General features: G+C 69.2%; 62 protein-coding genes (1 of these 62 cut by a window edge). 26 read left to right on the top strand and 36 right to left on the bottom strand.

The genetic code is table 11. The annotated features are described in order from the left end of the window. From N1028_RS18925 to N1028_RS18905, 5 genes are all read right to left on the bottom strand, one after another. Positions 1-3044 carry part of the coding region annotated (locus N1028_RS18925) for an Ig-like domain-containing protein (protein WP_259531080.1) on the bottom strand (this coding region is incomplete at its 3' end). Its footprint begins 1735 nt before the window's first position, so 3044 of the 4779 annotated nt are shown. A gap of 58 nt (positions 3045-3102) precedes the next feature. Next, positions 3103-5064: a glycoside hydrolase family 127 protein gene (locus N1028_RS18920; protein WP_259531079.1), complete on the bottom strand. Its 1962-nt coding sequence runs from the start codon at positions 5062-5064 to the stop codon at positions 3103-3105. Between the two features lie 2 nt (positions 5065-5066). Next, the gene (locus N1028_RS18915; RefSeq protein WP_259531078.1) at positions 5067-5990 is read right to left on the bottom strand and encodes a carbohydrate ABC transporter permease; all 924 of its coding nucleotides are present in this window, start codon (positions 5988-5990) and stop codon (positions 5067-5069) included. After that, positions 5987-6904: a carbohydrate ABC transporter permease gene (locus N1028_RS18910; RefSeq protein WP_259531076.1), complete on the bottom strand. Its 918-nt coding sequence runs from the start codon at positions 6902-6904 to the stop codon at positions 5987-5989. The genes N1028_RS18915 and N1028_RS18910 overlap by 4 nt, the downstream gene beginning before the upstream one ends. A gap of 74 nt (positions 6905-6978) precedes the next feature. After that, on the bottom strand, positions 6979-8271 hold the full coding sequence (locus tag N1028_RS18905) for an ABC transporter substrate-binding protein (protein ID WP_259531075.1): 1293 nt from the start codon (positions 8269-8271) through the stop codon (positions 6979-6981). Between the two features lie 164 nt (positions 8272-8435). On the opposite strand from N1028_RS18905, the gene N1028_RS18900 reads away from it, so the two are divergent. From N1028_RS18900 to N1028_RS18890, 3 genes are all read left to right on the top strand, one after another. Beyond that, on the top strand, positions 8436-9470 hold the full coding sequence (locus N1028_RS18900) for a LacI family DNA-binding transcriptional regulator (protein ID WP_259531074.1): 1035 nt from the start codon (positions 8436-8438) through the stop codon (positions 9468-9470). A 107-nt stretch (positions 9471-9577) separates the two neighbouring features. Further along, a complete protein-coding gene (locus N1028_RS18895; RefSeq protein WP_259531073.1) occupies positions 9578-10054 on the top strand; it encodes a cupin domain-containing protein in 477 nt (158 codons plus the stop codon). After that, entirely contained in the window at positions 10051-10791 is a 741-nt protein-coding gene (locus N1028_RS18890) for an alpha/beta hydrolase family protein (protein ID WP_259531072.1), read from the top strand. The genes N1028_RS18895 and N1028_RS18890 overlap by 4 nt, the downstream gene beginning before the upstream one ends. A 269-nt stretch (positions 10792-11060) precedes the next feature. On the opposite strand, the gene N1028_RS18885 is transcribed toward N1028_RS18890, so the two are convergent. From N1028_RS18885 to N1028_RS18870, 4 genes are all read right to left on the bottom strand, one after another. After that, on the bottom strand, positions 11061-11711 hold the full coding sequence (locus N1028_RS18885) for a hypothetical protein (protein ID WP_259531071.1): 651 nt from the start codon (positions 11709-11711) through the stop codon (positions 11061-11063). 49 nt (positions 11712-11760) lie between these two features. Beyond that, the gene (locus tag N1028_RS18880; protein ID WP_259531070.1) at positions 11761-12285 is read right to left on the bottom strand and encodes a GNAT family N-acetyltransferase; all 525 of its coding nucleotides are present in this window, start codon (positions 12283-12285) and stop codon (positions 11761-11763) included. Between the two features lie 142 nt (positions 12286-12427). Further along, positions 12428-13810 (bottom strand): pyridoxal phosphate-dependent decarboxylase family protein, encoded by a 1383-nt coding sequence (locus N1028_RS18875; RefSeq protein WP_259531069.1) that lies wholly within the window; start codon positions 13808-13810, stop codon positions 12428-12430. A gap of 96 nt (positions 13811-13906) precedes the next feature. After that, the gene (locus N1028_RS18870) at positions 13907-14446 is read right to left on the bottom strand and encodes a TetR/AcrR family transcriptional regulator (RefSeq protein WP_259531068.1); all 540 of its coding nucleotides are present in this window, start codon (positions 14444-14446) and stop codon (positions 13907-13909) included. 94 nt (positions 14447-14540) lie between these two features. Here N1028_RS18870 and N1028_RS18865 point away from each other — a divergent pair, with 94 nt between their 5' ends. From N1028_RS18865 to N1028_RS18855, 3 genes are read left to right on the top strand one after another with little or no spacing between them, the layout of a single operon-like run. Continuing rightward, positions 14541-15308 (top strand): SDR family NAD(P)-dependent oxidoreductase, encoded by a 768-nt coding sequence (locus tag N1028_RS18865; RefSeq protein WP_259531067.1) that lies wholly within the window; start codon positions 14541-14543, stop codon positions 15306-15308. A 52-nt stretch (positions 15309-15360) separates the two neighbouring features. Next, the gene (locus N1028_RS18860; RefSeq protein WP_259531066.1) at positions 15361-15834 is read left to right on the top strand and encodes a hypothetical protein; all 474 of its coding nucleotides are present in this window, start codon (positions 15361-15363) and stop codon (positions 15832-15834) included. Beyond that, a complete protein-coding gene (locus N1028_RS18855; protein ID WP_259531065.1) occupies positions 15824-16129 on the top strand; it encodes a transcriptional regulator in 306 nt (101 codons plus the stop codon). Before N1028_RS18860 ends, N1028_RS18855 begins: the two co-directional genes overlap by 11 nt. 129 nt (positions 16130-16258) lie before the next feature. Here the strand turns inward: N1028_RS18855 and N1028_RS18850 are convergent, their stop codons facing one another. Then, entirely contained in the window at positions 16259-17107 is an 849-nt protein-coding gene (locus N1028_RS18850; RefSeq protein WP_259531064.1) for a helix-turn-helix domain-containing protein, read from the bottom strand. A 131-nt stretch (positions 17108-17238) separates the two neighbouring features. On the opposite strand from N1028_RS18850, the gene N1028_RS18845 reads away from it, so the two are divergent. Further along, positions 17239-17985, top strand: coding sequence for an SDR family oxidoreductase (locus N1028_RS18845; RefSeq protein WP_259531063.1), 747 nt, complete (start codon positions 17239-17241; stop codon positions 17983-17985). Here the strand turns inward: N1028_RS18845 and N1028_RS18840 are convergent. From N1028_RS18840 to N1028_RS18785, 12 genes are read right to left on the bottom strand one after another with little or no spacing between them, the layout of a single operon-like run. Next, positions 17982-18746, bottom strand: coding sequence for an SDR family NAD(P)-dependent oxidoreductase (locus N1028_RS18840; RefSeq protein WP_259531062.1), 765 nt, complete (start codon positions 18744-18746; stop codon positions 17982-17984). The genes N1028_RS18845 and N1028_RS18840 overlap by 4 nt on opposite strands. Continuing rightward, a complete protein-coding gene (locus tag N1028_RS18835; RefSeq protein ID WP_259531061.1) occupies positions 18743-19852 on the bottom strand; it encodes a glycerol dehydrogenase in 1110 nt (369 codons plus the stop codon). The genes N1028_RS18840 and N1028_RS18835 overlap by 4 nt, the downstream gene beginning before the upstream one ends. 6 nt (positions 19853-19858) lie before the next feature. Further along, positions 19859-20842 carry a transketolase family protein gene (locus N1028_RS18830; protein WP_259531060.1) on the bottom strand — a complete coding sequence of 328 codons (984 nt, stop codon included), beginning with the start codon at positions 20840-20842 and terminating at the stop codon, positions 19859-19861. Next, the gene (locus tag N1028_RS18825; RefSeq protein ID WP_259531059.1) at positions 20835-21665 is read right to left on the bottom strand and encodes a transketolase; all 831 of its coding nucleotides are present in this window, start codon (positions 21663-21665) and stop codon (positions 20835-20837) included. Before N1028_RS18825 ends, N1028_RS18830 begins: the two co-directional genes overlap by 8 nt. A gap of 41 nt (positions 21666-21706) precedes the next feature. Further along, the gene (locus N1028_RS18820; protein ID WP_259531058.1) at positions 21707-22381 is read right to left on the bottom strand and encodes an HAD family hydrolase; all 675 of its coding nucleotides are present in this window, start codon (positions 22379-22381) and stop codon (positions 21707-21709) included. Continuing rightward, positions 22378-23328 carry a phosphotriesterase family protein gene (locus tag N1028_RS18815; protein ID WP_259531057.1) on the bottom strand — a complete coding sequence of 317 codons (951 nt, stop codon included), beginning with the start codon at positions 23326-23328 and terminating at the stop codon, positions 22378-22380. The genes N1028_RS18820 and N1028_RS18815 overlap by 4 nt, the downstream gene beginning before the upstream one ends. Continuing rightward, positions 23325-24881 (bottom strand): FGGY-family carbohydrate kinase, encoded by a 1557-nt coding sequence (locus tag N1028_RS18810; RefSeq protein WP_259531056.1) that lies wholly within the window; start codon positions 24879-24881, stop codon positions 23325-23327. The genes N1028_RS18815 and N1028_RS18810 overlap by 4 nt, the downstream gene beginning before the upstream one ends. Further along, on the bottom strand, positions 24878-25417 hold the full coding sequence (locus tag N1028_RS18805) for an acetate and sugar kinases/Hsc70/actin family protein (RefSeq protein ID WP_259531055.1): 540 nt from the start codon (positions 25415-25417) through the stop codon (positions 24878-24880). The genes N1028_RS18810 and N1028_RS18805 overlap by 4 nt, the downstream gene beginning before the upstream one ends. Beyond that, positions 25414-26148, bottom strand: a complete 735-nt coding sequence (locus N1028_RS18800; RefSeq protein WP_259531054.1) for an ABC transporter ATP-binding protein — start codon at positions 26146-26148, stop codon at positions 25414-25416. The genes N1028_RS18805 and N1028_RS18800 overlap by 4 nt, the downstream gene beginning before the upstream one ends. Then, positions 26138-27937 (bottom strand): branched-chain amino acid ABC transporter ATP-binding protein/permease, encoded by a 1800-nt coding sequence (locus tag N1028_RS18795; protein ID WP_259531053.1) that lies wholly within the window; start codon positions 27935-27937, stop codon positions 26138-26140. The genes N1028_RS18800 and N1028_RS18795 overlap by 11 nt, the downstream gene beginning before the upstream one ends. A gap of 6 nt (positions 27938-27943) precedes the next feature. After that, the gene (locus N1028_RS18790; protein WP_259531052.1) at positions 27944-28840 is read right to left on the bottom strand and encodes a branched-chain amino acid ABC transporter permease; all 897 of its coding nucleotides are present in this window, start codon (positions 28838-28840) and stop codon (positions 27944-27946) included. A gap of 31 nt (positions 28841-28871) precedes the next feature. Further along, positions 28872-30182, bottom strand: coding sequence for an ABC transporter substrate-binding protein (locus N1028_RS18785; RefSeq protein ID WP_259531051.1), 1311 nt, complete (start codon positions 30180-30182; stop codon positions 28872-28874). 130 nt (positions 30183-30312) lie between these two features. Between N1028_RS18785 and N1028_RS18780 the strand changes: the two genes are divergently transcribed. After that, entirely contained in the window at positions 30313-31098 is a 786-nt protein-coding gene (locus N1028_RS18780; RefSeq protein WP_259531050.1) for an IclR family transcriptional regulator, read from the top strand. Here N1028_RS18780 and N1028_RS18775 read toward each other — a convergent pair. From N1028_RS18775 to ppk2, 3 genes are all read right to left on the bottom strand, one after another. After that, positions 31095-31373 carry a type II toxin-antitoxin system RelE family toxin gene (locus tag N1028_RS18775; protein ID WP_259531049.1) on the bottom strand — a complete coding sequence of 93 codons (279 nt, stop codon included), beginning with the start codon at positions 31371-31373 and terminating at the stop codon, positions 31095-31097. The two genes, N1028_RS18780 and N1028_RS18775, sit on opposite strands and share 4 nt — an antisense overlap. Then, on the bottom strand, positions 31370-31618 hold the full coding sequence (locus tag N1028_RS18770) for a type II toxin-antitoxin system Phd/YefM family antitoxin (protein ID WP_259531048.1): 249 nt from the start codon (positions 31616-31618) through the stop codon (positions 31370-31372). Before N1028_RS18770 ends, N1028_RS18775 begins: the two co-directional genes overlap by 4 nt. A 224-nt stretch (positions 31619-31842) precedes the next feature. After that, positions 31843-32676, bottom strand: coding sequence for a polyphosphate kinase 2 (gene ppk2, locus N1028_RS18765; protein ID WP_259531047.1), 834 nt, complete (start codon positions 32674-32676; stop codon positions 31843-31845). Positions 32677-32887: 211 nt separating this feature from the next. Here ppk2 and N1028_RS18760 point away from each other — a divergent pair, with 211 nt between their 5' ends. The 3 genes from N1028_RS18760 to N1028_RS18750 all read left to right on the top strand — a co-directional run bounded on the left by N1028_RS18760 (position 32888) and on the right by N1028_RS18750 (position 34990). Then, positions 32888-33859 (top strand): diacylglycerol/lipid kinase family protein, encoded by a 972-nt coding sequence (locus N1028_RS18760; protein ID WP_259531046.1) that lies wholly within the window; start codon positions 32888-32890, stop codon positions 33857-33859. Positions 33860-33960: 101 nt separating this feature from the next. Beyond that, positions 33961-34545: a chloramphenicol phosphotransferase CPT family protein gene (locus tag N1028_RS18755; protein WP_259531045.1), complete on the top strand. Its 585-nt coding sequence runs from the start codon at positions 33961-33963 to the stop codon at positions 34543-34545. Between the two features lie 10 nt (positions 34546-34555). After that, positions 34556-34990 carry a VOC family protein gene (locus N1028_RS18750; protein WP_259531044.1) on the top strand — a complete coding sequence of 145 codons (435 nt, stop codon included), beginning with the start codon at positions 34556-34558 and terminating at the stop codon, positions 34988-34990. A 66-nt stretch (positions 34991-35056) separates the two neighbouring features. On the opposite strand, the gene N1028_RS18745 is transcribed toward N1028_RS18750, so the two are convergent. Continuing rightward, positions 35057-35944, bottom strand: coding sequence for an NAD(P)H-binding protein (locus tag N1028_RS18745; protein ID WP_259531043.1), 888 nt, complete (start codon positions 35942-35944; stop codon positions 35057-35059). Positions 35945-36011: 67 nt separating this feature from the next. Between N1028_RS18745 and N1028_RS18740 the strand changes: the two genes are divergently transcribed. Further along, complete coding sequence (locus tag N1028_RS18740) at positions 36012-36344, top strand: metalloregulator ArsR/SmtB family transcription factor (protein ID WP_259531042.1); 333 nt, start codon at positions 36012-36014, stop codon at positions 36342-36344. A gap of 18 nt (positions 36345-36362) precedes the next feature. Here the strand turns inward: N1028_RS18740 and N1028_RS18735 are convergent, their stop codons facing one another. The 3 genes from N1028_RS18735 to N1028_RS18725 form a co-directional block, all read right to left on the bottom strand. After that, positions 36363-37508 carry a hypothetical protein gene (locus N1028_RS18735; RefSeq protein ID WP_259531041.1) on the bottom strand — a complete coding sequence of 382 codons (1146 nt, stop codon included), beginning with the start codon at positions 37506-37508 and terminating at the stop codon, positions 36363-36365. 74 nt (positions 37509-37582) lie between these two features. Beyond that, a complete protein-coding gene (locus N1028_RS18730) occupies positions 37583-38647 on the bottom strand; it encodes a hypothetical protein (protein ID WP_259531040.1) in 1065 nt (354 codons plus the stop codon). Continuing rightward, positions 38637-39182 carry an RNA polymerase sigma factor gene (locus tag N1028_RS18725; protein ID WP_259531039.1) on the bottom strand — a complete coding sequence of 182 codons (546 nt, stop codon included), beginning with the start codon at positions 39180-39182 and terminating at the stop codon, positions 38637-38639. The genes N1028_RS18730 and N1028_RS18725 overlap by 11 nt, the downstream gene beginning before the upstream one ends. A gap of 84 nt (positions 39183-39266) precedes the next feature. On the opposite strand from N1028_RS18725, the gene N1028_RS18720 reads away from it, so the two are divergent. Continuing rightward, positions 39267-39875: an RNA polymerase sigma factor gene (locus N1028_RS18720; protein ID WP_259531038.1), complete on the top strand. Its 609-nt coding sequence runs from the start codon at positions 39267-39269 to the stop codon at positions 39873-39875. After that, positions 39872-40486, top strand: a complete 615-nt coding sequence (locus tag N1028_RS18715) for a hypothetical protein (protein WP_259531037.1) — start codon at positions 39872-39874, stop codon at positions 40484-40486. Before N1028_RS18720 ends, N1028_RS18715 begins: the two co-directional genes overlap by 4 nt. A 17-nt stretch (positions 40487-40503) precedes the next feature. On the opposite strand, the gene N1028_RS18710 is transcribed toward N1028_RS18715, so the two are convergent. Then, a complete protein-coding gene (locus N1028_RS18710; RefSeq protein ID WP_259531036.1) occupies positions 40504-41142 on the bottom strand; it encodes a TetR/AcrR family transcriptional regulator in 639 nt (212 codons plus the stop codon). A gap of 124 nt (positions 41143-41266) precedes the next feature. On the opposite strand from N1028_RS18710, the gene N1028_RS18705 reads away from it, so the two are divergent. From N1028_RS18705 to N1028_RS18690, 4 genes are all read left to right on the top strand, one after another. Further along, complete coding sequence (locus N1028_RS18705) at positions 41267-42349, top strand: zinc-binding dehydrogenase (RefSeq protein WP_259531035.1); 1083 nt, start codon at positions 41267-41269, stop codon at positions 42347-42349. Between the two features lie 137 nt (positions 42350-42486). Further along, positions 42487-42990, top strand: coding sequence for a hypothetical protein (locus tag N1028_RS18700; RefSeq protein ID WP_259531034.1), 504 nt, complete (start codon positions 42487-42489; stop codon positions 42988-42990). Next, a complete protein-coding gene (locus N1028_RS18695; protein WP_259531033.1) occupies positions 42987-43133 on the top strand; it encodes a hypothetical protein in 147 nt (48 codons plus the stop codon). The genes N1028_RS18700 and N1028_RS18695 overlap by 4 nt, the downstream gene beginning before the upstream one ends. 121 nt (positions 43134-43254) lie before the next feature. Continuing rightward, positions 43255-43758, top strand: a complete 504-nt coding sequence (locus tag N1028_RS18690) for a hypothetical protein (RefSeq protein ID WP_259531032.1) — start codon at positions 43255-43257, stop codon at positions 43756-43758. 78 nt (positions 43759-43836) lie between these two features. Here the strand turns inward: N1028_RS18690 and N1028_RS18685 are convergent, their stop codons facing one another. Then, positions 43837-44400 carry a hypothetical protein gene (locus N1028_RS18685; RefSeq protein WP_259531031.1) on the bottom strand — a complete coding sequence of 188 codons (564 nt, stop codon included), beginning with the start codon at positions 44398-44400 and terminating at the stop codon, positions 43837-43839. Between the two features lie 79 nt (positions 44401-44479). Here N1028_RS18685 and N1028_RS18680 point away from each other — a divergent pair, with 79 nt between their 5' ends. From N1028_RS18680 to N1028_RS18670, 3 genes are all read left to right on the top strand, one after another. Beyond that, positions 44480-45013 (top strand): hypothetical protein, encoded by a 534-nt coding sequence (locus N1028_RS18680; RefSeq protein ID WP_259531030.1) that lies wholly within the window; start codon positions 44480-44482, stop codon positions 45011-45013. Between the two features lie 135 nt (positions 45014-45148). Continuing rightward, complete coding sequence (locus N1028_RS18675) at positions 45149-45505, top strand: hypothetical protein (protein ID WP_259531029.1); 357 nt, start codon at positions 45149-45151, stop codon at positions 45503-45505. Beyond that, positions 45502-45909, top strand: a complete 408-nt coding sequence (locus N1028_RS18670; protein ID WP_259531028.1) for a hypothetical protein — start codon at positions 45502-45504, stop codon at positions 45907-45909. The genes N1028_RS18675 and N1028_RS18670 overlap by 4 nt, the downstream gene beginning before the upstream one ends. On the opposite strand, the gene N1028_RS18665 is transcribed toward N1028_RS18670, so the two are convergent. Next, positions 45899-46771: a CPBP family intramembrane glutamic endopeptidase gene (locus N1028_RS18665; RefSeq protein WP_259531027.1), complete on the bottom strand. Its 873-nt coding sequence runs from the start codon at positions 46769-46771 to the stop codon at positions 45899-45901. The genes N1028_RS18670 and N1028_RS18665 overlap by 11 nt on opposite strands. A 143-nt stretch (positions 46772-46914) precedes the next feature. Here N1028_RS18665 and N1028_RS18660 point away from each other — a divergent pair, with 143 nt between their 5' ends. The 5 genes from N1028_RS18660 to N1028_RS18640 all read left to right on the top strand — a co-directional run bounded on the left by N1028_RS18660 (position 46915) and on the right by N1028_RS18640 (position 51342). After that, positions 46915-47475, top strand: a complete 561-nt coding sequence (locus N1028_RS18660; RefSeq protein WP_259531026.1) for a hypothetical protein — start codon at positions 46915-46917, stop codon at positions 47473-47475. After that, positions 47472-48884, top strand: coding sequence for a dihydrolipoyl dehydrogenase family protein (locus N1028_RS18655; protein WP_259531025.1), 1413 nt, complete (start codon positions 47472-47474; stop codon positions 48882-48884). The genes N1028_RS18660 and N1028_RS18655 overlap by 4 nt, the downstream gene beginning before the upstream one ends. 52 nt (positions 48885-48936) lie before the next feature. Further along, positions 48937-49245: an EthD domain-containing protein gene (locus tag N1028_RS18650; protein ID WP_259531024.1), complete on the top strand. Its 309-nt coding sequence runs from the start codon at positions 48937-48939 to the stop codon at positions 49243-49245. A gap of 118 nt (positions 49246-49363) precedes the next feature. After that, entirely contained in the window at positions 49364-49975 is a 612-nt protein-coding gene (locus N1028_RS18645) for a TetR/AcrR family transcriptional regulator (protein ID WP_259531023.1), read from the top strand. A 164-nt stretch (positions 49976-50139) separates the two neighbouring features. Next, positions 50140-51342, top strand: coding sequence for an ATP-binding protein (locus N1028_RS18640; RefSeq protein WP_259531022.1), 1203 nt, complete (start codon positions 50140-50142; stop codon positions 51340-51342). A gap of 22 nt (positions 51343-51364) precedes the next feature. On the opposite strand, the gene N1028_RS18635 is transcribed toward N1028_RS18640, so the two are convergent. The 4 genes from N1028_RS18635 to N1028_RS18620 all read right to left on the bottom strand — a co-directional run bounded on the left by N1028_RS18635 (position 51365) and on the right by N1028_RS18620 (position 54122). Then, complete coding sequence (locus tag N1028_RS18635; protein ID WP_259531021.1) at positions 51365-51511, bottom strand: hypothetical protein; 147 nt, start codon at positions 51509-51511, stop codon at positions 51365-51367. 70 nt (positions 51512-51581) lie between these two features. After that, a complete protein-coding gene (locus tag N1028_RS18630) occupies positions 51582-52508 on the bottom strand; it encodes an SDR family NAD(P)-dependent oxidoreductase (RefSeq protein WP_259531020.1) in 927 nt (308 codons plus the stop codon). A 93-nt stretch (positions 52509-52601) separates the two neighbouring features. Next, positions 52602-53588, bottom strand: a complete 987-nt coding sequence (locus tag N1028_RS18625; protein WP_259531019.1) for a hypothetical protein — start codon at positions 53586-53588, stop codon at positions 52602-52604. A gap of 75 nt (positions 53589-53663) precedes the next feature. Further along, positions 53664-54122 (bottom strand): hypothetical protein, encoded by a 459-nt coding sequence (locus N1028_RS18620; protein ID WP_259531017.1) that lies wholly within the window; start codon positions 54120-54122, stop codon positions 53664-53666. Positions 54123-54550 lie beyond the last annotated feature (428 nt).

Here is a 54550-nt window from a genome sequence, read left to right as displayed (position 1 = left end):
GCCAGATTCACCTGGCCGGGCACCGCACCGGTCTGATCGACGTAGGCGTCGACGAAGGGGGCGCTGTTGCCGGCGGCCGGGGCGGCGATGCCGGTGGCGAAGGCCTCGACCTCCTTGATGCCCGTCTTGAGTCCGGGAGCGTGCGAGACCGTGACGCGCAGCTGCGAGGTCGTGATCTCGGGGAACTGGATGCGGTTGTAGTTGGCCTGCGGGTAGAGCGGGCTGCGCGCCTGGTCGGGCACGCGCTTCCACTCGTCGCCGTCGAGGTACTCCACCTGGTAGTCCTGCGGCTCGGTGTAGCCGGCGACCGTCGCCGTGCTCGAGCTCTGGTAGAAGTACACCCGCACGTCGTCGATCGCCTGGGCCGAGCCGAGATCGACCGTGAGCGAGTCCTTCGCGTTCGGTGAGCCCGCCGTGCCCCAGAAGGGCTCGTTGATGGTGGTGCCGTTCACGGCGGCCGAGGCCGGCCGTCCGTCGGCCTCGAAGGTCGCGGTCGCCGTGGCGCCCTCGGCGATGTTCGCCGACGACGCGCTCGCGGAATCGATGTTGCGGCCGGCCTTCGCGAAGACGTCGGTCACGCGGTCGGCCGAGTCGAACTGCACCTCGTTGGCCTGCTTGACCGTCGCGGCGGCGGAGCTCAGCACCTCGGCGCCGTCGTCGGAGGTCACGGTGCCGGTGGCCGGGTCGTAGACCACGTGGGCCAGCGAGTCGACGGTGAAGGCGAGCGTGCCGTCGAGGAAGACGGAGTAGCCCTCGGGCACCGATTCGCCGTAGTGGCGCTCACCGCCCGGCTTGTCCCAGGTGATGGTGAGGTCGTGGTCGCGGAACCGGATGTTGTTGGCCGTGAAGTGATCCCAGCCGATGTCGATCGGGTCGAGCTCGATCATCGCGTCGTCCCTGGACCTCAGGCCCATGGTGTCCTCGATCATCGTGAAGTTCGTGGCTCCGAGGATGGTGTGGTGGATCCACGACCGGTAGCCGATCTTCGCGGGGTCGGCCGAGCCGTCGGCCCAGAACTCGTTCTGGTCGGGCAGGCGGTTGTCGCCGCCGTTCTGGTAGTGCGCCCACGCGTTCCAGTAGAGGAGCTTCTTGTAGGACTCGGCGGTGATGGCATCCGTGTCGTATTCGCGGAGCGCCGCGGAGTACAGGCGGAACAGCACGGTCGAGTTGATCACCGAGAAGTTGTTGCTGCCCGGTGAGCCCTCCGCCGCCGCCTCGGCCTTGTCGGCCTGGTTCGCCGTGAAGAACGGGAAGATCGGATACTGGTCGTCGTCGCCGAACAGTCGAAGCGCATCGACGTAGTCGTCGGTGTAGTCGGCGTCGCCCGGCTTCGGCACGAGCCCGACCGAGAACGGGTAGTAGTTGTTGGTCTCCTTCCACTTCACCAGCTCGCCGTCGCTCGTGAAGCGGTGCTTGAAGAGGTTGTCCTCGTCGTCCCAGAGCAGATCGAGCACCTTCGCCTTGATGTCTGCCGCGAAGGCCCGCATCTCGTCGGCCTTCGCGGTCTCGCCCGCGGCGTCGAAGGCCGAGGCGCCCGCGAGGGCGTTGGCGTAGAGGTAGGCGTTCTCTGCGCGGTCCATCGAGGCACCCGGGCGCACGTCGAACGAGACGGCGTCAGCGTCGTTGCCCGTCATCGCGCCCCAGTTGTAGTCGATCAGGCCGCTGTCGTCGGTGTCGTAGGCGTCGATGAGACCCTCGACGTCGTTCGCGGCGTAGGTGCCGAGGCTCTCGGCGATGGGGGTCGGCCCGCCGTGCAGCTGGTAGGAGCGCCAGGCCGCATCCGAGATGTACTGCGTGTAGCTGTTGCTCCAGTTGGCGGGGTCGCCCGGGTTGTCGACGTACTTGTAGCTCTTGGCCGCCTCGCCCGCCGACACCCAGGTGCCGTAGGAGTAGGCGGGGTCGCGGAAGTACTTGAGGTCGTCGATGAACATGCCCGAGGTGAGCACGATCGCGTTGTTGTAGCCGAGCACGCCCTCCACCGCGGTGGGGAACTGGAACGTGTTGCCGGGGGCGTCGGCGTCGAGGAAGTTGAAGCGCATCAGCCACCAGCGGTAGTAGAGCGACTTGTCGATGTTGTCCTCGGGGGTGTCGAGGTAGGGCACGTTGTCGGCCCACCACCGGTTGTAGTCGGTCACGTGGGTCGTGTAGGCGGCACCGGGCTCGGCGGCGCGGTAGGCGTCGTACTCGGTGCGCGAGCTCGCGATCTCGGGCGTGACGAAACCGAGCTGCACCTTGGTGGTGGCACTGCCACCGGCGGGGACCTCGACCGTGCCGGCGAGGGCGCCGTCGGCCGGGGTCATGCCGTCGCCGGAGAACCTCGGGTAGACGGTGGTGACGTTGTTGAGCGCCTTCGTGACGCCGGTGAGCTCGTCGCCCTCCGCGGTCGTGGCGTAGGGCGAGCTCGCGCTCACGCCCACGCTCTTCGCGCCTCCGGCCGAGCGCAGCTCGACATTCGTGACCGCCACGTTGCCGTCGGTGATGTACTTCGTCTGCACGAGAGTGAGCTCGGCGTCCGAGGTCGTGAAGGTGCTGCGCCAGTAGCTGGGGGTCTGCTTGCGCTCCGCCTGCACCTCCGTGAGCGTCACGGGCGCACCGTCGACGGTGAGTGTGATGGCGTAGGCGCCGCGGCCGCTGATCGACTCCCAGTAGGCCACGTCTCCGCCGAAGCCCAGCACCGCCGGGTCGTGGGCCTTCATGAAGACGGCTTTGCCGCGGGAGAACAGCCACTGGTTGTCGTCGCCGAAGCTGCCGGCGGTGCCGGTGCGGGCGAGCATCTCGTCGAACCAGAAGTCGTTGTCGGGCGAGGAACCCGCCCCGGCGGCGACGTCGGCGTCGAAGATCGCGCCGAGTTCGCTCCGGGTGTCGTACTCCACACCGGTCGCGGGCACCGGGGTGTCCGATCCGGTGAAGACGGGATAGCCGAGATCGGCGTTCGGGGCGGCGAACGCCGGGGAGGCGAGCCCTGCCGTGAGCAGTGCTGCCGTGACGATGCCGGCGGCCGTCTTGCCGAGCACCGCCTTCGGGCGATGGCGTGGGGGTGTCATGCGGATGATCTCCTCGTCGAGTGTCCGGTGTGTGTGCGTGAAAAGTGGAAAGGGCTGATCAGAGGGTCGGGAGCCAGATCCGCATCGTCGACGGGCCGCGCTCGGCCCAGTCGTGGTAGCGCACGAGGCGCACGCGGAACGGTTCATCGGTGCGGGCACCGGACTCCGTCGTGTAGGGGAAGGCCGCGTCGTCGACGGTGCGCCGGCGCACCGTCACGAACACCTCGCCTCCCTCCTCGGAGGGCGAGGAGCTGGGATCGAGCACGACGTCGGCGACGTCGGCGATCCCTTCGGGCAGGTCGACCGACTCGAGCGCGAACACCTCGGCGCCGCGGCTCACGGCGAGGGAGCCGCGGATGCCGTCGATCCGGGGGTCGGGGTGCAGGAACCGGGGCGCGACCGGGAGCTCGAGCGTGACGGTGTCCCCGCGCCGGAACGCCCGGGTCACCCCGGTGGATCCGGGGCGCACCGTGCGCACCTCGGTGGCGCCGCCGTCGGCCGGCACGACGGTGAGCAGGGCCTCGTCGGCCCAGGAGGGCACCCGCAGCCCGAGGGTCCACTCCTTCTCGGCGTCGGAGTCGATCACCACGGTGATCGTGCCCTCCGCAGGGAAGGCGGTCTGCACCGAGAGCGCGACCTCCTCGCCGTTCGCCAGGCGAGTGCGGAGTGAGGCGGGGGCGTACTGGTGCAACTGCACGCCGCTGTCGCTCCGGGTGGCGAAGTAGCTCTCGAGGCTGGCGAGGGTGCGGGCGACGTTGGGCGGGCAGCACGACACGTCGAACCAGGGGGCCCGGAGCGACGCGGAGGCGCGCGGCGACGCCTCATCCGGATCGGCCGCGGCCCCCGGCACCCGCTGGTGCAGGGTGTTGGCGTAGTAGAACGCGCGCCCGTCGGGTGAGGGCGAGGTCGCGACCACGTTGTAGAGGGTGCGCTCGATCAGATCGGCGTACGCCGCATCCGGCTCCGCGAGGAGCAGACGCCAGGAGAACTGGATCGACGCGATGCCCGCGCAGGTCTCGGAGTAGGCGCGGTCCGACGGCAGCTCGAAGTCCTCTCCGAAGCCCTCGTCCTGGTGGTGCGAGCCCTGGCCCCCTGTCACGTAGGTGCGGCGGGCGATCGTGTTCTGCCATTGCCGGCGCAGCACCGACTGCAGCTCGGCGTCGCCCTGCTCGCTCGCCACGTCGGCGGCGCCGCTGGCGAGGTAGTTGGCGCGCACGGCGTGCCCGCGCATCACCTCGGCCTCACGGATCGGGATGTCGTCCTGGAAGTAGGAGCGGCCCCACTCGATGTCCTCGAGCACACCGTGGCCGCGGCGCTCCACGAACAGGCGCGCCTGCTCGAGGTAGCGGTGCTCCCCCGTGACGCGGGCGAGCTCCACGAGCGCCGTCTCGACCTCGGCGTGGCCGCAGACCGAGCGGATGCCGTCGTCTCCGAAGGTGTCGCAGACGAGATCGGCCATCCGCACCGCGATCTCCAGCAGCCCGTCGTCGGCACCGGGCTGCGAGCGCTCGCGCGCCACGGCGGCCTGGAAGAGGTGCCCGGCGCAGTAGAGCTCGTGGCCCCACTCGAGCTGCGACCAGCGCGGCTCCTGGCCGGGGCGGCCGAAGCGGGTGTTGAGGTAGCCGTCGGGTTCCTGGGCGGCGGCGATGCGGTCGACGACGGCGCGGAAGCGGGCCTCGAGCGCCTCGTCGGGGCGACGGCCGAGCTCCCAGGCCACCGCCTCGAGGTATTTGTAGACCTCGGAGTCGCTGAACTCGCGCCCCCGGCGGCCTTCGGGCAGGGTGCCTGCGGCGGCGCGGTCGAAGTTGCCGAGCCAGCCCTCGCGCTCGAGCCAGTGCTCGATGTGCGGGATGGTGCCGGCGGCGTTGACCCGCTGCAGGTCGGCCCAGAAGCCGCCCTGCAGGCGGAGCTCTCCCACGCCGAGGGGCACGAGCGCCGATTCGGTGGGCACGACGGGCGCCACGATGAGGCGTCGGTCGTGCGGGGCCGACGTGCGGCCCGAGTGGTCGGTGAGGGTCATGATCATCCTTTGAAGGCGCCGGAGAGGAATCCGCGCACGTAGTGGCGTTGGAGGACGAGGAACAGGAGGATGCACGGCAGCGCCAGCACCACGACTCCCGCTTCGGTGGCCCCGTAGTCGACGACGCCCTGCACCTGGCCGCGGAGGTTCGAGATCGCGAGCGGGAGCGTCATCTTGTCGGAGTCGTTGATGAGGATCAGGGGGGCGAGGAAGTCGTTCCACGAGGCGAGGAAGGCGAACAGCCCCACGGTGATGAGGCCGGGCTTGACCGCCGGGATCAGCACCCGCCAGAGCGCACTGAAGCGCGAGCAGCCGTCGACCATCGCCGCCTCGTCGAGCTCCTTGGGCACGGCCTCGAACGAGACCCGCATGAGGAAGGTCGAGAACGGCAGCTGGAGCATCGTGAGCACGAGCGCCACGCCCACGAGGGAGTTCGAGAGCCCCACCACGTTCAGCAGCACGTACATCGGGATGAGCAGCGATGCGTAGGGCACCATCAGGATGGCCAGCGTGGCCAGGAACAGGATGTTCTTGCCGGGGAACCGGAAGCGTGCGAAGGCGTAGCCGCCGAGGAGACTCGTGACGAGCGTGAGCGTCACGGTCAGGATCGACACGAAGAGCGAGTTGCCGATGTAGGTCCAGATGCCGGCCTGGTAGTTGGCGAGGGTGATGTAGTTGCCGAAGCCCCAGCCGTCGGTCTGGTTGGTTCCCGCGAGGGGGGCGAACGAGGAGACCCCGGCCCAGATCAGAGGGTAGAGGAAGACGATGGCGAGCCCGCCGGTGAGCACCCAGAACGGGGTGCGGGCGGCCGCGACGCCGAGCCGGCTGCGACGGCGCCGTCGAGGCGGGGCCGGGCGCTGGGCGACGGTCTCGGCCGCGGGCTCCGAGGCGGGCTCCGCCGGGGCCGGTCGGGTGATCGTGCTCATGTCGGCTCCTTGTCGTTGAACACGCGGATCTGGAAGATGTTGATCACGACGAGCGCGACGAGCACGATCACCGAGAGGGCGGCGGCCACGCCGAGGTTGTTCGGGCCCTGGAAGGCCACGCTGTAGATCAGCTGCACGACCGTGATGGTGCTGTTGTCCGGCCCGCCCTTGGTGAGGATGTAGAACTGCTCGAACGCGAGCAGCGAGCCCGTGATGCAGAGCACCATCGTCATCGCGAGCGTGGGCTTCAGCAGCGGGATGGTGACCGAGCGGAAGGTCTGCCACCGGCTGGCGCCGTCGATCCTGGCGGCCTCGTAGACCTCCTCGGGGATGGCCTGGAGCCCCACCATCATCAGCAGCATGTAGAAGCCGGCGTAGCGCCAGACGATGAGGAACACCGTCGACCAGAGCGCACCCTCGGGAGTGCCGAGGAAGGTGAAGCCCCAGTCGGCCATGAGGTCGGAGAAAGGGCCCGCGATGGGCGAGTAGAGCACGTAGAACAGCAGCGAGGCCGAGGCGAGGCCGAGGGCGCTCGGGATGAGGATCGCCGTGCGGAGGAACCCCTTCCACCTCGTCGACTCCTGCACCAGCAGGGCGAGGCCGAGGGCCAGCACGAGCAGGATGACGGTCGTGACGACCGTGTAGAGCAGGGTGAACCCCACGGCGTTCCAGAAGAAGCGGTTGTTCACCGCGTCGACGAAGTTCTCGGGCACGTTGACGCCCTGGTTGCCGCCGAGCAGCGGCCAGTCCGAGGCCGACATCTGGAACACGAGCACGAGCGGCACGATGAACAGCACGACCACGATGAGCGCGGTGGGCGAGGCGAACAGCCAGCCCCGCCAGCCTTCGGCACGCTGCTGCGTCATCCGTCGGCGGACCGGTGAGGTCCTGGTCTTGAGGGCATTGCTCGACATGGAGCGCCTTTCGGTCGAAGGAGGGCGGCCCGCCCGCGGAGAGGAGGTGCGGCGGGCCGCCCGGTCTGGGCTGACTACTGCGAGAGCACTGAGGTGATCTCGTCGTTGTCGGCGTCGATCTTCGCGCCGTCGTTCAGCACCGCGTCGCGCACGAGCGTGAGCCAGGGGCTGGACGGGGCGTTGAAGGCCTGCTGGAAGTTGAGCGCCAGCGGGGTCTTGCCCTCGGCGGCGACCTCGTTGATCGTCACCAGCCGCGGGTCGGCATCCGAGTACTCGTTGGAGGCGAGGTCGCTGCGGGAGACTGCGTCGCCGTTCTTGGCGAGCACCTCCACCTGGGCGTCCTCGCTCGTGAGCCACTCGAGGAAGTTCCAGGCCTGTGCCGACTTCTCGGAGTCCTTCGAGATGCCGATGCCGTCGCCGCCCACGAAGGTCGACTGTCCGCCCTCAGGGCCGGGGATGCCGGAGACACCGGCTTCGAACGGCGTGGAGCTCAGCAGGGTGGCGGGGTAGAACTGCAGGCCCACCTTGCCCTCGGTGAACCCGGCGGTCCAGGTGGGGCCGGCCTCGTCGACCGAGGAGGGCAGCACCGCCCCGGAGTCGTAGAGGTCCTTCCAGGTGGAGTAGACCTCCTTGGCGGTGTCGCTGGCGAGCAGCGACTCGGCGCCGTCCTCGCTCAGCACCTCTTCGCCGTCGGCCCACACGCTCGGGAACCAGGTGAAGACGAGGCATCCGCCGCAGTTGAGGCCTGTCGCGGTGCCGTAGGTGTCGGGCTTGTTCAGCGCCTGGATGGCCTTCGCCGCGTCGGCGAACTCCTGGAGGTTCGCGGGGGCCTTCTCGGGGTCGAGTCCGGCCTCCTCGAACAGCTCCTTGTTCCAGAACAGCATCGAGAGGTCGAGCACGAACGGCAGCACGTGCTCCTTGCCGTCGACGGTGCCGGCAGCCAGGTGGCCCGCGTTCAGGGTGTCCTTGTAGTCGAGGCCGTCGATCTGCGCGGTGATGTCCTGGAAGAGGCCCTGCGAGGCCCAGTTGGGGGCGTAGACGATGTCGGCGGCGAAGAGGTCGGGGAGCCCGCCCGCTCCGGCCGCGGCGCCCACCTTGGCCACGTAGTCGTCGTTGGGGACGACGGTGAGGTCGACCTGGTTCTCGTGCGAGGCGTTGTAGGCCTCCACGAGCAGCTTCGCCTGCTTCTCCAGCGGCGCCCTGGTCCAGAGGGTGAGGGTGCTGCCGTCGTCGGTGCCCCCCGCGGGGATGTCGGCGCTCGTGGTGGTGGAGCCTCCGCCACCAGCACACGCGGCGAGCGTGAGCGCCAGAGCGCCAGCGACCGCCGTCGCCGTGAAGCGGGCGAAGTGGCCCTTGATCCGTGCCATGTAAGTTCTCCTCGTGGGGCTCGTCATTGAGCCGGGAAGCCCGGCCTCTGCCATGTCGACGTTTCTGTCAAAACTTTCGAAACGCCTTTCGGACAGCTAATCGCCAACCGAGGTGCAATGTCAAGCGTTAGAGTGACAACAGTTTCGAAACCGATTGGGGGATCATGGCCGACACGTCACCACGCGTCCATGCGACCCGCGCGCCCACCCTCAACGACGTCGCGCAGCTCGCCGGCGTGTCGATGGCCACCGCCTCGAAGGCCGTCAACGGCCGGGCCGAGGTGGCCGAGAAGACAAGACGCCGCGTGCTCGCCGCCGCCTCCGAGATCGGCTTCACCCCGAACGGACTCGCCCAGAGCCTCGTGACGGGCCGCACCAAGACGGTGGGTCTGCTCACGAGCGACCTCGAGGGCCGCTTCGTGCTCCCCATCCTGATGGGGGCGGAGGACGCCTTCGGCTCGGGTGAGATCAGCGTGCTGCTCTGCGACGCTCGTGGCGACCGGATCCGGGAGAACTACCACCTCAAGGCGCTCCTGAACCGCAGGGTCGACGGCATCATCGTGGTGGGCCGGAGCACCGACCCGCGCAACTCGCTCGGCCAGCAGCTCCCGGTGCCCGTGGTCTACGCCTACGCGCCCTCGGACGACCCCCGCGACCAGTCGCTCGCGCCCGACAACCACGCGGGTGGCAGGCTCGCCGTCGAGCACCTGATCTCGGTCGGTCGGCGCCGGATCGTGCACATCACGGGCGACCCCGGCTACGCCGCGGCGCAGGACCGAGCCGCGGGGTTCAAGGAGGGCATGGCGGCAGCGGGCCTCACCCCCGTCGACGAGGTCATGTTCGGCAGCTGGACGGAGGGCTGGGGGCGCGATGCCACCGCCGTCCTCCTGCAGCGGCATCCGGACATCGACGGCTTCGTCTGCGGCTCCGACCAGATCGCGCGCGGTGCCCTCGAGACGCTCCGCGACTTCGGCCGGTCGGTTCCGGAGGACGTGGCCGTGATCGGCTACGACAACTGGGAGGTGCTCGCCACCAACTCCCGGCCCGAGCTCACGAGCATCGACTGCACCCTGCAGGGCCTTGGCCGGCAGGCGGCGAAGCGCATCTTCGAGGCACTCGACGGCGCGCCCGTCGCCGGCGGCACCGAGCTGTTCCTCCCGAAGCTCGTCATCCGGGGCAGCACGATCGCCTCACGCTGACGCCTCTCTCTGTTACCGATTCGTGACGAGTGAAAGAAATGCGTGCATTCGGCGGGCGGCTCGGCCACACTGGGGCGACCACATCCCTTCGAGCGAGGAGAACGCCGATGAGCACCGAGGAAATCATTCTGGGCGACCTGCCCGCGGGCATCGTCAGAGCCGACGAAGCCTACGGCGACCGCGTCTGGAACGTCCTGGGCCACACCTACACCACCAAGATTGAGAGCGCGTCGACCTACTCCTGGCTCTCGTTCGACCCCGCCGGAACCGGTGTCCCGCCGCACGTGCACCCCACGCAGGACGAGTTCATCTACGTCTTCGAGGGCGTCTACACGCTCTACCTCGACGGCCAGTGGACCACCGCCGGCCCGGGTGACCTGGTGCAGATGCCCCGCAACCTGCCGCACGCCTACTACAACAAGCAGGAGTCCGACGCGAAGTCGCTGTTCTGGGTGAGCCCGGGCGGCAAGCTGGCCAACCTCTTCAGCCTCCTGCACAACGTCACAGACCCCGAGGAGGTCGTGCGCCTCTCGGCCGCCAACGGCGTCGACTTCCTGGCGCCCGGCACCGTCGAAGGGGCATGACGGAGACGCTCCGCTACGGGCCGCACGACGACCAGCGGATCGAGCTCTCGCACCCGGGCGCGACCACGCGCGGCACGGTGGTCCTCATCCATGGCGGCTACTGGCGCGCACCCTTCACGGCTGCGCTCATGCATCCGCTCGTGCCCGGGTTCACCGCTCGGGGATGGACCGTGGCGAATCTCGAGTACCGGCGGGGCGAGGCCGGCTGGGCCGCCCTCCGCGACGACCTCACGGCGGCGCTCGCTGCCGTGAGGTCGTCGACCGGCGGATCGCGGCTGGCTATCGTGGGGCACTCGGTGGGTGGGCAGCTCGCCCTGCTCGGCGGCGAGGCGGGCGACGCTGTCGTGGCGCTGGCGCCGGTGACCGACGTCGTGCGGGGGTATCTCGAGGGCATCGGAGACGGGGCGGTCGCGGAGTTCTTCCGTGCCGCCCCCGACGCGATCCCCGAGACCTACGCCGCGGCGTCGCCCCTCGCCCAGCTGCCCTCCCCCGCCGAGGTCCTCGTGGTGCACGGGGCCGACGACGCGCGCGTGCCCATCGCCCACACCCGCGACTACGTCGAGGCCGCCCGAGCGGCAGGGTCGGCCCCGGAGCTCCTCGAACTCCCCGAGCTCTCGCACCTGGCCGACATCGCTCCGGACGCGCCGCACTGGGACCACGTGCACGCCTGGCTCGACCGCTGGCAGGCCCGTATTGACGCAGCAGACGACGACGCGGAACTCCCCCACTCCGACTAGAGCTCCCACCACCTGGGGCTGTCGGGGGTCAGCAGGGTGCAGGCGTGGGGCGCGACGGGTCTGACGAGGCGGGTTGCGGGCCGCAGCAGCTGCAGTACACGTACTGGCCGAGAACCATCATCTCGCCGTCGGGGCAGCTGGAGCACCGGGAGTTGAGCTTGATGGGTTCCACGGTGAGGAACCTACCCGGAGATCACGGCCAACGGCGAGACACGGAGTTCCGTCCCAGCGATGTCGGCTCACGATGCGACGGTCGGATCCGGAGCTCCTCAGAAGGCGAGATCCGTGGCCCCGAGCGGCGCGATGAGAAGGCCCGTGATGCGGCCGGATCCGTTGTAGGCCACGCGGCCCGTCCAGTCCTGCTTCTCGTGCACCAGCCGGGTCTGGATCACCACGCCGCCCACGAGGTGACGGTTGAGGATCTTCTCGGCGATGGTGCGGCCGTCGAGGGTCGTGGCGACGAGGTCGGTGCACAGCTCGAACGGCCCGGCACTCTGCTCCAGCTCGGACCACACGCCCATCACCTTCCGCCTGGTCAGCTGGCGGGAGCAGGTGAAGGTCATGAGGGCCTTGACCGCGTCGAAGTCGCCGGCGGCCAGGCTCGAGAACACGGTCGCGGTGCGCGCGTAGAGGTCGACCGAGGCCGGATCCGTGTCACCGCCGATGTGGCTGTCGGCGGCGAGACTGAACCTCTTGAAGGCGGCCTGCCTGCTGACACCCAGCGTCCGGCCGATGTTCTGCCACGAGACCCCGTGGGCGCGCGCCGCGGTCACGGCATCCTGAAGCTGCACCTGCGCCTCGCGCCCGAGCTCCTCGGCGAGCGAGACGGCCTCCAGCAGCCCATCCGCCGTGGGATCGGCGCTCCGCCCTTCTGCGAGCCGTGTGGCGAGATCGACAGCCCGATGTCCCGAACGTGCCATGGCTTCGACGCTAGATGCACGACGGTGAATCGTCAACCACTAGATGACGTCACGACGCATCAGCAGGGCTACGCCGAAGGGGCATTCTCAGCACCCTGCGGGGGAAGCTCTCACCGAGATCGTCGGCCACCCGCACCATGCCAAGCTTCTCAGCCACGCGTTCCGAGGCGCGGTTGTCGGGATGGATGATCGCCACGAGAGCCTCCGCCTCCGAGTGGCCCCGCGCGAATTCGACGCACGCGGTCGCCGCCTCCGTCGCATACCCCTGGCCGTGCAGCTCCGACCGCACGTGGTACCCGACCTCGAGCTCGGGCACGCCGTTGACCTGCTGCCAGGTGAGGCCGCAGTCGCCGACGAACGCCCCCTCGTGGGTCTCGATGATCCAGAGCCCGTGCCCGTAGCGCGCGTAGTTCCCCTGAGTCCACCGGATCCACGCCGCGGCCCCCTCGCGTGTCTTCGTCGCGGGGTAGTAGCGCATCACCCCGGCGTCGCCGAGAAGCGCCGCCAGGTCGTCGAGATCCGCCGAGTCCATCTCGCGGAACCGGAGCCGAGCCGTGGGGTCGGGAGTCGCCATCCCGCGATCGTACCGACTCGGGAACGGCTAGCGGCTCTGGAACCAGTCGACCACCGGGCCCAACCAGGAGTTGACGTACGGCACCGATCCGCGAGTCTGGCAATGAACGCCGTCACCCCAGCAAGGACGAGCTCGACCCCGCTCAGCGCATCGTGTCGAGCACCGCCGTCATCTTCTCCACCGAGCTCCGCGGGTTCACGATCGCGAAGCGGGTGACCGGGCGCCCGTGGTGCGAGCTCGGCGTCACGAACGCCTGCTGCTGCTCGAGCAGGCCGGCCGACCACCGCTCGTAGTCGGCCATCGCCCAGCCCTCGCGCTCGAACACCACGACCGACAGGTCGGGCTCGCGCACGAGCCGCAGCTCCGGCCGGGTGCGGATCTCGTCGGCGATCTCCCGCGCGAGTCGCACGCACGCACCGATCGCCTCGCGGTACGCCTCCGTGCCGTGCGTGGCCAGGGAGAACCACAGCGGGAGACCGCGCGGCCGGCGGGTGAGCTGGATGGCGAAGTCGGACGGGTTCCACTCGTCGGCCTGGTTGAGGGTGTCGAGGTAGCCGGCCGACTGGGTGTGGGCGATGCGCCCGTCAAGCGGATCGCGGTAGATCAGGGCGCACGCGTCGAACGGGGCGAAGAGCCACTTGTGCGGATCGACGATCACCGAGTCGGCCCGCTCCACCCCGCGGAACAGCCCCCGCGTCTGGTCGGTCAGGATGCCCGCGAGGCCGTAGGCGCCATCGACGTGCAACCAGAAATCGTGCTCGTCCTTCAGCGCCGCGATCGACTCGAGGTGATCGACGGTGCCGAAGTTGGTCGAGCCCGCCGTCGCCACCACCGCGAACACCGAGTCGCCGTGCTCGAGCAGCGCCTCGCGCACCGCCTCTCCGCGCAGCCGCCCGTCGGCATCCGCCGGCGCGAGCACGAGCTCGACGTCCATCACCTCGGCGGCCGACGCCACGGAGGAGTGCGCCTCGTCGCTGCACACCAGCACCCACGACTCCGGCATCGCCGCTCCCACCGATCGCCGCACCCGCCGGGCCCTCGCCCTGGCGGCCACGAGCGCCGACAGATTGCCGATGGTGCCGCCCTGCACGAACACGCCGCCCGCTCCCTCGGGCAGCCCGAACTCGGCCGCGAGCCAGTGCAGCACCTCGTTCTCGGCGAACACGGCGCCGGCACCCTCGAGCCACGACCCGCCGTAGACGGCCGACGCCGACACCACGAGATCGAAGGCGAGAGCGGCCTTGCTCGGCGCGGAGGGGATGAACGAGAGGTACTCGGGATGATCGACCGAGATGCAGGCCGGCGCGAGCACGTGCTCGAAGAGCGCGAGCGCCCTGGCATCGCCGAGCCCTCCGGGAGAGATCGACCCGGAGGCGAGCCTCGCCAGGTCGGCGGGCGTCATCGGCTTGTCGAGCGGAACGTCCTTCAGCAGGATCCGCCGACGGGATGCATCCAGCACCCGATCGACGACGCGCTCGGTCTCATCCGAGATGCTGTGCATCCGGGCGGAGGGATCCTGGGGCATGGGTTCTCGACCTTCGTTCCGTGCTCGCTTCTCGCTGAGCGCGCTGCTGTCGACCATATTCTCTCCGGTCCCGCGACAGGGGCAGTGCCCCGCCCGCTATGGGCGCAGACCGCGAAGGATGACCTCGAGCAGCGCTCGCGCCGCCGCGCTGTCCGGCGCGAGCTGCGCGCTGCGGATCGCGTGCGCCACTCCGCACGCGAGGAGCAGCACGGCAGTGGCATCGACACCCCGGCGCACCCTCCCGCCGGCCTGCGCCTCCGCGAGCACCTCCGCGAGACGCCCGATGAGCGCGGTCCGTCGGGAGGTCGTCTCCGGCAGGACGGCGTTCGGTTGGGCGGTGACCTTCTCGAACAGCGGATCCGCCACCAGCAGCGCGACGTGCTGGGCGAGGATCCGGTCGAACCGATCCGGCCCCGCCTCGTCCAGCATGCGGTCGAGCTCGGCGAACCGGTCCCACACGACGACCTCTTCGAGCTCCTCGACGGTGGCGAAGTGCCGATACACCGTGCCCACCCCGACATCGGCGGCGCGCGCCACCGCGTTCAGCCCCAGATCCTCTCCCCGCCCGATCAGCTCCTGGGCGGCCGAGAGGATGCGCGCGCGATTGCGAGCCGCGTCGCGCCGAAGACCGTCCATGGCGTCTCATCCTAGGCGAGGTGCGTTGAAACGGACAGGTGATCCAAACGGATGACTCATCCGATTAGGATGAGAACAACGAAAGGACGCTTCCATGCACACAGCCCGCCCCCTCGCCCTCGTCACCGGAGCCAGCTCGGGCATCGGCGCCGAGTTCGCTCGCCGTTACGCTCGCGAGGGCTTCGACCTGCTGCTCGTGGCGCGCTCGGAGAATGCGCTCCGGGCGCTGGCCGACGAGCTGGCCGCAGAGCACGACATCACCGCCTCCGTGCACCGAGCCGACCTCGCAGACATCGAGGACGTCGCGGGCCTCGTCGACGTCATCACCCGGCAGCTGCCTCGCCTCGACCATCTCGTCAACAGCGCAGGAACCGCCCCCGAGGGCGATCTCGACCGGATGGACCCCGAGGTCCTGCGCCAGATGGTCGACATCAACATCACCGCACTGTCCCTGCTCACGAGGGCTGCGGTCATTCGGATGCGGGATGCCGACAGCGGCACGATCATCAACATCGCGAGCGCGGCCGGCTACCAGCCGATGCCGCACTACGCCGCCTACGCGGCCTCCAAGTCCTACGTGATCCGCTTCACCGAGGCGCTCTCCGAGGAGCATCGCGAGCACGGCCTGCGGATCTTCTCCGTCGCCCCGGGAGACACCGAGACGCCCATGAACCCGGGGCCGACGAAGAACAAGCGGCAGCCGCACCAGGTGGTCGACACGGCCTGGAGGGCCATGGGCACGGGGGCGCCTTCCGTGGTCGACGGCCGCGCGAACAGCCTCCTCGCCCTCCTCTCGACACGCGTCCTCCCCAGGCGGTTCGGCCTCCGCACGGCGGAAAGAATGATGCGCCCGAAGGCCTGAGCCGCCGGGTCGGGGTTTACTTAACCAGGCTTCAAGTGAAAGACTTGGCTGCATGGAAAGTGATTCTGACACCCCGGAACCCCGTCCTGACGGACATGCCGCGCGCGAAGCCCTGTCGGCGCTGGACGCGGATCGGCAGGTGCTGGCCGACCGCATCCGCACCCCCGCCTGGTACCACCCGCTGCTGGCGCTCTTGACGGCTCTCCTCATCGGATCGCCCGGGGCGGGGATGCCGGGGCAGTCGGTGCTGGTCGTGTTCGGCAGCCTCGGCATCGTCTTCCTCTCGCTGGCCTATCAGCGCATCACGGGGCTGACCGTGACCCGGATGCCGGGACCGAGGACCCTGGTCGCCGCCGTGTTGCTCTGCGTCACGGTCGTGCTGCTGCTCGGCGTCTCGTTCACGCTGGCGGCCACCGGGCACCGCGCCTGGGTATGGCTGACAGCGGCTGGGGCGTTCGCCGCGATGTGGATCGGAGGCCGCTTGTGCGACCGCCTCTTCGACCGCGAGCTGCGCCGTGGTCGCTGACGACGGGTTCGACGAGCAGATCCATGCACCGACCCGCCTGCGCATCTGCGGATTGCTGCGGCCGGTCGACGGGGCCGAGTTCTCGGCACTTCGCTCGACGCTGGGGCTGTCGGAGGCGAACCTCTCCAAGACGCTGCGGAGCCTGACCGAGATCGGCTACGTGCGGGTCTCGAAGGCGTCGTCGACGAGCCGCGGCGATCAGCGCCGCACCACCACGGTGGCGCTCACGGCCGAGGGCCGGCGCGCCTTCGACGGGCACGTGGCGGCCCTCCGTCGCATCGCGGGCGAGGCCTGACGGAAGCGAGGCGACGACGGTGGCCCCTTGCCGGTCGGCATCGTCATCGCCGATGCCGGGCAGCCGCAGCCGCAGCCGCAGCCGATCGTGATTCCGACGGTCACTGACGACGGCCGGCCCTCGAGGAGATCACGGAGCGGATTCTCCACGAGGACTACCCTGAGTCGGAATCGCCGCGCCACCGAGCAGCCGGAGCTTCTCGGCGTCGGCACTGTGCTCGGCCGGATAGTAGATGACGAGGATCACGTCTTCGACCGGCAGCTTCTCGCGGTGGAGTGTCAGCGCCCCGACGACCGGGTGGTCGACGGAGGCGGTCCCTCCCTCCAGCGCACGGACGTCGTGCCGGGCCCAGAGCGTGCGGAAGCGCACGCTTGCGATCGACAGCTCGCCGACGAGCTCGGCCGCGCGGGGGTCGTCCGCGCCCTCGCTCAGGACTCGGCGTGCAGCGGCCACGAAGCTCACGACCGCATCCTCCCAATCGGTGTGGAACCGGCGCTCCTCGGGGTCGAGGAGCAGGGACCGCAGCCGGTTCTGACCGGGCACGAGGCGAGGCGAGAGCGCGACCGCGGCCGGGTTCGAGGCCAGCACATCGAAGTACCGGCCCTCGACGAACGCGGGCACGTCGAGGGCGGCGAGCAGGTGGAGCAGCCGAGGCGGCACGCGCTCGGCATGGCGGCTGCGCCTCGTTCGCGGACGCGGGGCGGTGAGGCCCATCAGGTAGGCCGTCTCGACGTCGTCGAGCTGGAGGACCCGCGCGAGGGACTCCAGCACCTGCACCGACGGGTTGCTGTCCCGGCCGCGTTCCAGCCTGAGGTAGTAATCGGCGCTGATCCCGGCGAGCAGGGCCACCTCTTCGCGCCGGAGCCCCGCGACGCGCCGGTGCGGTCCGCCGGGGAGACCCACCTGCTCGGGAGCGACCAGCCCCCGCCGGGCGCGCAGGTACTCGCCGAGGGCGTTGGCGGCGGCGACATCATCCATGTTCCGACGATAGCGAGCATCCACTGAACGAGAGGGGGCCCTCCCACTCCCCGGATGGGCGGGGCTCTTCCGCCACCGCACGCACGGCGCGAGCATGGGCCTGACCCCGTCAGCAACCCGGAAGAAGAATCATGGACATCAGCAACCGCACCGTTCTCATCATCGGCGGCACCTCCGGCATCGGCCTCGGCCTCGCCCGCCGCTTCGCCGCCGCAGGCAGCACCGTCATCGTCGCCGGCCGTGACACCGGCAAGGTCGACGACCTCGAGACCGTCCGGATCGACGTGACAGACCCCGGCTCCGTCGCGCGAGCACGAGATGAGGTGCTGGGCGCGCACCCCGAGCTCGATGTGGTGGTCACGATGGCGGGGGTGCTGCTCCAGGAGGACCTCCGCGACCCCGATCACTTCGCCACCGCCGAGACGACGATCGCCGTGAACCTGCTCGGAACGATCCGCGCCATCGACGCCTTCACCCCGCACCTGATCGGTCGGGGTGGCGCCGACCTCATCACGGTCTCGTCGGGGATCGCCTTCCTCCCCTTCCCATTGATGCCGACCTACGGAGCGTCGAAGGCCGGCGTGCACGCCTACACCGAGGCACTCCGGCCGCAGCTCGCGGGCACCGGCGTGACCGTCACCGAACTCGTCCCCCCGGCGGTCGCGACCGCCGGGCAGGAGAAGGTGAATCCGGCCGCCCTGCCCCTCGACTCCTACCTCGACGAGGTCATCGACCTGCTCACCCGGAACCCGACGCCGAAGGAGATCATCGTGAAGGCCGCCGAGCGTCTCCGCTGGGCGGAACGGGACGGCACCTACGAGAGCCTTCTCGAGGCGCGATCCCGGTCGCTCGCGACCCTGCCGGGCAGCGGCCGCTAGAAGGTGCCGTCGATCGTGACGCCTCCGTCGGTGTTCAGCACCGCGCCCGTGACGAACGAGGACTCGTCGCCGAGGAGGAACGCGATGACCGAGGCGATCTCCGACGGCTCGCCCAGCCGGCCGAGCGGCGTGCGATCGATGATGCGATCCCGGTTGAGGGCGCCGGAACGGAATCCGCTGAGCGCCATCTCGGTGGCGATGTACCCCGGTGCCACCGCGTTGACGCGGATGTTGTGCGGCCCCCACTCGACAGCCAGGGTGCGGGTGAGGCCCAGCACGCCGCTCTTGGCCGTGGAGTAGGCCAACCTCCCCGGCAGTCCGAAGGTCGAGCCCACCGATCCCACGTTGACGATCGAGGCCGAGCCCGCACGCTTCAGCAGGGGGAAGGCGAACCGGCTGCAGAGCATCGCGCCCGTGAGGTGCACGTCGAGCTGCAGCCGCCACGACGCGGTGTCGAACTCCTCGGCCGGCATGCGGAAGAGCACGCCGGCCCCGTTCACCACGCCGTTCAGCGATTCGATGTGCGAGCTCAGCGCGGCGAACGCCGCCTCGACCCGCTGCTCGTCGGCCACGTCGACCCCGAGGGCGAGGTGTCCGCCCTCCACGGGGAAGGCGTCGTCGAGTTCGTCGACGACGCGCTGGGCGGCCTCGGCCGAGAGATCCGCGACGACCACCCGCCAGTGCCGAGCTGCGAGATGGCGCGCCGTCTCGGCCCCGAGGCCCTGGGCGGCGCCCGTGATGAGTACTGTCCGTGTCGTCATGCCGGTCTCTCCTCGAGGGTGCTCTCGACCGATTCCATGGCCCCGATGAGCGAGTCGACGGATGCGGTCGGTGTCGAATGGCGGGCGTGCGGCGCCGACATCGCGGCCGTCGCCATCCGCCGGAGGGTGTCGTCGTCGCTCGCCGCTCCGAGGTCGTGCAGTGTGCGGGGAAGCTCCACGGCGTCGAAGAAGCGGCTCACGCGCTCGAACTCGGCCTCGTCGCCCTCGTGCGTGAGCTGCACGAGGAGACCGTAGGCCACCTGGAAGCCGTGCAGGTGGGACGACGACCCCGACTCCGCCATGAGCCCCCGCGTCATGGCGTGGGCAAGGGACAGTCCGCCGTTCTCGAAGGCCAGGCCGGACATCAGCACGACAGCCTCGATGACGTTCTCGAGCTCGGCCGAGACGGTCGGCCCGCCGAGGTCGCGGAGGGCGCTCGCGCTGTCGCGGAGGAGGACGGAGTAGCAGTGCGCCGCGATGGCCAGCGGCAGGCTGAGCGGTGCGGTGGAGTGTGAGTTCAGCCCGCCCGCACGCGCGGTGGCTCCGGCCTCGAACGTCTTGGCGAGCGCGTCGCCGATGCCCGAGAGGAGGAACCGGCGCGGGGCCCCGCTGATGAGGGCGGTGTCGACGATGACGGCCTCGGGGTTGAACGACATCGTGGGCGTGGCGATGAGCCGGTGCTCGTCGTCGTACTGCGCGATCACCCGCGACGTCGGGCCGTCGTTCGACGCGATCGTCGGCACGGTGATGATGGGGATGGACAGCGCGGCGGAGACGCCCTTCCCGAGGTCGAGGGTCTTGCCTCCGCCCGCTGCCACGACCAGATCCGGACGACCGACCGCGAACTCCGCCGCGAGGTCGGCGATGTTGCCGGCTGTGACCTCGTCGCTCACCCGGCGGCAGTCGATCACGAGACCGCCCGCTTCGAGCGAGCGCACGAGCCGGGGCTCGATCTCATCGGCGATGAACGAGTCCAGCAGCAGCGCCGCTCGGGAGTGGCCCAGCGCGGCGAACCGGCCGACCTGGTCCAGCGCACCGGGCCCCTGCACGTAGCGGAGCGGTGAACTGTAGATGCGCGCCCCGGGGGGCGCCGTCGTGGGAACCATGAGGGCCTAGTGGTCCCATCGATCGGCGACGAGCGCCTCGGTGATCGAGTCGGTGTCGAGGCCGAACATCCGGTCGAGGTAGTCCTGCGAACCGCACGGGTGGAACCGGTCGCGCAACCCGATCCGGATGACCGGCCTGGTTTCCTGCGCGTCGAACAGCGTCTCCACCACGAGCGTGCCGAGGCCGCCGGCGCGGAGGTGGTTCTCGGCCGTCACGAGCCGGGGGTAGCGCGAGGCGAACTCGAGCAGGCCCTCGGTGTCGAAGGGCTTGATGGTCGGCACGTGCAGCACCCCCACCGAGACACCCGCCTCCGCCGCCCGGTCGGCGGCCTCGAGCGCCCGCGCCGTCATGAAGCCCGTGCTGACGATGCCCACGTCGGTGCCCTCACGGAGCACGCGTGACTTCCCGATCTCGAAGCGGTAGGAGTCGTCGAGCGTGACCGGCACCTTGCCGCGGATGTTGCGGATGTAGAAGGTGCCCGGGGTCTCCGCAGCGGCCTTCACCACCTGCTTGAGCTCGGTGGCGTCGCACGGATCGATGACGGTCACGTCGGGGATCATCCGCATCACGGCGAGATCCTCGAGTGCCTGGTGCGTGCCGCCGTAGGGGTTCACGAGGCCGGGCGATCCGCCCATGACCTTCACGTCGGCCTTGCTGTGGGCGCACGCGATGGCCATGAAGTCGAGGGCGCGGCGGGTGAGGAACACGGAGTAGGTGGCCACGAACGCCACGTGCCCGACCTTCGCGAGCCCGGCGGCCACCATGATGGCGTCCTGCTCGGCCATGCCCACGTTGAAGAAGCGGTCAGGGAAGGCGTCCCGGAAGGGCAGGATGTCGCTGTAGCGCCCCATGTCGGCGGTCACGCCCACGATGTGGGGCATGGTCTTCCCCAACTCGGCGAGCGCCGTGCCGAACGGTGCGACCTCGTAGGGGCCGGCCACCTCGGCGACCTCGCCCATGCCACCCGCGCGATTCTTCAGCTCAACCATGGTTCTCCTCCAGTTCGGCCAGCAGTTTCGTCCATTCGTCCTCGTGCACGCGCACGAAGTGCGCCCGGTCGCGGGCCACGATCGTCGGCACGCCCCAGCCGGGGGTCGTGCGCAGGATGATCGCCTTGGGGCCCGGCTTGTCGCGGAGGGCCGCGAAGGCGGCGACGATCTCCGCCATGTCGTTGCCGTTCACCTCTTCGACCGACCAGCCGAAGGCGCTCCACTTGACGGCGACCGACTCGATGTCCATCACCATGGGCCCGTCGGCCTGGATGCCGTTGCAGTCGACGAGCGCCCACAGTCCGTCGAGCGCGAAGCTGCTCGCGGCCATCGCCGACTCCCAGGTGGAGCCCTCCTGCAGCTCGCCGTCCGAGAGCTCGACGTAGACCGTGGCCGGCGAGCCCTTCAGCCGCAGCCCGAGCGCCATGCCGACGCCCTGGCCGAGGCCGTGCCCCAGACTGCCGCTCGTGATCTCGACACCGGGGGTCTCGTCGAAGGCGCTCATGGGCAGGTCGCTGCCGTTGAGCGCGTAGGTCGCCGTCTCCTCGTCCGTCAGCACACCGAGCTCGGCCAGCACGGCGTAGAGCGCGATCGAGTAGTGGCCGGTCGAGAGCAGGAACCGGTCGCGATCGGGGTCGTCGAGCCGTTCGGCGTCGAACTGCAGCTCGGACCAGTAGACGGCGGCGAGCATGTCGGCGATGCCGAGCCCCTGCGCGATGTAGCCCTCGCCCTTGTCGGCGGCCATGCGCATCATCCGGCGTCGCAGCCGGTGCGCGATCTCGGTGAGCTCCGAGACGCTGGGTCGTGTGGTGGTGTCGGTCATCTGGCTGCTTCCCTTTCAGGCGGTGGATCGCGGATGGATGCTCACGCGGGCGGCGTGCCGGTGAGGATCCGGGTCAGGTCGGCCGGCGACGACGCGGTGGCATCCGCCCCGGCCTCGGCGAGCAGGTCTTCGGGGTAGTAGCCGTAGAGCACGGAGACGGTCCGGGCCCCGCTCGCTCGCCCGGACCTCGCGTCCTGGGGGCCGTCGCCGACGTACACGACCTGGTCGGGCGTGAAGCCGGCTGTCTCGATGCCGAGGGCGACCGGAGCGGGGTGCGGCTTCCGCTCGACCGTGTCCTCGGCGCAGATGATGGCGGCCATCGAGTCCGGCGCGATGCCGAGCCAGTCGAGGTCCTTCTCGGTGCGGGCCCTGCCCTTGTTCGTGACGATGCCGGTGCGGATGCCCAGCTCGTGCAGGGCGGCGAGCATCTCCTCGACCCCGGGGTAGAGCGTGGCGAGCCGGTAGGTCTCGGCGCGGTAGTGCCGGTCGTACGCCTCGACGCACTCGTCGGCGCGGTCGCCCGCGATGTCGCGGCACACCTCGGCCACGCGCGGTGTCAGCAGGCGCTGCGGGTCGTTCTCGAGCTCCGGGAAGCTCCGCCCGAGCACCTCCTCGAAGGCGGCGCGGTAGGCGCCGACGAGGGCGGGACGGGAGTCGATGAGCGTGCCGTCGAAGTCGAACAGCACGCACTTGATGTCTCCGGTCAGGGCGTTCACGCGGCGGCCCCCTCGGAGTCGGTGGGACCGACGCGATCGAGGGGGTCGAAGGCGAAGAATCGCGCCGGGTTGGCGATCAGGAAGAGATCGGCCAGCTCGTCGCCGAGCCGCTCCCTGACCGTCTGCACGATGCCCGTGAACCCAGGGGTGCCCCCGTAGGCGAGCTGGTAGGAGGGTCGCCCGAGATCGCCGGAGACGAGGATCCTGTCGTGGCCCTCCTCGAGCAGTCGCTCGATGTTCGCCACCCGGTCGTCGTCCTCGGCGTACTTCGACTTCGTCCAGTGGTCGAAGCCGAGCCAGGCGCCGGTCTGGGCGATCGCCCGGAGGTAGCCGAAGTCGAGGTTGCGGTCGACGTGGCCGATCAGCACCGAGTCGGCGGCCACGCCGGCATCGACGAAGCGCTCGATCTGCTTGTCGCCGAGGGTGCCGGCCTGGGTGTGGGTCGAGATCGGCGCGTCCGTCTGCAGCTGGGCCGCCGCGACAGCCGCGAGCACGTGGCGCTCGTCGTCCTGGAGGTGGTCGGTCCGGCAGGTGCCGAACTTGATCACGCCCGCGCGAGCTCCGGTGTCGTCCATCCCCTCGGTGAGGTCGGCGATCATGCGCGCGGCGAGCTGCTCGACGGGCGTCTTCTCGAGCCCCTCCGGATAGTAGGTGCCCTTCTGGAATCCGGTCGCCGCGATCACGTGCACGCGCGATCGCTTCGCCACGGCCAGCAGCGCGGCGGCGTCGCGCCCGTAGTCGATCGTGGTCATCTCGACGAGGGCGCCGCCGCCCGCCGCCTCGTAGCTCCCGAGCTCCTCGACCGCGCGCTCGGGGTCGTCGAGAAGGAGGTCGGGGTCGGAGGCGACGGCCCACGACGGGGGCCCCGTGAGCAGGTGCTCGTGGCAGAGGGTGACCCCCAGCTCGGAGGCGTCGATGTCACCGGTGAGGGTTCGGATGATGGTCACTCGGGCGTCCTTTCGGAGTCGAGGAACGCGGCACGGGCGCGCCACAGTTCGGAGAAGGTGGAGCGGAGTCGCCGGTAGGCCGCGTAGCCGCGGTCGTAGCCGGCCCCCCGCGAGGGTTCGGGAGTCTGCACGGTGCCGTCGGCCACGAGTCGGGCCACGCCCTCGGCGTAGTCGCGGAAGTGGCCGACCCCCACACCGGCCGCGACCGCGACGCCCACGGCGCCCGATTCGTCGACCTGCGGCACGGCGAGCTCCTGGCCCATGACGTCGGCGCAGATCTGCCGCCAGAGCTCGCTTCTGGCCCCGCCGCCGGTCATCCGGATCTCGTGCACGTCGACGGGCATGGCGGCATAGCACTCGCGCATCGAGTAGGCCACTCCCTCGAGCACGGCCCGCAGGAGGTCGTGACGCGTGGTCGCCTCGGTCATGCCCGTGAAGCTCGCCCGGGCGAACGGATCGACGAATGGAGCGGTGGCGCCGGCGGTGCCGAGATACGGGAGGAACGTCACGCCGTTCGCGAGCGGTGGCACGGCACCGACGGGGCCCTCCAGCAGCTCGGCCAGCGTCGTCTCCCCCGCTTGGATCGCGTCGCCGTCGCTCGACCCGAGCGAGCGCAGGTACCAGTCGATGCCGAGCGTGCCGCCTCCCGTGTTCGACAGCACGCGCTGCCAGCGGTTCTCGGGCATGAGGTAGGTGAACCCGACTCCCGTGGGCTCGAGCACCGGTTCGCTCGTCGAGACCGCGTTCATGAAGCTCGTCCCGATGACGGTCACGGCCTGGCCGGCGCCGTAGGCTCCGGCACCCAGGGCGTTCGCCACGGAATCGCCGAGGCCGGCCACCACCGGGGTCCCCTCGGGCAGCCCGGTCTGGGCGGCGGCGGCGGCTGTGACATGCCCGATGATCGTCTCGCTGCGCACCGCTCGCGGCAGGAGCGGCAGCAGCCCGGGAATGCCCATGAGCTCGAACAGCTCGGGCGAGGGCTCTCGGCGCCGGATGTCGCACGGCACGAACGAGAGATCGGATTCGTCGGTCGCGATCTGCCCGGTGAGCCGGAAGTTCACGAAGTCCTTCGCCATGAAGACGGTGGTCACGCGCTCGAGGAACTCCGGCTCGTGGCGGGCCATCCAGGCGTAGAGCACCGAGGGCATCCCCGCGATCATGGCGTTGCCGCCCAGATCGAAGATCCTCGGGCCGAGGCCCTGACTCTCCCATTCCTCGAGGATCCCCACGGCCCGGCTGTCGGTCCACCCGATGGCAGGGCCCGCCGGACGGCCGTCGGCGTCGAGACACCAGAGTCCGCCCATGTGCCCGCAGACGCCGACGGCCAGCACCTCGGCGTCGGCGTCGAGCGCCCGGAGCGACCCGAGCGACTCCCTGAGGGTCTCGGCCACGCACGACCAGGTCGTGTCCATGTCCTCCTCGTGCCGGCCCTGCACGGTGTCGAGCGTCGGCGTGCGCCTGGCCGCCGAGGCGACGACGCGTCCGTTCTCGGCGTCGATCACCACCGTCTTGGTCGCCGACGTCCCCTTGTCGACCCCGATCAGCACCTTCATGCCGTCACCTCGAGCTCCCGGATCGCGGCCAGGCACTGCAGATGAAGGGCGTGCAGCGCCGTGTGCACCGCGACCGATCCCGGGTCAGGCACGTGGGTCTCGCCGTCGCCGGTCACCGGAACGCCGGTGGCACGCGCGAACAGCTCGCCCCAGAGGGCGTTCCCGGCGCGAGGGCCGGTGAGCGTGAACCCGGAGGGCCGCTCGGAGAGCTCCTGCAGCACGGTCACCGCCGCGTGCACCAGACCCTCGTGCACCGCGCGGGTGCACTCGGCCGAGGTGGTCTGGTAGGTCATCCCGAAGAACGACCCCCCGTCGCCGCTCGGCAGGAACAGCACGCCGTTCGACCCGTCCGGCACCTCGAGGGCCGGCCGCAGGATCTCCTCGATGCGGGCGTCCTCGTCGCTGCCGTCGGTGGCGCAGAAGGTGCGCTGGTACCAGCGCAGGGTCGCCAGGCCCGGGCCGAGCAGAATGCACTCCGCGCCCCGCCGCAGCGTGACGACGTCGCCGACCTCGATGACGGATTCGGACGCACTCAAAACAGCTCCCACCAATCGTCTCGGGCGCGCGCCTCGTCGGCGCTCTCCGACAGGAGGATCTCGCCGGCCCGGAGGTAGTAGACCCGGTCGGAGATCGGCAGGGCCGCTCCCACGTTCTGCTCCACGAGCACCACCGACAGCCCGGCGTCGCGGGAGAGCGCGCGGATCGACTCGAAGAGCTCCGTCACGAGGCTCGGCGCGATGCCGAGGGAGGGTTCGTCGAGCAGCATCAGCTCGGCCCCGCTCATCAGGGCCAGCCCGATGGAGAGCAGGCGCTGCTGGCCACCGCTCATCCGGCCGGCGACGGCGCTCCCCCTGTCCTTCAAGACGGGGAAGAGGTCGTGGATGCGGGCGAGCCTCTCGGCGCGCACCTTCGAGTCGCGCACGGTGAACGCCCCGAGCTCGAGGTTCTGCCGCACCGTGAGGTCGCGGAAGATGGCGCTCGTGGCAGAGGTGTACGACATGCCGCCTCGCACCCGCGATGCGGTCGACGTCCTGGTGATGTCCTTGCCGTCGTGGATGACGACTCCGGACTGCACGGGCAGAAGGCCGAAGAGCGCCTTCAGGGCCGTCGTCTTGCCCGCCCCGTTGTGCCCGAGGATCGTCACGATCTCGCCCGCACCGACGGTCAGCGAGACGTCGTGGAGCACGCTGTGCTTGCCGTAGCCGCAGACCAGGCCGTTCGCCACCAGACGATCGGTCGTCCCCGCAGCGTTCTCGCTACGCTCCAAAGTAGATCTCCTTAAGGTCCTGTCGCGCCATGAGCTCCTTCATCGAGCCCATTGCGAGCACGCGCCCCTGGTCGAGGAACACGGCCCGGTCGGCGAGCCGCTCGACCATGTGCACGCTGTGCTCCACCAGGCAGATCGTCTTGCCCGCGGCTCGCAGATCGCTGATGACGTCGATGACGTGCTCGACGGCGGAGGGGTCGACGCCCGAGGTGGGCTCGTCGAGCAGCAGCACGTCGGCGCCCGTCGCGATGAGCCGGGCGATGGCCACGAGCTTCTGGTCACCGTAGGACAGATCGGCCACGAGGGTCTCGGCGTCGGCGTGCATGCCCACCAGCTGCAGGCACTCGAGTGCCGACTGGCGCACCGCCCGCTCGCGCTTCTGCACATAGAGCGGACGCACGGTCAGGATGAAGGGGTTCTCGGCCCGCTGATCCGGGATGGCCATCGCCACGTTGTCGAGGGCGCTGAGCCGCTCGAACAGCCGCCCGTCCTGGAAGCTGCGAGCCATCCCCCGCCGGGCGATCTCGCTGATCGACAGCCCCGTGATCGAGGTGCCGTTCAGCGTCACAGCGCCCTGGTCGGGCGTGATCGCGTTCGTGATGAGGTTGAACAGCGTGGTCTTGCCGGCGCCGTTGGGGCCCACGAGGGCCGTGATCTGCCCGCGCGTCAGATCGAAGGTCGCATCCGAGACGGCCTTGATGCCGCCGAACGACTTCGACATGCCCTCGACCGACAGCACCACCTCGGGTGCGGGCCGGCTCGCTGCAGCGTCGGTGGCCGTCGGCGCCGCGCCGGGAACCCGGTCACGCTCGGAGCGCGCAGGTGCCGCGCTCTCGGCCGCGTTCCTCCGGCGTCGCCGCCTGAGGAACCGCAGCGGCCCCTGGTGCTCGGGGATGAGGCCCTGCGGGCGGTAGCGCATCACGAGCACGAGGGCGAGACCGTAGATCACGCCGCGCCAGGCGCTCGCCTCCGCACCCACCAGCGCATCGAGCACCGGGTTCAGAAGTCCGAGCAGGATGGCGGCCACCACGGTGCCGACCGGGTTGGCCACACCGCCCAGGATGACGACGGCGATCGCCAGAATGGACACGTCGAGGTTGAACGACTGCGGCGCGGCCACCTGGTAGTAGGAGGCGTTGAGCGCTCCGGCGAGGCCCGCGACCCCGGCGGCCACGCCGAAGACGATGACCTTGGGCAGCACCGTGCCCTTGCCGACGGCCCGCACGGCGGTCTCCTGCTCGCGGATGCCCTTGAGCACACGCCCGAACGGCGACTCGCCCAGCCGGTAGCAGAACACGAAGGTCAGCACCGTCGCGATGCCCACGACGATCACGACCTGCGAGGGCTTGATGAGCGACTGACCGAAGAGGGTCATGGGAGGGATGGGCGTGAGGCCGAAGGTGCCGCCCGTGATCGAGGTCAGCGACCCCATAAGCTGCGTGGTCACGAGCTGGAACGCCAGTGTCATGAGGATGAGGAACTCGCCGCGCACGCGCGACAGCGCCGGAATGGAGATCGCCGAGGCGACTGCTGCCGAGACCAGGATGGAGATCAGCACGGCCGGCCAGAACGGCCACCCCGCTCCACCCGCCACTCCGCTGGAGGTCGCGATCTCCAACCCGGCGACGGCCACGGGCATGGTCAGGAGGCCCACCGTGTAGGCGCCGATGCCGTAGAACGCGGCCTGGGCCATCGAGGTCTCGCCGGTGTAGCCGACGAGGAGGTTGAGCGAGAGGGCCAGCATCATGAGGAACATGATCTGGATGGCTATGTCTGCGTAGTACTCCATGAGCTTCTACACCGCCGCTTTCCGGAAGATGCCCTGAGGGCGCACGATCAAGGCCACGAACAGCAGGCCGAAGATGACGGCCGTCTGGAAGGTCTGCGAGAGCCAGATGCCGCTGAGACTCACGACCATGCCGAGCACGAACCCGGCGAGCGGGGCCGTCTTCTGGTTGCCGACGCCGGCCAGGAAGGTCGCGATGAACCCGAACAGCACCGGCTGCAGCCCCATGTTGGGAGTCGCCGCCTGGTTCAGCGTGAACAGGATCGCGGCGGAGCCGATCAGCAGGGAGCCGACGGCGAAGGCGTAGACGTAGATCTTCTGCGGCGAGATGCCGACCGCGGCCGACAGCTCGCGGTTGGCGCTCACCGCGATGGATGCGAGCCCCCAGCGAGACCGGCGCATCGCGAGCACTCCGCCGATGAGCGCCCAGCTCACCACGACGGTCACGATGTCCCAGGTGGTGAAGGTCACGGTGCCGACGGTGTAGAGCGCCGGATTGCCGACGGGGAGGTTGCGACCGTCGGGCCCGAAGATGATCTGGATCAGGTTCGGGCCCGCGATCGAGATACCCAGCGACGCCAGGAAGATGCCGAGCGACGAGGCACCCGATCTCCGCATGGAGCGGTACACCACCAGCTCGATCGTCACTCCCAGCACGACGGCCGCGATGAGGCCGATGACGATCGCGAGCACGATCGGCACCCCCAGCACGGACGCCGTTCCGAGGGCCACGTACGCGGCCGCCGTGTAGACGAACGCGTGCGCGAAGTGGAACACCTTCGTGGTCGAGTAGATGACGCTGACGCTCATGCCCAGCAGGGCGTAGAACGATCCGAGGACCACGCCGCTGACGACGAGTTGGAGGACCAGCGACGGGGAGGCGCCGGCGGCGGATATCAGATGCACATTCAGCTCTTACGTCGTGGCTTGCGGCGGCTTACTTCGAGACGCCCGAGAACGGGTCGGCGCCCTCGTCGACCTCGGTGATGGTCGCCACCTGGGTGAGCTGGCAGTCCTTGATCGTGTAGGCGCCCATCGGCTTCACCGGCAGGTGGGTCTCCTCGTCGATCGACATGGTCCCCACCTCGTCGGCGCTGCCGCCGTAGACCGACTGGAAGGTCGGATCCGCTGCGAGCGCGGCCTGCAGCTGCTCACCGCTCGTGGGGTCGCCGCCGTCGGCGATCACGCGGTTCACGAGCTCCCAGAACACGAACATCTCCTCGTAGTAGTTCGCCGCGAAGATGTCCGGGTTCTTGCCGTAGGCATCCTTGTACTCGGTCACGAACTGCTCGTTGAAGGGGTTGGGGTTGGCCACGTCGTAGTTCTCGCCGAGGGCGATGACGGTGTCGAACTCCTCCGGAGCGAGCTTGCAGACCTCCTCACCACCGGTCTCGGACGAGACGACGGGAGCCGTGACGCCTGCCCGGCGGAGGGCCTTCATGAAGGTGGCGTTGTCGCCGCCCTGCTCGAAGATCCAGATCACGTCGGGCTCGGCCGACTGGATCTTCGCGATGATCTGCCCGAAGTCGGTCAGGCCGACCTCGTGCTGCTCGTTGAGCACGACGGTGCCGCCGGGGGCCACCTCGGGCCAGATCTCGGGGATGAGCTTGGTCTGGGCGTTGATGCCGTTCTCGAGCGTGCCCACGACGGCCATCTTCGTGGCCTCCGGGTAGGTCTGCGCCACCCAGGCGAGCCCGCCGGGGATGCTCGGGTCGGCGAACAGCTGGCGGGTGTTCCAGAGGTAGTCCTTGCCGATCTGGCCGGGGCTCGTGCCACCGCCCTGCAGGGTCAGGATCTTGTTCTGCTGCACGAGCGGGATGATCGCCTCGGAGACACCGCCGAACGAGGTCTGCAGCACGTTGATGCCGTCCTGGCTGATGAGCTTGCGCGCCGCCGCCACCGCGGCCGGCACGCTCCCGCTCTCGTGGTCGCCGATGGCGATCTCGAAGTCGGGGCCGCAGGCCGCGAGGATCTGCTTCGCCGCGAGCTCCGCGCCGTGGCTCATGACCTCGCCGTACGACGATCCGGATCCGGTCATCGCGAGCAGCATGCCGACCTTGACGGTCACGCCCTGGCCGCCGGCCTCGCCGCCCTCGCCGAAGATGCCGTTGATGGCCGTGTCTCCGTCGCACGCGGCGGCGGTGCCCGCATCGCTCGAGGCGCAGGAGGCGAGACCGACGGCCAGCGCGGCGACCGCAGCAGCGGCCGTGAGCCGGCGGGCCCGGGAAATAAAGGTGGAGACTGTCATAGTGCTTCCCTTATTGGTAAGTTCTTACTCGACACTGAGTCTTCCGGATTGCGGAATGCGTTTCCGGAACACGGGAAGCCTCTCCTGAGAGGCCTCCGATGTCAAGTCACGCGAGGGAAGAGAGATGGACATGGCACCTGACGGAGAGCCGGTTCTGGACCCCAAGAACCACGTCGCGTCGGTCGCGAAGGCGATCAGGCTGCTGGAGCTGTTCACCCACGAGCAGCCCGAGCTGAACCTCGAGACGATCGTGCGGCGCAGCAAGCTGACGCGCACGACGACCTTCCGGCTCCTCGCCACCCTCGTGCTCGTGGGCTGGGTCGAGCGCAACGGCGACAACTACCGTCTCTCGCTGCAGGTGTTCCGGCTCGGATCGACCGCGGTGGGCAGCGTGGAGCTGCGGCACGAGGCGCGGGCGGTCATGACCGAGCTGGCGGGCAAGTACGGGGAGGATGTCTACCTCGTGGTTCCGGATGGGCCACGCGCGGTGTGCCTGGAACGGATCGAGGGGCGCTCGAACGTGCGCATGATGGCGCTGGATGTGGGCAAGTCGCTGCCGCTCTACATCGGCGGTGGCGGATGCGCGCTCCTCGCGGAGCGCGAAGCCGAACTTCTGCCGCTCGTGCTCGCCGAGGGCGACATGACCACGCCGACGGGGCAGCACCTGGAGGTCGACGAGCTGAAGCGTCGGCTGACACAGACCCGCGAGCGGGGCTACTCCGTGAGCCTCGAGGACGTGACGATCGGGGTGGGGGCTCTCGGGGCCGTGGTGCGGAACGCGCGGGGCGTGGCTGTCGCGGCCGTGAGCGTGGGGGCGATGCTGACCACCCTGCTCCCCCGCCAGGACGAGCTGGCCGTGGCGGTCACCACGGCGGCGGCAGACATCTCCACTCGCCTCGGCTACATCCGCCGCTAGGTTCGTCGCTCCGTCCTTCCGGCGGGTTGCTCGTGTGGCCGTGGGGTGTGCATGATCACGGCCACGACGAGGATCTCGTCGTCGACGGTGTAGGTGATGCGGTAGTCGCCGATCCGCACTCGAAGACCCGGGCGGCCTTGGAGCGCCTTGGCCCCTGGGGGTCGGGGGTTCTCGCCGAGGAGCGCGATCGCACCCCGGATGCGGTCTCGGTCCTGGTGGTCGATCTTCTTGAGTGCCCGGACTGCGGCGGGACGGAGCTCGATCCGGTAGGTCACATCCAGCCCAGGTCGGACTTCACCTGAGCCCAGGGAATGCTGGGGCCCTCCTCGGCCATCGCCTCGTCGAACGCCGCGACGTCTTCCGCATCTTCGAGCGCTTCCAGCATTCGCTCGTACTGCTCAGGGCTGACCACCACGGCGGCACGCCTGCCACGTCGCTCGATGAAAACCGCTTCATTCTGGGACCGGGCGATGACGTCCGAGAGGTGGTTGCGGGCGTCTGCGACGCTGACGATGGACATGACATAACTGTACATCCTGAATCTCTGGATGTACATAAAAGGGAGCTCGACGACGAGGACACCGCGCGCGAGGGGTCAGGGCTGGGCCTCGGACCAGGCCAGTGAATGGTTCGCCTGCTCGCGAGTGAGAGGAGTCTGCCCTCCACAATGGGTGCACTCGTTCAGGTACTTCGTGGAGAACGAGAACATTCGCTGACGCGATTGCCGAAGAGCAGGAGCACGGTCTACTCCGTGCCGCTTCCGAGAGTGTGGGCGTGGTCGGGGACGTACTGGTGCCGCTCGCGTGCGGGGCGTTCGTAGGAGTCCGACACCGGGCGGCCCGGGATCTCGATCGGCTCCGGATCGCGGTGCTCGTAGGGGATCTGCGAGAGCAGATGATTGATGGTATTCAGACGGGACGCGCGCTTGTCGTCACTCTCGATCGTCCACCAGGGCGCATCCGCGTGATTGGTGGCCTCGAACATCTCGTCCTTCGCGCGGGAGTAGTCCTCCCACCGCGTGATCGACTGCAGATCGGTGTCGGAGAGCTTCCACCGCCGCATCGGATCGTCCAGACGCGATCGGAACCGCTCCTCCTGCACGTCATCGGAGACGGAGAACCAGTACTTGATGAGGATGATGCCGTCTTCGACGAGCATGCGCTCGAAGACCGGCGTCTGCCGCAGGAACTGGCGGTACTGTTCAGGGGTGCAGTAGCCCATGACGCGTTCGACCCCGGCCCGGTTGTACCACGAGCGATCCATCAGCACGATCTCCCCCGTGGTCGGGAGGTGCTTGATGTAGCGCTGGAAGTACCACTGCCCCTTCTCCTGCTCGCTCGGAGTCGGCAGAGCGACCACCCGGGCGGAGCGGGGGTTGAGGTACTGCACGATCCGTTTGATCGCACCGCCCTTGCCGGCGGCGTCCCGGCCCTCGAAGATCACGACGACCCGGGCGCCGGTCTCGATCACCCACCGCTGCATGGTGACGAGCTCGACCTGCAGCCGTTCGAGCTCCGCCTCGTAGAGATCCTTCCGGATCCGCTTGCCCGATGTGGTGCTCTGCGATGACTTCGACATGGCCCGATCCCAGCTGTCCCCGAAAGAACCTCGACGGCCGGCGGATGCGGCGCATCTCGGAACGCTACGCCTGACCGGCCGATCCCGCGAGGGGTACCGACGGAATGCGCCCGAAACCGCTTCGTGCCGCAGAATAGGAGGCCCACGGGATCCGTCCGCCCGGCCACCGCAGCCTCACCGGCATCACACATTCACCGTCACTGGAGGTTCCATGACCGACGCCCGCCCGAAGATCGCCGCCGTGATCTACAACCCCATCAAGGTCGACCTCGACGCCCTCCGCGACGCCGTCACCGCAGAGGCGGCGGCCGCAGGCTGGGGCGAGACGCTCTGGCTCGAGACGTCCGTCGACGACGTCGGGCAGGGGGTGACGAAGCAGGCGCTCGATCAGGACGTCGACCTCATCATCGCCGCCGGCGGTGACGGCACCGTCCGTGCCGTCGCCGAGGCCGTCCGGGGCCACGCGACCCCCGTCGCGCTCCTGCCCTCCGGCACGGGCAATCTGCTCGCCCGCAATCTCAAGCTCACCCTCGACGACATGCCGAACTCGGTCGCATCCGCGTTCACCGGCACGGATCGCCGCATCGACCTCGGTGTCATCGACATCGAACGCGACGACCGCTCCCGCGACCGGCACGTGTTCGTCGTGATGGCCGGCATGGGCATCGACGCGAAGATGATCAAGAACACCGACGACGACCTCAAGGCCAAGGCCGGCTGGGCTGCCTACGTCGACGCGATCGTGAAGTCGCTCCGCGACCCCGACGAGCTGCACCTGCGATTCCAGCTCGACGGCGGCAAGCCCAAACGCGCCACCGTGCACACCGTCATCCTCGGCAACTGCGGCTCCCTGCCGGCGAACATCCTCCTCATGCCCGACGCCGTCGTCGACGACGGCCTGTTCGACCTGATGCTGATGCGGCCGGGGAGCGCGCTCGGCTGGGTCCGTCTCTGGGTGAAGGTCGCCTGGACCAACGGTGTCGTCCGCCGCACCAAGGCCGGCAAAGCCCTCGCGGGCGAACGCCGCAACGACGGCGACCTGCACTACGAGACCGGCACGCGATTCGTGGCCCGGCTCTCCCGCCCGGAGGAGATCGAACTCGACGGCGACGGTTTCGGCAAAGCCGCGGCCTTCAACGCCTGGATCGAGCCCGGGGCACTCACCGTGCGGGTGCCCGCCTGACGGAGTCGACGTCGCAACAGGTGGATGCCACCGGCCTCATCGCTCTGGAGCAGCACCGCCACTCCGCTGATCGCCAGGAGGGCACGACTTACGATCGAAGCATGCCGGCACATGTGAGTTCCCGAGTGGTCGTGCTGAACGGCGGGTCGAGCTCGGGCACGTCCACGCTCGCGCGCGCCCTGCAGGAGCTCCTTCCCGGGATCTGGCTCACCTTCGGCGTGGACACCTTCATCGACGCGCTCCCGGGGCGGGGCGACAGTCCGCGATCAGGCATCGGCTACGACGCGGGCGGAGCCGTCCTCCTCAGCGATGGTTTCACCCGGCTCGAAGACGCCTGGTACTCGGGACTGAGCGCGATGGCCCGGTCAGGGGCCGATCTCATCCTCGACGAGGCGCTGCTCTCCGGTGCCACCGGCCAGCAGCGGCTGCGGTCGGCTTTCGGTGCGAAGGCGCTGACCTGGGTCGGGGTGCACTGCGATCCGGAGGTGGCCGCCGCCCGCGAGGCCGCACGCGGCGACCGGATCCCGGGCATGGCCCGGCAGCAGGCCTCCCGCGTTCATCTCGGGGTCGCGTACGACCTCGAGGTCGACACCACCTCCCGCTCCCCCCAGAACGTCGCGCGATCCGTCGCCGATTTCCTCGAGGAGCAGCGGGCCGGGGTGTACGGCCGCGGCCCCTCTCACTAGCATGCGAACCATGCCCATCAAGCTCGAGAACGTCGGGATCGCCGTGCGTGACATCGATGCCGCGATCGCCTTCTTCACGGATCTGGGTCTGGAGATGGTGGGCCGTGACACGATCAGCGGCGACTGGGCCGACACGGCAGTCGGCCTCGACGGCAATCACGCCAAGATCGCCGTGCTCAGGACTCCAGACGGTCACGGGCAGCTGGAACTCTTCGAGTACATCCACCCTGACGCCATCGAGACCGAACCGACCCTTCCCCACGAGATCGGCATGCACCGCGTCGCGTTCTCGGTCGACGACATCGACGTGGCACTCGCCGTGGCCGCGCGCCATGGCTGCCATCCTCTGCGCGGTGTGGCCACGTACGGGGACGTCTACAAGCTCACCTACCTCCGCGGCCCGAGCAGGATCCTCGTGATGCTGGCCGAGAGTCTCAAGGATTGAGCGACCGGCACTTCTCCTCGAGCGCCGACGACGTCATCGGCAGCGTCTCGGATCAGGCGGCGCCGGTCAGCGACGCGCGAGGCGGAGGTCCTGCAGGCCGAAGCGCCCGGCGGGGAGCGCGGCCCGGATGAGGTCTTCGGTGAAGAGTGATGACGGGCGGATGCCGGCCGGCGGCTCCGGCGCGAAGGGGGCCGACTCGTTCACGCCCTCGGCGAGCATGCGCGCCTGCGCTTTGGCTACGAGAGGCGTGACCATCACCCACTCCGTCAGCTGAGCGAGCGCCTTGATCGCCCACACCGGGAGAGGCACATACAGCGGACGACGACCCGCCACGCCGGCGATGCGCCTGACCGCGGCGCCGAGCTCGAGCTCCTCCGCGCCCATCACCGCGACCGTCGGATCGGGGATCCGGCCGTCGAGGGCCGCGAGCAGCACCCCCACCGCGTCGTGCACGGGGATCGGGCGGACCTTCTTCTCGGTGTAGCCGACGGTGCCGAACACCGGCCAGGTGCGCACCGCCTTCGTCACGTGGTCGATCATGTGGTCGCCCGGGCCGTAGATCATCCCCGACTTCAGGATCGTGTGGTCGAGGCCCGAGCTCCGGATGAGCTCCTCCGCGGCCCATTTCGTCTCGTGGTAGGCGGAGCCGGTGCCCGGCCGAGCACGCAGGAAGCTCAGCATCACGATCCGCTTCACGCCGGCCCGTTGCGCGGCCTCCACGACGGCGCGCGTTCCCTCCACGTGCACCCGCTGGAAGGTCTGCTCGCCGATCTCGCGGTTGATGCCGGCGCAGTGGGCCACGGCGTCGCAGCCCTCGAACGCGGCGGCGAGAGCATCGACGTCGTCGATCTCGACACCCGTGCGGCGCGAGACGATGACGGTCTCGGCCGGGTCGAGGCGCTCGGCGAGGTGACGACCCACGAATCCGGATCCTCCGGTGATGGCTACCCGCATGGCAACACTCCTTTGCTCATTAGCTATGTGGCTACACTGTATATAGCTCATGTGCTAGATTGCAACCATGACAGATTCGGCGTCCGACATCTTCGCCGCACTCGCCCACCCGACGAGGCGGCAGATCCTTCAGGACCTCAAGGACGGCGAGCTGGCGGCCGGCGAGATCGCGTCGCGCTTCAACGCGACGGGCCCCACCATCTCCCGCCACCTCGGCGTGCTCCGGCAGGCCGGCCTCGTGAGCGAACGCCGCGACGCGAACCGCATCCTCTACTCACTCGTCGGCGAGCGCCTGGCCCTCTCCGTCGGCGACTTCCTCTCGACGGTCTGCCCCGAACAGATCGTCCTCCGCGAGGTCCGCAAGCGCTCGACCGGCCCCGCCGCGGAGGCCCGCGCCTAGCCACCCCGCAGCAGTCTCCTACGTCGCGTCTCTGAGGGTCGCAGGCAGGTAAGCGGCCGGAATCGTGGACATCAGAGCCCACCGCCCCGGCTCGGGCGGGACGGCCAGGTACTCGGGCGGAAGCCACGCCGGATCAAGGGCGTCGCGATCCTTCGGAGTCTCCGACCGCTTGTGCAGCAGTCCTCCGTCGCATTCCACTGTCGTGTCCGCCGGGAGATGATCACGAACCAGCGGGGCGTACTCCCGCCCGAACCAGCTCAGCCACACGGGGTGGGGAGTAAGTCCATGCCAGCGCCCCTTGTATGCCAGATACACGGAGTGTTCCGCTTCAGCCCCGAACCACAAAGCGCGACCGGACCACTCGACTCCGCGCTCCACTTCGGCGGTGGCGTAGATCGCCTCGACGGCCTGCGCGAAGTCGAGGAACATCGCTTCGAGTGCGCGACTCCATCGCTCGTCTCCGAGCGGTTCGGCCAGGACCGTCAGCCCGTGCGAGTGAACGTGCGGGTCGCGGCTCCTCGCGCGCCCGATGGTCCCCGATTGAACGAGGCCTGTGCCGCCCGTTGAGACGGCTGTGGTCTCCGCCCCGACGAAAGACACGAAGGCATCCTTTCCCCCGTCGGCCCACCGCTGCTGCAACGGCTCGTACGACCCGTACCGCCGCGGTAGCGCCTCCGGCAAGTGGCGTTCTGCGGCGTCGACGAAGGCGGCCGCTGCTCGGGACGGGTCGTCATCCTGAGAACGCACGTACCACGTGACGTCGACGATCGACACGAGCCCGCGCTCGACTCGTTCGCTCGAGCGCGTCCGACCGCGTCGGAACACCTCATCGGTCTGCGGGTCGAGGACGGCGCCACCCATGGCTGCCGCCACGCGACGGGCTGCACGGACCGCATGCGGGATCTCGGACTCCTCAGACCCCTCCACGCCGATCTCGACGAGATGCGTCGGTCCGAGCACGGCGGCGACGACCTCCGCGGGCACGTCCTCGGGCTCGACGAGTACCGGAGCTCCCACGCTGAACGAATACCGGCGACGTGCGCCTCGGACAACGATCAGCACCTCACTGCCGTCGCTTTCGACTTCGAGACCCGACACCGCGATCGCAGCGCGTAGGGTCGCAACGTCTATTGCGCTTCCGAAAACGCGCAGATCGTACGACATCCCTTGTACCCCCTCAGCCCCGCCCACCGCGACTCTAGCCGCAGGTCGCGAGTCCGTGGATTCACCTGCCCCGCTCAGCATCCGCCGACCGTCAGCGGCAGGGTGCCGACCGGGGACTCCTCGGTGGGGGTCTGCCGGTAGCTCGCCGACCATTCGAGACGCCAGGCATCCGGCGCGATGTCGGCAGAGGATGCCACCGGGTACATCGCGGAGTTGCCGTTGACGGCAACTGTCGCAGTCCCCTCGCCATCCGCCCTGCCGAAGCCACCGAAGGTGAAGCCGGGTGACCCCGGGGACTGGATGCCCCTCACGAAAACGAGCTCGCCGGGCTGGAGTCCCGAGAAGGTGACCGGAAGACCTGGCTGACCGCTGACGAGCTGCTCCGGGTCGACGCAGGCGGGAGCCGTCACGGTCACGGATGCGATGAAAAGGAACTCGATCGGCAGCGGCTCGCTGAGGACGAGCGGATCTGCGAAGCCCGCAATCGAGTCATCGAAGAGCGGGCCGTCTCCGGCATCCACCCGCACGTAGCTCCCCAGGAGGTAGCCGCTCTCGCCGCTCTCGGTGAAGTTCTGCGGGAAGACGTCCGGCGTCCAGGTGAGGGAAGCTGCGCCGTTCTGGTCGGTCGTCACGAAGGCAGGGCTGCTGAAAACGGAGAAGTAGGCGTCCGGGGCATCTGCGCCCGCTTCGCCCCGGTAGCGGGAGTCGATCGAGAGCGCATACTGCGTGTGCGGCGTGAGCCCCGAGAGGTCGGCCGTGACTCCCGCACCCCAGTCACCCGGGCTGAAGACAGCGTCGCCGACGGACACTGTCGGTGTCTCGGGGGTCGGTGGCGCGGTCGTGGCAGGGGCGGTCGGTTCCGGAGTCGGCGACGAGGTCGGGGGCGCCGACACCATCGGTGCCCTCTCGCCGCTCCCGGCGCCGAGGAACCCGAGGCTCAGGGCCACGGCGCCGCCCGCAGTTCCCAAGCCGAGCACGATGAGCACCGCCACCACGACCGCACCCCATCGGAACCGGCGCTTCGGCACCGACACCGCCTGAGGTAAGACCACGGGGTCCTCGGCGTTCTGAAGGACGTTCTGGCTGATCCGGCCGAGAAGACGCGCGAATTCGTCGCCGGTGGGTGGCTCAGTTCTCATTGTCGATCCCCGCCTTTCGGAGCTTGTCGCGGCTGCGGGAGACCCGTTGCCGCACGGCGCCCACGCTGATGCCGGTTGCTTCTGCCGCCTCGGCATAGCTGCGTCCCTCGATGAGGCAGAGTTCGCACACACGTCGGTCGAGCGGAGAGAGCCGCTCGATCTCGCCGGTGACCCAGCGCAGACGATCGCGGGCCTCGTGGTCGTCGTCGAGCATGAGCACATCGGCCGGAAGCTCGTCGGCGGCATGCTTCGCGCGGGCCCGGTTGAGGTTGAGGGCCTTGTTGCGGCAGGTCACCAGCAGCCACGGGAGCAGGGAGCGGTCGAGCAGTTCGATGCTGACCGACTTCCGCCAGCAGGTGAGGAAGGTGTCCTGCACCACCTCCTCGACGTTCTGCTGATTCGCCACCAGCGCCCACGCGTACCGGGTCACGGCGGGTGAATGCCGCCGCAGCAGGCCGGCCAGCGCCCCTCTGTCCCCCGTCGCCGCGCCTCTCAGCAGCTCGACGTCCGAACCATCATCGATGTCCTCGTGCACCCCCTCACTATAGGAATGTCGCTCCTGGGCGAATGATCACGAACATTCTTGGAACCCGTCGCCCCATGCCGGACATCATTCAGTGTGACCAACGAGACATCAGACGAGCACTCCATCTGGGAGCGGGTGAGAAGGGGCGACGCCGACGCCTTCGGAGCCATCTTCGACCTCCACCACGCCCGCGTCTTCCGCCAGGCCCGCCGCCTGACGGAGACGACCGAGGATGCGGAGGACGTCACGGCGCTGGTCTTCCTCGAAGCCTGGCGACGGCGGGATGCGGTGAGGGTGGTGGACGGCTCGGTCATCGCGTGGCTGTCGGTCACCGCCAACAACCTCGCCCGCAATGCACGGCGGTCGCGAAACCGGAGTCGCGCGCTCCTCGCCAAGCTCAACGGGACGCGGGGAGAGGGTTTGCACTCACCGGACCATTCGGACCGGATCGGAGCGCGGCTCGACCGCGAAGCCGCACTCGGCACCACCCATCGCGCTCTGGCCCGGATGCCCAGCCGCGACCGCGACGTCATCGCCCTCTGCCTCATCCAGGGGCTCAGCACCGCCGAGGCGGCGGCCGCGCTCGGCGTTGCACCGGGCACGGTCAAGTCACGGCTCTCGCGAGCCCGCCACCGCTTGTCGGCCGAGGTCGTGGCCGCACTCGAGACCTCCCCCACGACCACGAAGGGAACTGCACGATGAACCCTCAGCCCGACGAACTGGAACCCGCACGGAGGGTCGCGATGCGCTCGCTCCTCGTCGACCACGCGCGTCTCGACGCGCAACGAGCTCCGGCCCGCGCTACGCGGAACCGGGTGATCGGCGTCGCTGCGGGGATCGGCGCCCTCACTGCCGTCTCAGTCGGCGCCCTCACCATCGCCTTCGCGAGCGTCGCCCCAGATCCTTCGCCGGCCCTACCGGTGCCCGTGACCTCGACCGCTTCGCCCGTGCCGAGCCCTGCCCCGACACCGACCGCGCCGCCGACCGCGAGTCCGAGTCCGAGCATCCCGGTCGGTCCGATGGGCGGCACGGCGCTGACCGCTCAGGCCGCCTACGACATCTGTGTCGCCGCGCCGGATGTCTGGGACTCCGAGGTCATCACGACCCAGGGTGATCGACTTCCTCCCGCACCCACGCTCAGCATGGCCGCGTTCCACGAGAGCGACGTCGAGGAGTACATCGAGGGGGTCTGGACGGTCCTCATCCCCGTCGTCCGCGACTACGCCGACGGCCCCCAGGACGGACTCAAGGTCTGTTCAATCAGTGGCACTGTCGAGAACCCGGAGGTCACCGCCACTGACGCCATCGAGTGACCCCGTCACGCATGAGGTCAGCTGTGGTCGGTCTCCACCGCCACCACTGTTTCGTCGGTCAGCCACCGGGGAAGCAGCTCCGAGAGGAAGTCGATCATCTGCGCCTCGGTCCGGCCCGCGGGGTCGGCGACCCAGTCCAGGAGCGCTCCGACCGCGCCATGGGCGGTGAAGTCGGCTGCCGTGCGGTAGAAGGCTTCGGAGGCGCTCGGGCGTTCCGCGCGGATCGTGTGCTGCAGGCTCGAGGCGAGATCGCTCGCGAAGCGCTCGCGCACGCGCTCCGCCGCCGGAGCAGCGAGAGCGTAGAGGAAGAACGGCCGCTCTTCGACGGCGCCCCGGAGCAGGTCGGCGAGGCCGATCCGCACGATCTCGGAGCGGCTGAGCGAGGATTCCTCCCGCCTCTCGATGTCCTTCGCCGTCAGCGAATCGAAGAGCTGATCCACAGCGGCCACGGCGACATCACCCACGGTGGCGAAGTGCGTGTAGAACGTGCTCCTCCCCACGTTGGCGCGGGTGCAGATCGCGGCGACCGAGACCGGTCGATCCGATCGGAGCAGATCGCGACAGGCGGCCACGATGTCCCGGCGGGTGCGCGCCACCCGCGGGTCGGAGGCCATGGCGAGCTGTCGCCGGCGCCCCTCCTGCCCCGAAGTCGTCATCCGTCCATCTTCGCGTATGCGCCACTTTATAGACGAGTGTCTAGCAAATGGGAGTAACGTGAGGGAGTCCCGCGGCCCGACACCGATGTCCGCCGTGTCTCGTTCACAGAAAGGCCGGTCAGCCATGAAAGCATCAGTCGTCCGCGAATTCGGCGGAGGGTTCCACACCGAAGACGTCACCCTGTCCGATCCGATCGGTCGGGAGGTCCTCGTCGAGGTGAAGGCTTCGGGGCTCTGCCACAGCGACGAGCTCGCCCAGTCGACCAATCTCGGCTTCGACGTGCCGGTGGTGTTCGGTCACGAGGTCGCCGGCATCGTGACGGCCATCGGCGATCAGGTGCGCGACGTCGCTGTCGGTGACCATGTCGTCGGTTGTCTCGTCCAGTACTGCGGCGCCTGCATCCAGTGCCTCACCGGGAACGTCAATCTCTGCCTCCACCCCGAGGCCACGGTCCGCGACAACCGGATCACCGACGCCGAAGGCCGTGAGCTCAGCCAGGGCATGGGCCTCGGCGGTTTCGCGGAGTACGCGCTGATCCACGAGAACCAGCTCGCCAAGGTCCCGGATGCCATGCCGTTCCCGCAGGCCGCCCTGCTCGGTTGCGGTGTCGTCACCGGCGCCGGCGCCGTCATGAACACCGCCAAGGTGCAGCCCGGCCAGACCGTGGCCATCATCGGCACCGGCGGCGTGGGAACGAACGCCATCAGCGGCGCCGTCATCGCCGGGGCGAGCAGGATCATCGCGATCGACGTCGCCGACGACAAGCTCACGAACGCGCGCCACTTCGGAGCGACCGACACGGTCAATTCGCGCGAGGTCGACGCCGTCCAAGCCGTCAAAGAACTCACCGGCGGTCTCGGCGCCGACTTCGTCTTCGATTTCGTGGGAGCGCCGGGCGTCACGCGCTCCGGATTCGACATGCTCGCCCAGGGCGGCGGCCTCTACCTGATCGGAGTGCTCGATCCCGCCAACAGCATCGAGGTCTCCTCGTTCGAGCTCCTCGGCGGTCGCAAGCGCATCGAGGGGGTCTACATGGGCTCGACCAACCCGAAGCGCGACATCCCGATGATCGCGGAACTCTACCTGCAGGGCCGCTACAAGCTCGACGAGCTGGTCTCCAAGGAGATCTCGATCGACGAGGTCCAGGAGGGCTACGCGTCTCTCCACGACCCGAAGATCAACCGCGTGGTGATCACGAGCTTCTGACGACGCCGCGGCCCTGCTCCACGCAGGGCCGCGGACGCTGGACCGTCTCAGCTGCCCCCACCGGTGGAGTTCATGCGTTCTCCACAACCTCGAGATGCAGGGCCACCATGATGACCGCTGCACCCTAGGGTGCCGGGATGACTGGTTCGACGAAGCTCGGGGCGCGGTCGAGGCCAGGGTGGCGGTACACAGCGATCAGCGTCCTGAGCATCTCCCTGGGCTTCGGCGTGCGCAGCCTCCTTCCCCCGTTCGTCATCGACGACGTGTTGTGGCGGGAGATGCTGGTTGGCCCTCCGCTCGCCGGGGTGTTCGCGGTGGTGGCCGCAACCATCGCCTTCTTCCCTGCGTTCCGTTCGACTCGCATCACGCGCGAGAACGCGGCTCGTGAACAGTGGTGGAAGCGGGCGGAATGGGCACTCGGTCAGGCGGGTTCTGACAGTCGCACCGGGCGGGAGGTCGCCAACGATGCCCTTGTCGCCCTGTCTGAAGAAGCGACTCGCATGGAGTTCAGGATGATCTTCCGCACCATCGAGAACCTGCAGAGCAGTGCCGGTCTGGACGCCGTCGCCGGGCCCAGGGACAATGGATGGTGGAGGAGGTATGTGCCATGGGTGAAGTCAGCGAAGGGTGGAGCAAGGTGAGCAGCCTGCAACGCCGCATCGCCGCAGGCCAGGCCGAACCGATCAGTGATCGAGAACGAGCTCAGCTCCAAGAGCTGCGCGACGTCTACATCCGCCGCTTCGGCACGGAGCCGGACTCCTCGCAGCCCCCCAAACCCGCCTGACCTGACGCTCAGTGGGCGTCGTGGTGAGCCTCGTCGCACACCATCCGCCGCTGAGCTCAGCCGAAGGGCAACTGCCTGCTCCCGGCATCGGCTACTGATCTGCAGACGGGAGAATGTCCGTATGAGAACCCGTCGACTCGCCCCGCTCCTCGTCGCAACCGCCGCCCTCGCGCTTCTTGCCGGATGCTCGCCGACGGCCTACGTCGAGCCCGAACCACCGAAGTTCACTCAATCGCTCAACGAGGTGCTGGACGCCTCAGAGGCTGCCGTGGAGACGATCGTGGGGGAGTTCCCGGGAGCCTCGCTCGTCACCGGCGACAACGCGAACGTGTACGACTGCGCGGGGGAGGACGCCGACATCGGTCGGTGGCTGTGGGCCGGCTACCTCACCAGCGACGACATCGCCGGCGCCATCTCGCGGTTGCAGGATGAGTACGGTGACGCGGTGACCTCCACCGGCACGGCCGCCCAGGACGTCGAATACACGGACGGCACGATCTGGCCGGTCGTCGGTCCGCACACCCTGATCGAAGACGAGGCGGGATCGTACCTGCTGACCTACCCCTCCGGCGCGGAGGGCACGGTCATGATCCGGGTGACCACGCCCTGCGGCGTGCTGCGGTGAGTTCGCCGACCTCGCATCCGCTGATCGTTCGGCCACGTCGGCGGAGGTCGGACCTCCAGAGGTCGGATCTCCCGGAGGTCAGTGCCGGAGCCAGATCCCCCGGAAGGCCGGCAGGAAGGTCACGAGCGCGGCGAGGACGGCGCCGGCCACCACCGTGAGGGATCCCGCCTCGGGCAGCCACGGCGACTCGGAGGTGGACCCGAGGCCGATGACGAGCCACGCGCCGGCCGCGCCGACCACGAGCAGGACACCGATCGCGGTGAGCACGCGGGCAGCCCGGGCGGAGACGTGGCCTCGGGCCACGACGACGAGCCCCGCGATGGAGCACAGCAGAACCACGAGGAGCCCGAGGAAGGCGACTCCGAAGAGCACTCCGACCGCGTCGACGTCTCCGCTGCTGAGCCCCGCGGAGGATGCGGGGAGCACTCCGAAGAAGGCCAGACCGAGCTGCCACAGGTTCACGACCTCGTCGTCGCGCGAGTACGAGGTCACGGTGACGAAGGGCAGGAACAGCGACAGCATCAGCAGCGCTTCCGCCGCGACCACCGGCAGGCTCACGGCGATCTTCTCGAGGTTCGCCACCCGTTGCTCGAGGCGCGCCCCCAGAGCGTCATCGTGGCTGCTGGGCGTCACGTCGTTCACGATGTCTCCCCCGTCGGTTCTCGTTCCCGTGCCCTCGCAGCATAGAACGAGCTCGGGGCATCCTGGGTAGCATGTGCCGATGATCCCGTTCCTGATCGTCCTCATCGTGGCCGGCGCGATCCTCGTGCTCGGCGGGCTGGCGCTCAAGCCGATCTGGCGCGTCGCGGTGCGCCCCCTCTACCGGCATCCGGATGCGCAGGAACCGTCTCGGCTCGGGTGGGCGGTGCGGTCCGGTGCGATGATCCTCGCCGGTGCCGCGGTGATCGTCGGCAGCGCGAGCCTCCTCGGCCAGGCGCAGCCGAAGCAGCCGACCCCGTCGGCGGAGGCCCGCGAGAACTGCGCCGCCTTGCTCGACGAGGTCGGATCGCCGTCGACGACGGACACCGCGGATAAGGCGGTGACCGAGGCCGCAGGGGCCGCCGGATACACCGTCGAACGCGAGGACACGAGTTCCGACAGCGTCGTCGACCTCCCGAACGAAGACACCACGGTCACCGTGGACGTCGTGACCTGGACGGTGACGGAGGGCCCCGACCCCCTGGCCACCTTCACCTGGACGACCAGCGGCTCGGTCCCCGGCCGCTTCACCGGCACCTGCGCCGAGTCGCGGTGATCGAGGGGCCTGTCGCGCCCGAGCCGCATGGGGAGGCCTCCCCATCGACCCGCGCACCGAGCACTCCTAGTCTCGAGGCAGCGCACGAGCATCGACCGCCCGGGCCGACCGAGGTCGCGAGAGGGGGGTGAGCGGATGCGAGACCGCAGGTACGCGACGTCGGCCGGCGTGGTCGCCCTCGTCTGGCTGCTCGGCATCCTTCCCTCGGTGGTGGGCCTGTGGGTGCTCGGCATCGCGAAGAGCATCGCCCGGAGCGGGTTCGAGCACGAGGTCGCCTGGAACATCCCGCAGGGCCTGCAGCCGGACGTGCTCCCCGGCACCCGCTTCAACCTCTTCGCGTCGTCGATCGCGTGGTGGGTGGGCATCGAGTCGTTCTGGGCCTGCCTCATCGGCCTCCCCCTGGCCGCCCTGCTGCTCTGGCTCCGGTCGTCTCGTCACCACGCGCCACTAGGCTCGACCCGTCAACCACGACCGGGGGAATCAGCCACATGACCATCAATCCGTACACGCCCGCCACGCCGCCGCCGAGCGGGCAGCCTCTCGTGCGCTTCGGCGACATCTCGATCACGGATCAGTGGGTCATCACCCCGCAGGGCACGGTCCCCCTCGCGAACACCCAGATCTCCATCACGGATCAGACCCGCACCGAGCGCTTCATACCGACCTGGGCCATCGTGCTCGCCGTCATCGGCTTCTTCTTCTTCCTCCTCGGGCTCCTCTTCCTCCTGGTCAAGGAGACTCGCGTCACCGGCTTCATGCAGATCACCGTCACGAACGGCAGCTTCACCTACCAGACGGGCGAACCCGCCGGCTACAACCCCGCGGCCCAGCTCTACGAGCTCCAGACCCGCGCCAATTACGCCCGGGGCCTCATAGCCCGAGCCGTCAACCAGTAGAAGCCCGCGAGCGCCCCGCGTCCGAGCGGTTCTTCACGAGGAAGACGGCCAGCACGGCGAGCACGACGTAGGCGATGCCGAAGAGGCCCGCGATGCTGAGCAGGCCCGAGGCGCCGCCGGCAGCCGTGTGGGTGTCGATGCCGCCGGTGGCGAGGATTGTCGTCGGGTCGGTCGCGGCGTGCAGCAGGATCACCCAGATCAGGCGGCCCGTGACGCGCAGCGAGAGATACATCATCGCGCCGAAGCCGAAGGCGTACACGACGGTGATCGCGACGGTCGCGACATCCTGCCCGCTCACGAAGTTGCCGGCGTGCAGCAGCGCGAAGTAGAGCGACGAGAGCACGAAGACGAGCCGCTCGTGGTAGCCGCCGCTGCGGAGCATCCGGACGATGATCCCACGGGTGGCGAGTTCCTCGGTGAGTCCGATGCAGAGGCCGAGAAAGAGGATGGCCAGCACCTGGGCGACCGACCACGCCGACCATTGGGTGGCCACGAGTCGTACGACGATGGGGATGAGCACCAGCACGACGGCCACCCACATCCACGCCCGCCCCTCGACCGGCTGCCGGGCGAAGAGCGGGCGGATCCAGCCGAGCGACCGGGCGAACAGCAGCAGGAGGAGCCCTGCGAGCAGTATCGGCACCGCCACCCCGAACAGCACGCTGAGCGGCGTGGAGAGGATGTCGTCGCGGACGACCAGGCCGGCGGCGAGGGTGGTGACGCCGAGGCCGATGAGCTGGTAGACGCCCCAGTAGACGGCAATGAAGAGCAGCGCCTTCCACCAGGAGCCCGCGTTCCAGAACCGCGCCCAGGCGGATCGGTGCTCGCGCCCCTGATCGACAGAGAGCTCGCGTTCCGCCATGACGTCCCCTTTCGCCGTCCCTCCTCGTAGGAAGGCAGCACCAGCCTAAAGGGGCGCGCCGCTTGCGTTGCGCTCGAAGAAGTCGTAATGTCCTCGTTAGTAGACGTACTAGTTCGTCTACTGATCTCGAAGAGAAAGATGCCATGACCGATCTCACCGCGGCTCCCCCCGCCCAGGGCTACGTGCTCCGCCGCCTCTACTTCATCCGCTTCGCGTTCGCCCTCGTCTGGGCGGGCGTGCTCATCGCGACCGCCGCCGCCCAGGGCCCGCTGCTCACCGTGCTCGTCGTGATCTATCCCCTCGTCGATGCGGCGGCCGTCGCCTGGCAGCTCCGCTCCGAAGGCAAGGGGGCCTCGCCCCGGATCGCCGAGATGCTCAACATCGTGCTGAGCCTCGCCGCGGCCATCGGGCTCGGCATCCTCTCGACCATCTCCGTCGGAGCGATCCTCGCCGGCTGGGGTGTCTGGGCGATCCTGTCCGGCATCACCCAGCTCGTCACGGCGCTCCTTCGCCGCAGCGCCGGTGGGCAGATCCCGCTCGTCATCAGCGGAGCCATCTCCGTGCTCGCCGGAGGCGGCTTCCTGGCCTCGGGACTGCAGGGCGGGTCGGGCGCCATCGGGATCGGCGGCTACGCCGTGCTCGGTGGCATCTTCTTCCTCATCGCCGCCATCCGGCTCAGCGTGGTCGTGCGGAGGAACGCGTGAACGCCGCGCCGGAGCCCGACTACGACCTGATCGTGATCGGTGCGGGCCCGGTGGGCGAGAACGTCGCCGACTACGCCGCCCGCAAGGGAGTCAGGGTCGCGATCGTGGAAGCGGAACTGGTGGGCGGTGAATGCTCCTACTGGGCGTGCATGCCGTCGAAGGCGCTGCTGCGGAGCGCACACGCCCTCCGCGCCGCCCAGCGTCTCGCCGGCTCCCGCGAAGCCGTCACGGGCGCCCTCGACCCGGCCGCCGTCCTTGCCCGCCGCACGGAGTTCACGAGCAACTGGAACGACGACGGCCAGGTCGGGTGGCTCGACTCCGTCGGCGTCGCACTGATCCGCGGCCGAGGCCGGCTGGTCGGCCCTCGCCAGGTGGCCGTGGGCGACCGCATCCACACCGCGAAGGCCGTCGCCATCGCCACCGGCTCCGTGCCCGTCCTCCCCCCGATCCCCGGGCTCGCCGAGGCTCGCGCGTGGGGAACCCGGGAGGCGACCTCGGCCGATCACGTCCCGACGAGCCTCGCCGTCATCGGCGGCGGCGTCGCCGGCACCGAGCTGGCGTTCGCATTCGCGTCGCTCGGCTCGCGGGTCACCCTGCTGTCGAGAGATACGCTGCTCGCCCGCGAAGAGCCGTTCGTCGGCGAACTGATCGCCGCGGCCGCCACGGCGGAGGGCATCGACGTGCGCACCGGAGTGGGTTTCGAGCGGATCGACCGCGACGCCGACGGCACTGTTCGCATCCTGCTCGCAGACGGCACCGCCGTGACCGCCGCCGAGGTGCTCGTCTCCACCGGCCGCCGGCCGAGCACCGACGATCTGGGGTTGGAGGCTGTGGGCATCCCTGCCGGCCGCGCCCTCGAGGTCGACGAGACCATGCTCGTCCGCGGCACCGACTGGCTCTACGGCGTCGGCGACGTGAACGGCCGGGCGCTGCTCACCCACCAGGGCAAATACCAGGCACGCGCCGCCGGCGAGGCCATCGCCGCCCGGCTCGCGGGCACCCCCGTCGACGGTGGAGCATGGGGTCTGCACGCGGCGACCGCCGATCATGTCGCGGTCCCCCGCGTCGTGTTCACCGACCCCGAGGTCGCCGCCGTCGGGCTCACCGAGGCCCAGGCCCGCGAGCGCGGCCACGACATCCGCACGGTCGAATACGACATCGGCTGGGTCGCCGGCGCCAAGCTCCACGCCGATGGCTACAGCGGCCGGGCCAAGCTCGTCGTCGACGAGGAGCGCAAGGTCATCGTCGGCGCCACCTTCGTGGGCCAGGACGTCGCCGAACTGCTCCACTCGGCCACGATCGCCATCGTCGGCGAGGTGCCCCTCGAGCGCCTCTGGCACGCCGTGCCCTCCTACCCCACCATCAGTGAGATCTGGCTGCGACTGCTCGAGACATACGGCAGGCCCTGACCGCGGCACCACGCCCCCATCCCCACCCGCAGAACACGAACAAGGAGACACCATGACCACCAAGATCGAGATCATCATCGACAACCTCGACGACACCCAGGCGTTCGAGCGCGCTCTGCCCGACCTGCTCGAGAAGGCGCGCGCCCTGCCCGGGCTCCGCAGCCTCGAGTCCAGCCGCGTCTGGCCCAAGGACGACGGCACCCCCACACCCGCCTTCCGCACCCTCTCGCTGGCCTTCGACGGCTACGACGAAGCATCCGGCGCCACCTCGTCGCCCGAGGGACAGGCCTTCTTCGGCGCGGTCGTCGGCGCCACCGGCGGCAAGATCACCGGGCTCTTCCTCGACGTCGAGCCTGCGTGAGCGACTGACGGAGCCCGACAGCGCCGTGCCCGGGATCCTCGATTTCGGGCACGGCGTTCCCGTGGGCATAGCCTTGATGCTGAGCACGCCGTCACCCGAACGGCGAGAGAGGCCGGACGTGACTGAGACCGCCAGCGCCGCACCCGCCGGCGCCGCACCCGTGGGCCGGGGCCACGAGGGCGCCGCCCGAAAGCGCATCCTCGATGCCGCCGCCGACCTGTTCTACTCCCACGGCATCCGCGGCACCAGCGCCGACCGGATCATCGAGGCGGCCGGCATCACGAAGGTCACCTTCTACCGCCACTTCCGCACCAAGACCGACCTCGCGGTGGCCTACCTCGAGCAGCAGGCCGCGCGCGAGCGCGGCGCCTTCGAGGCCGCCCGCGCCGACGTCGACCCCGCGGGCGCGCTGCAGAACATCGCCCGCCTGATCGGCACCATGAGCTGCATGCCCGGCTTCCGTGGCTGCGCCTTCATCAACGCCGCGGCCGAGACACCCGACGCCGACGACCCCGTGCGAGTGGTGGTCGATTCGCACCGGACGTGGACGCGCGACATGTTCGCCGGCATCGCCGCCGAAGCGCACGTGCCCGATCCCGACAAGACCGCCCGCCAGCTGCTCATGCTGCGCGACGGCGCCATGGTGGGCGGCTACCTCGGCGAACCCGACGAGATCAGCGACACCCTCCAGGCGGCCTACCTCGACGCCCTCTCCGCCGCACGGGCCTGAGACTCAGACACGAGGAGCTGGAAGGAGACGGCCACGGCTCTCGCGGCGGGACTCGTGGCTCGACGACGCTGAGCGAGACGAGCGGGTGGATGCTTGTCTCGACCGCAGGAGGATTATTATTTTATGCGAAAGAGCGTAATTTAGAAGCTGAGGCTAGGAGCAGTATGGCGAATCCGTTCACACCGGGATTCGGGACCCCGCCGACAGTGCTCTACGGGCGCGAGACCGAGATGGGTCTCATCGATCGCACGTCCTTCACGCTCGGCGCCAAGCACCCCGCGCACAGTCGCGCCACAATCATCACCGGAAACCGAGGCATCGGCAAGACGACCCTTCTCACTGCAACGGTGCGCCGCGCCCAGGGAATGGGCATCCCGGTACTGCGCGTGGGCGCCAAGCGCGGGTTCCTGGATGACGTTCACTACGCTGTGGACTGGCTCGTCGACGAGCTCGGTCGCAAGCCCAATCTCTCCCTAGCGGAGATAAACATCGGCCTCACCGCGTTCGGTGTAGGTATCCCGGGTGCGAAGCTCACGCGGAAGAAGCGGGCCGCCGATGCTCACAAGCGCCCGTTCGGCGCCTCGATGAGAGTGCTCATCGATCTCCTGGTGAGGCGCAAGATGTCCGGTCTCCTCATTGTCATCGACGAGATGAACTTCAAGCATGCCCGAGACACCACGCTCGAACACATCGTCTCGTTCTCCAGCGCCTACCAGTCGCTGATCGAGGATGATCTGCCTGTCGCCGTGGTCATCTCCGGGTTACCCATCCCCATCGAGCGCGCCCGTCGGAATCAGCACATTTCGTTCCTGACCCGGGCCGAGGAGATCAGACTCGATGAGTTCACCTACCAAGAGAGCCAGGCAGTCATCCGCACCATCGCCCAGGCGTCCGATCTGCTGATCACCGACAGCGCAGTCGAGGCGATGGCAGCACTCAGCCGAGGCAACACCTACATGATCCAGGAGATCGGATACCTGGCCTATGAACGGTCGGGCGGTGAGCTGATCGACGTCGAGCACGTCTCAGCTGTCCGCACCGCCTTCCTGGAGAAGGTCATCGGATCTGTCGCCGGGGTCGCCTACGAAGAACTCTCGACAAAACAGAAGCTGATCATTCGGACCATCGCGGAGCAGCCCGAGATCACCCCGAAGGAGATGGCCCGCGTGCTCGGTGCCGCCGAGACGAGCCTTCCCGGCTACCGAAAGGATCTCGTGGATGCCGGCATCCTGGTGGCCGACCCCGAGGTGCGCGGTCGCTTCATCATCGCCTTCCCGTACATGAAGGAGTATGCACTCCGGCTGAAGAACGAGGGTGCGGAGAACAGTGCGGCGTACGACCGGGTCACCGGATTCCCGGACGTGTGAGGATGTCGGCGCGCTGGCAAGGCTAGGCCGCCTCCACGTTCCACTGCTCGATCGAGAACTCCCAGGATGACGTGCGCTCGATCGCGCGGATGGCCGCGTCGCGAGTGGCGAACACGCCGATGACGTCTCTCGTCCACTCGGTCAGGTCGAGCACCACCCACACTTTCACGCACTCCTCCTCGCTCCGCCGACGAAATCGGCCAGGTTGCGTATGAACCTACGCCCGGATGTCTCGACGATCACCGGGCGCTGTCGTCCTCCTCCTTCATCCGTGCACGGATACCGCCGTCCACGGTGGTCCCCGCCGCGACGGGCTCGAAGATGGAGCCGGCGGTGGGAGGGAGCTCATCACCCTTCTTCGATTCGGCGTCGGCGGTCTTGGCCGAGAGCCGCTCGGTGAGGCCCGGGAAGAGGTGGTGCGACAGGTTCGCCGTTCGGGCCTTGGGGCCGACGGGCTGCTCCTCCTTCGGGTCGGTGCAGGCGGCGACGATCGCGTCGACGACGATCTGGGGGTCGTCCATGACAGCCATCCGGGCCGTGTGCCCGCTGTAGTTGGCAGCATGGGTCCACCACGGCGTGTCGACGGCCCACGGCATGATCGTCCCGACCTTGATGCGGTCATGGTCGCCGACGAGACGAAGCTCCTCGTTCAAGGTGCGACTGAGACTGAGCACAGCGGCTTTCGTGGCCGCGTACGAGGCCTGATAGGCCAGCGGCACTTCGCTGTCGATCGAGCCCACATTCACGAGCACCCCGGCGCCCTGTGAGCGGAAGTGCCTGACGGCGACATGGGCTCCATAGATCAGGCCCTTGAGGTTGACGTCCACGACGCGGGCATGCGCCTCGATCGGGATGTCCCAGAACATACCGATCGCGCCGATCCCGACGTTGTTGACCCACACGTCGATCCGCCCGAAGCGCTGGAGCGCGCTCTCGGCGAGCGCGGAGACCGCATCCGGATCGCTGACGTCGGTCGGCACGGCAAGCACCGTCCCGCCGGCTGCAGCGATCTCGGCGACCAGCTCATCGAGGACCAGCCCGCGGCGGGCCGCGACGACCACCTGAGCGCCTCGACGCGCGAGCTCGATCGCAGCACCGCGCCCGAAGCCACTCGAGGCGCCCGCGATCACGATCGTCTTGTCGGCCACATCCTCTGTTCTGCTCATCACTCGCCCTCTCCTCATTCGCCTCACCGTACGACCGATGCGCGCAACCGGCCATCACCCCCAGGGCGAGCGGCGGCGCTCAGGACCAGCCCGTCAACCCTGCCGCCTCCGCGCCGGCGCGCTCAGCTGCTCCACGAGCGGCATCCGCGCAGCCGAGAACCCCGCCGCCCGGTGGAGCCAGACGAAGATCATGAGGGCGACGAAACCGGTGAGCAGCTTGTCGATCACCGAGGTGAGGATGTTCGACGAGAACGCAGCGGCGACGACAGGCAGCCCCATCGTCTCGATCGAGGCGGTCACCGTGTCCGACCCGTGCCCCGAGTACCCGCCGAACAGGATGACGCCGAGAGGCGCACCCACGAGCGAGCACGCGGTCGCCACGAGCAGGTTCAGATTGAAGAACCGCACGATGTCGTCGCCCATCCTGAAGCGCCGGATGCCATAGCCCCACACGAGCGCCCCCGCCACGTTCACAAGCGCGAACGGCGCTGCACCCGGAGCCCCGACCACGAACCCGAACAGGTTGCTGGCGAGGCCGACCGCTGCACCGTGCCACGGGCCGAGCATGATCGCGGCCGCAGCCGTGCCTGCCATGTCGAGGTAGATCGGCAGATGGAGCTGCTGCACGACGACGATCCCCACCAGATTGAGCAGCACGCACCCCACGAGCAACGCCGGCGTGCTCCACCACGGCCGAGCCACGGATGCGTCGAGCGAACCGGCCCGCAGATCCGCCGGCCGAGTCACGGACAGAGGCCGGGCGACGGGTCTGGTCCGCTGAACCCGGAGACAGCGCTCCACCCACCCATCCGCCTCACCAGCGCTCACCCCGAGAGCACTCACGATGTCCCGCAGCAGAACAGGATCCATCCGGGCTCGCCCTGAGCGGAACGCGTCATAGATGGTGCTTCGAGGAGGGAACGCTGCGCTCGGCGACACCCCACGGTCGATCCGATTCTGCCCGACGCGCCGCACGATCTCGGCGTAGGAGATCGGCAGACCTTCCTTGAGCACGAGCAGTTCCGCGGCGATCCGGTCGAGCGAGTCCGGCTCGTTGTCGGCTGTGGCGGCCTCGGTCACCGCTCTCCCCCTCGCGAACCGCTCGGCAGGTGCGGCCCCCGCCAGACTATCGTCGCGGTTTCGCCGTGCGCGAGCTCACTGCCGGTAGAACGTCGGAGAGCCGAGGCCCTGGAAGAACCACATGCGGTCACGGGTGTAGTCATCGCCGGTCACCGCTTCGGAGCTCGTCGTGACGCCGAAGACCGCGGCGGGCGTGGGAGTGAAGGCCGGGCAGATCATCACACTGGCACCCGGGTAGCTGTGGTTCTCCGCCGCACCGAGCAGGCACCCGTCCGGCGCCTCGGTCATCTGCATCACGAAGCGGTTGTTCCCCGTTCCCGTGCCGTAGTCGAAGATCGTGATGCACTCCCCCTCAGGCGGACACCACGTGCCGTTGATCGACTTCCAGGAGAACACGTCGGGCACGACGGCCTCGGTCGTGGTCTCGGGTATCGCCTCTGCCGCCGCAGCGATCTCCTCCGGCGTCGGCGCGGCCGCAGCCGAGGGCGAGGATGTGGCCGACGGCGAAGGCGTCTGGTCCGCCTCCGCGGCCACGCTCGACCGAGCCGAAGCCGACGGACCTGGCTGACTCGACGCCGGATCCGCATCCGACGTCGCGCATCCAGCCAGAACGGCCACCGCAACGACTGCGATCGAAAGTGCCGCTGACAAACGAACTGTGCGCAAAGGTCTCCCCCATCGAGTGAACGCGAGCATCCGGCATCCTTCTGATACCCCCGCGTGTTCCCCCGACGCTCTCACCCTCGCGCCCCTCGCCCGCCCCGTTCCGGCGCCGGCCCCCGATTCCCGAACAACTCCGAACACCCCGCCGCAGCCGCCACCGCGGTGATGTTGCCCGTGTGGCCGTGGGGTGTGCATGATCCGTTCGAGTCATAGTCCCCTCGCCCGCTTCGCGGTCTCCCGCCAGACAGTGATGATGGTGGGAGGCACCCCCGCAGCGGTCGTCCTGACTCGCCGCCAGA

This window comes from Herbiconiux oxytropis (genome assembly GCF_024979315.1).
In the GTDB taxonomy this organism is placed as follows: domain Bacteria; phylum Actinomycetota; class Actinomycetes; order Actinomycetales; family Microbacteriaceae; genus Herbiconiux; species Herbiconiux oxytropis.
Note: the sequence above shows the minus strand (reverse complement) of the source record. Positions and strands in the feature narration are given on the sequence as shown.

Bases quoted from the DNA above. Each gene is read 5' to 3' on its own strand.
- N1028_RS18785 (WP_259531051.1), bottom strand. From the start codon at position 30,182: ATGACAGTCTCCACCTTTATTTCCCGGGCCCGCCGGCTCACGGCCGCT.
- N1028_RS18920 (WP_259531079.1), bottom strand. From the start codon at position 5,064: ATGACCCTCACCGACCACTCGGGCCGCACGTCGGCCCCGCACGACCGA.
- N1028_RS18870 (WP_259531068.1), bottom strand. From the start codon at position 14,446: ATGGACGGTCTTCGGCGCGACGCGGCTCGCAATCGCGCGCGCATCCTC.
- N1028_RS18910 (WP_259531076.1), bottom strand. From the start codon at position 6,904: ATGTCGAGCAATGCCCTCAAGACCAGGACCTCACCGGTCCGCCGACGG.
- N1028_RS18640 (WP_259531022.1), top strand. From the start codon at position 50,140: ATGGCGAATCCGTTCACACCGGGATTCGGGACCCCGCCGACAGTGCTC.
- N1028_RS18660 (WP_259531026.1), top strand. From the start codon at position 46,915: ATGACCGATCTCACCGCGGCTCCCCCCGCCCAGGGCTACGTGCTCCGC.
- N1028_RS18710 (WP_259531036.1), bottom strand. From the start codon at position 41,142: ATGACGACTTCGGGGCAGGAGGGGCGCCGGCGACAGCTCGCCATGGCC.
- N1028_RS18850 (WP_259531064.1), bottom strand. From the start codon at position 17,107: ATGGATGATGTCGCCGCCGCCAACGCCCTCGGCGAGTACCTGCGCGCC.
- N1028_RS18890 (WP_259531072.1), top strand. From the start codon at position 10,051: ATGACGGAGACGCTCCGCTACGGGCCGCACGACGACCAGCGGATCGAG.
- N1028_RS18885 (WP_259531071.1), bottom strand. From the start codon at position 11,711: ATGGCACGTTCGGGACATCGGGCTGTCGATCTCGCCACACGGCTCGCA.
- N1028_RS18780 (WP_259531050.1), top strand. From the start codon at position 30,313: ATGGCACCTGACGGAGAGCCGGTTCTGGACCCCAAGAACCACGTCGCG.
- N1028_RS18670 (WP_259531028.1), top strand. From the start codon at position 45,502: ATGACCATCAATCCGTACACGCCCGCCACGCCGCCGCCGAGCGGGCAG.
- N1028_RS18840 (WP_259531062.1), bottom strand. From the start codon at position 18,746: ATGACGACACGGACAGTACTCATCACGGGCGCCGCCCAGGGCCTCGGG.
- N1028_RS18880 (WP_259531070.1), bottom strand. From the start codon at position 12,285: ATGGCGACTCCCGACCCCACGGCTCGGCTCCGGTTCCGCGAGATGGAC.
- N1028_RS18700 (WP_259531034.1), top strand. From the start codon at position 42,487: ATGACTGGTTCGACGAAGCTCGGGGCGCGGTCGAGGCCAGGGTGGCGG.
- N1028_RS18705 (WP_259531035.1), top strand. From the start codon at position 41,267: ATGAAAGCATCAGTCGTCCGCGAATTCGGCGGAGGGTTCCACACCGAA.
- N1028_RS18845 (WP_259531063.1), top strand. From the start codon at position 17,239: ATGGACATCAGCAACCGCACCGTTCTCATCATCGGCGGCACCTCCGGC.
- N1028_RS18730 (WP_259531040.1), bottom strand. From the start codon at position 38,647: ATGAGAACTGAGCCACCCACCGGCGACGAATTCGCGCGTCTTCTCGGC.
- N1028_RS18715 (WP_259531037.1), top strand. From the start codon at position 39,872: ATGAACCCTCAGCCCGACGAACTGGAACCCGCACGGAGGGTCGCGATG.
- N1028_RS18795 (WP_259531053.1), bottom strand. From the start codon at position 27,937: ATGGAGTACTACGCAGACATAGCCATCCAGATCATGTTCCTCATGATG.
- N1028_RS18755 (WP_259531045.1), top strand. From the start codon at position 33,961: ATGCCGGCACATGTGAGTTCCCGAGTGGTCGTGCTGAACGGCGGGTCG.
- N1028_RS18760 (WP_259531046.1), top strand. From the start codon at position 32,888: ATGACCGACGCCCGCCCGAAGATCGCCGCCGTGATCTACAACCCCATC.
- N1028_RS18750 (WP_259531044.1), top strand. From the start codon at position 34,556: ATGCCCATCAAGCTCGAGAACGTCGGGATCGCCGTGCGTGACATCGAT.
- N1028_RS18680 (WP_259531030.1), top strand. From the start codon at position 44,480: ATGATCCCGTTCCTGATCGTCCTCATCGTGGCCGGCGCGATCCTCGTG.
- N1028_RS18810 (WP_259531056.1), bottom strand. From the start codon at position 24,881: ATGAAGGTGCTGATCGGGGTCGACAAGGGGACGTCGGCGACCAAGACG.
- N1028_RS18830 (WP_259531060.1), bottom strand. From the start codon at position 20,842: ATGGTTGAGCTGAAGAATCGCGCGGGTGGCATGGGCGAGGTCGCCGAG.
- N1028_RS18650 (WP_259531024.1), top strand. From the start codon at position 48,937: ATGACCACCAAGATCGAGATCATCATCGACAACCTCGACGACACCCAG.
- ppk2 (WP_259531047.1), bottom strand. From the start codon at position 32,676: ATGTCGAAGTCATCGCAGAGCACCACATCGGGCAAGCGGATCCGGAAG.
- N1028_RS18835 (WP_259531061.1), bottom strand. From the start codon at position 19,852: ATGGTTCCCACGACGGCGCCCCCCGGGGCGCGCATCTACAGTTCACCG.
- N1028_RS18860 (WP_259531066.1), top strand. From the start codon at position 15,361: ATGGAAAGTGATTCTGACACCCCGGAACCCCGTCCTGACGGACATGCC.
- N1028_RS18690 (WP_259531032.1), top strand. From the start codon at position 43,255: ATGAGAACCCGTCGACTCGCCCCGCTCCTCGTCGCAACCGCCGCCCTC.
- N1028_RS18770 (WP_259531048.1), bottom strand. From the start codon at position 31,618: ATGTCCATCGTCAGCGTCGCAGACGCCCGCAACCACCTCTCGGACGTC.
- N1028_RS18665 (WP_259531027.1), bottom strand. From the start codon at position 46,771: ATGGCGGAACGCGAGCTCTCTGTCGATCAGGGGCGCGAGCACCGATCC.
- N1028_RS18915 (WP_259531078.1), bottom strand. From the start codon at position 5,990: ATGAGCACGATCACCCGACCGGCCCCGGCGGAGCCCGCCTCGGAGCCC.
- N1028_RS18735 (WP_259531041.1), bottom strand. From the start codon at position 37,508: ATGTCGTACGATCTGCGCGTTTTCGGAAGCGCAATAGACGTTGCGACC.
- N1028_RS18745 (WP_259531043.1), bottom strand. From the start codon at position 35,944: ATGCGGGTAGCCATCACCGGAGGATCCGGATTCGTGGGTCGTCACCTC.
- N1028_RS18865 (WP_259531067.1), top strand. From the start codon at position 14,541: ATGCACACAGCCCGCCCCCTCGCCCTCGTCACCGGAGCCAGCTCGGGC.
- N1028_RS18825 (WP_259531059.1), bottom strand. From the start codon at position 21,665: ATGACCGACACCACCACACGACCCAGCGTCTCGGAGCTCACCGAGATC.
- N1028_RS18900 (WP_259531074.1), top strand. From the start codon at position 8,436: ATGGCCGACACGTCACCACGCGTCCATGCGACCCGCGCGCCCACCCTC.
- N1028_RS18675 (WP_259531029.1), top strand. From the start codon at position 45,149: ATGCGAGACCGCAGGTACGCGACGTCGGCCGGCGTGGTCGCCCTCGTC.
- N1028_RS18905 (WP_259531075.1), bottom strand. From the start codon at position 8,271: ATGGCACGGATCAAGGGCCACTTCGCCCGCTTCACGGCGACGGCGGTC.
- N1028_RS18740 (WP_259531042.1), top strand. From the start codon at position 36,012: ATGACAGATTCGGCGTCCGACATCTTCGCCGCACTCGCCCACCCGACG.
- N1028_RS18875 (WP_259531069.1), bottom strand. From the start codon at position 13,810: ATGCCCCAGGATCCCTCCGCCCGGATGCACAGCATCTCGGATGAGACC.
- N1028_RS18630 (WP_259531020.1), bottom strand. From the start codon at position 52,508: ATGAGCAGAACAGAGGATGTGGCCGACAAGACGATCGTGATCGCGGGC.
- N1028_RS18895 (WP_259531073.1), top strand. From the start codon at position 9,578: ATGAGCACCGAGGAAATCATTCTGGGCGACCTGCCCGCGGGCATCGTC.